The following is a 41,066-nucleotide window of genomic DNA, read 5'->3' as shown; positions in this document are numbered from 1 at the left end:
TCGGTGGGCTTCAGAGTCTTGGTTTCCCTCCACCCTGCCACCCAAGTTACGGGGCTCTGGCTCTTACCCCGGCGGGACTGCCTCCCGCTGAACACGTCAGCTTTCTCTGGACGCACGGTTGATGACCAGCTCGAACTTGGTCGGCCGCTCGACCGGCAGATCGCCGGGCTTGGCGCCTTTGAGAATCTTGTCCACGAAGTAGGCGGCGCGGCGATATAGCTCGAGAGTGTTGTGGTCGTAGCCGATCAGGCCGCCAGCTTCGACGAACTGCTTGCTTCCGGCCGAGGGGAGCCGCCTCCTCGCCGCGACATCCGCAATCCTCGCGCTGTTGGCAGTAAATACCGCTTCGTTGGTGATCACGACTGCGTCAACGCGCCTTTGGGCCATCGCCGTGAAGACGCCGTCGAACTCGTCCGGCTGGCGCTCCTCGAAGCGCGACAGACTCACCTTCATTGACTTCGCGACCCCTTCCATGTCATTGAGCTCCGACACGTACGTGGGATTGTCCGGATTCAAGAGGACGGCCACATGGGTCAGGCGCGGCATTGCCGCCTTGAGCAACTCGAGCCGTTTGCCATAGAGCTCCCGGCCAAAGAAGGTGGATCCGGTGACGGTCCCGCCCGGCCGTGCGAGACTGGCGACAGCGCCCACGGCAAGGGCGTCGCCGGAGGCTGCCATGACACAATGGGAATCGTCGTGGTCGCGCGCTTGGCCGCAAGGGTTCCTGGCGTCCCTGAGGTCACGAGGACGTCAACCTTGAGGCGAACCAGCTCGGCGGCAAGATCAGGGAGCCGGTCATAGTTCCCCTCGGCCCACCGGTACTCGATGACGATGTTCTTGCCTTCCACGTACCCGAAGTCACGGAGGCCCGCCCGCAGTGCCTCCAACCGGTTCGCGATACCGGACGCGGAGGTGGGGCCCAGGAACCCAATGCGAGGAGTCCTCACCGGCTGCTGCGCATCGGCAGCGAGCGGCGCCGCGATGAGCGCCAGGACAGCGAGGGCCACTACTATCTGCACGGCAGCCTTCGGCATGAGGATAGGCCACGGCGACCTTATCCGACAGTTGGAACAGCCGCAAGTCCGGGTCGTGGCGGAAGGGACCAGGCGCGCGGTGCGTGCCAGCCACGCTGCCGTCCCGTGCTAGGATACCGGTCGGTGAGCCGCGGACCCTGTGAGGTCGACATGAGGAGATCGCCATGAGCCTGTTCAAGGAGCTGAACCACGTGAGCATCACCGTCACCGACGTCGCCAAGGCGCGAGAGTTCTACACCGGCCTGCTCGGTCTCGAGGAGATCCCGCGGCCGGCCTTCGACTTCCCCGGCATCTGGTACAGCCTCGGCGGCGGCCTCTCGCTGCACATCATCCTGAACGACCAGCTCGTGCGCCCGGCGGTCGAGCGGGAGAAGATCCTGGCGCGTTACGCGCACTTCGCCCTGTGGACCGAGGACGCCGACAGGACCGCGCGTCAGATCTCGGACCTGGGGCTGCCCTGCCGCGACGTCGTCTCCGGGCCGACGGGCCTTCGCCAGGTCTTCGTCAAGGATCCGGACGGCAACATGGTGGAGTTCATCGGCCCGACGAAATCCGCCGCTCCCCGGCGCATGGAGTCCTAGCGGGCGCCCCGGTCACTACCCGTTTCCGCCTCGCACCCGACAATTTTGGGGGCCCGGGGCGCCCCATGCCTCGTAAGTACACGATTCTCTGACCCGCGCGAAGTGGCCCGACCTTTGCTCCGTGATGAAGCAGGACGCGCACTATGCCCACGATCGGAGCCCCTTCGCCCGCGCCGGACGCCCGCGCTCGCATCTTGCTCGTCGACGACGATCCCATGATCACCCAGCTCATCACCGACATGCTCAGTCTCGACGGGTATGAAGTCGAGACCGCGCCCAACGGCGTCGCGGCGCTGGCGAAGATCGAGGGCCGGCGCTACGACCTCATCCTGACCGACCTCCACATGCCCGAGCTGGACGGCGCCGGCCTCTACCGGGAGTTGGCGAAGCGTCAGACACATCCGCCGCAGAAGATCATCTTCCTCACGGGCACCGCGGGGACCTCAGAGGCGCATCGCCTCGTGCAAGAAACCGGTCTGCCGCTGCTGCGAAAGCCCTTCAATGTCGTCGAGCTGCTGGAGCTGGTTCGGAAAGTCCTGAGCGCCGCGTAGTAAGCACTTCTCCCGCCACAACGATCGATAGCGGCCAACGCAGGAGCCGTGTAGACTGAAGACAGTCTTCACACCCACCAAGTGGATTCAGCACGATCCTGGGCCTCGGTCTTCGCCGGGCTCTTCCTGTCGCTCCGCTCCGGGGCTCAATTCACCGCTTACACAGAGGAGAAGGCATGCGGTATCGCTTATTTATCAAGGGCGCGGCGCTCGCGCTGCTGGTGCTGGGAACGGTGGCCGACGCGTTCGCCGGCCCGGCGACCGACCAGCTCAAGCCCGAGATCGACCGGGTCATCGCCGCCATCGAGGATCCGGCGCTGCAGGCCGAATCCAGGACCGCGGATCGGCGCCAGGCCGTCCGGGCCATCACGGCCCGCATCTTCGACTGGACCGCGATGTCCAAGCGGGCCCTGGGAGCCCACTGGGAAGCGCGGACCGCGGACGAGCGCGCGGAGTTCATCCCTCTCTTCCGCGAGCTGCTGGAGCGCGCGCTGCTCGGGAAGATCGAGCAGTACGGCGCCGAGACCGTCGCCTACGTAGAGGAATCGCCGGACGGCGACGACACCATCGTGCGCACCCGGGTCACCCTCAAGCCCACTTGGGAAGTGGGCGTGGACTACCGGATGGCGTGGCAGGGCACCCGGTGGATGATCTCCGACGTGCTGGTCGAGCGCACCAGCCTCGTGCGGAACTTCCGCTCCCAGTTCGACTCCGTCATCAAAAGGTCGTCCTACGAAGAGCTCGTCAAGAAGGTCAGGGCCCGCCTGCCCTGATCGGAGCCCTACCCGAGGGACTTCAGGAACTCCGCGTTGGTCGCGGTGAGGCGGAGGCGCTCGAGCATGGCCTCCATGGCCTGCACCGGCTTGGTGCCGGAGAGCGCGCGACGGAGGAGATGGATCTTCTTCAGTTCGTCCTCGGTGAAGAGGAGCTCCTCGTGGCGGGTGCCGGAGCGGAGGATGTCGATGGCCGGGAAGATGCGGCGGTCGGCCAGCTCCCGGGTGAGATGGAGCTCCATGTTCCCGGTGCCCTTGAACTCCTCAAAGATGATGTCGTCCATCCGGGAGCCCGTCTCGACCAGGACCGTCCCCACGATCGTGAGCGACCCGCCCTCCTCGAGTTTGCGGGCGGCGCCGAAGAAGGCGCGCGGCATCTGGAAGGCGCGGCTGTCGATGCCGCCGGTCATGGTGCGCCCGCGCGAGCTCAGCTCGTTGTTGTACGCGCGCGTCATGCGCGTGAGGGAGTCGAAGAGGACGAGCACGTCCCGCTTCTCGAGCACCAGGCGCTTGGCCTTCTCGAGGACCTGCTCGGTCACCTCGATGTGGCGGCGGTAGGGGTTGTCGTTGCTCGAGGCGACGATCTCCGCCGCCTTGCCGATGGTCATCCGGAAATCCGTCACCTCCTCAGGGCGCTCGTCTACCAAGAGAATGATGACGATTACTTCGGGGTGGTTGGCGAGCACTGCCTTGGCGATGCCTTGCAGCAGCATGGTCTTCCCCGTCCGCGGCTGGGCGACGATGAGCCCGCGCTGGCCCCGGCCGATGGGCGCGACCAGGTCCATCGCGCGCATGGACAGTTCGGACGCCGTGGTCTCGAGCTTCAGCCGCTCGTAGGGCTGGACCGCGGTGAGACTCTCGAAGCCCGAGGTCGCGGCAGCCGGCGGCGGCATCCGTGATGGACCCGGCCCGCGCGACCCGCCGGGCTGGTGCCCTCCCGGCCGGTGGGAGTGGTGAGACCGTCTACTCAACTGTAACGCTCATATCTGAAGACCTCATGGCTGCATGGGTAGGCTGACGAGCCCGGCTCGCACACGGGCTGGAGTGCTCCCCGCAGCACTGCGCTCGGGGTAGCTAACAGTCTAACTCAAAACGCGGGTTTCCGAGTAATCGGTACTGGGCCAAGTTGCGAGCCAGACCAACTCAGCTCTCGCCTCGTGGCTACGCCCCCTCAGCTCGAACGGCCACGCCCGAGGGAGCCAGCTTTGCCTAGCGTACGTGGCAGTTCGAGCTGAGTGGCGCAGCCACGAGGCGAGGGCTGAGACAATTGTACGTTGAGCGTCGCTGGCGACCGAGAACGTGGAAGTTCGAGCTGAGCGGCCCGCCGCGAGGCGAGGGCTGAGTAAATCTGGCGAAGCAAATGGGCCCAGTACCCGCACGGAGCCGCGCCTACCCGGTCCGCGCCAGCAGCGCCAGGATCGCCTCCGCGACCGCCGCCGGCTGCTCGCGCGGCAGGAAGTGACCGCCGCCCGGCACGACCCGGCGCTCGGTGCCGGCCGGGAAGAGCGGCATGTGGCGCTCGGACTGCCGCGCCGGGTCTACCGTGTCCTCGGCCCCGTGCAGCACCGTGGTCGACACGGTGATCGGGGGCCGCTCCGCGAGGTGCCCCTCGAGAGCGTCGAAGCGCGCGTCGCCTCGCGCATGGCCGTGCCGGTGGCGGTAGGAGTGGATCACCACCTCGACGAAGTCGGGGCTGTCGAATGATTGCGCCGTGCGGTCGAAGGTGGCGTCGTCGAAGCGCCAGCTCGGCGACCATTCGTGCCACAGGAGCCGGCAGATCTCGCGCCGGTTCTGCTCGAGTCCCCGGCGGCCGCGCTCGGTGTTGAAGTACCACTGGTACCACTTGGCCCGCTCCTCGGCGGCGGGCGCGGGGCGCGACGGCGCCGTCGTGTTCTGCACGTTGTACCCGCCGATGGTTACCAGCGCGCGCACGCGGGCCGGCGCCACGATCGCGGCGATGCACGCCGCGCGACCGCCCCAGTCGTAGCCGGCCAGCGCGACGCGCGGCAGCGCGAGGGCGTCGATGAAGTCGAGCAGGTCCTGTCCGATCGCCGCCTGCTGGGCCATGCGCAGCGCCGTGGGGTCGAGGAAGCGGGTCGGTCCGTAGCCGCGCAGGTAGGGCACGAGCGCGCGGTGGCCGGCTGCGGCGAGCGCCGGAGCCACGCCGTCCCAGGCGCGCACATCGTCGGGAAACCCGTGCAGGAGGACGACGGGGAAACCTCGCGGATCGCCGTGCGCCTCGTAGGCGATCTCCAAGCCGGGTGTGAGGACCGTGAGCGTCACTACACCCGTTCCACGTCAGGCCGGCCGAACATCCCGTAGGGGCGCACGAACAGCATCGCGATGAGCACGAGATAGGAAGCGACGTTGCTGAAGCCCCCGCCCAGGAGCGGATCGACATACCCCGCCGCCAAGCTCTCCAGCACGCCGACGACGACGGCGCCGGCGAGGGTGCCGGGAATGCTGTCGAGCCCGCCGATGATGACGATCGGGAACACCTTGAGCCCGACGAGCGCCATGCCGAAGCCGCCGCCGGACACGACCGTCCACAGCGTGCCCGCGCAGACCGAGAGAACGCCCACCATGGCCCACGTCAGGGCGAAGTGACGGTTGAGATCGATGCCGACCGCCATGGCGGCCGGCTGGTCGTCCGCGATGGCTCGCAGCGCGACCCCGGTCCTGCTCCGGCTGAAGAACCAGCTCACGGCGGCGACGCAGACCAGAGCGACCCCCGCCCCGACGACCTTGCCGACCGCCACCGGCACGCCGTGCACGACCCGCGGCTCCTGGGGGATCGGAAGCGGGATCGCGGCGGGGATGTCCGCGAACACGAGGGCAGCCGCACCGCGCATCAAGGCGCCGAGCCCGAGCGTGACCATGATCAGGGAGATCAGCGGGCGACCGCCGAGCCGGCGCAGGATCAATCGGTTGAAGGCGAAGGCCAGCGCCACCATGCCGGCGCACGCGGAGCCGAGGGCTCCGGCCAGGCCGAGCCCCAGCGCGTGCAGCCCTGTGGCCACCAGCCGCGAGGCGACCATCGCCCACTCGCCCAGCGCGAAATTGATCATGCGGGACGCCTTGTACACGACCACGAAGGCGAGGGCGATCGGGGCGTAGACGACACCGGCCAGCACCCCATCCACGAACAGGGAAACGAAGAACAGCACGTTCGCTCCCCCGTCGGCGATCAGTCGCGAGGCCGTCCCGCCAGCGCCTTCGCGACCTCCGCCACCGAGGGCCTTGAGGGCGCGTCCTTGTAGCCGGCGAGAGATTCGTAGATCTCCGCGGCGGCCCGAAAGAAGCCGTCGGGAAGCCCGGCGTCATCGAACGTCGCCGCGATCTCCGCCATCTCACCCGTGAATCGCCATGCCTTCCGCGCGGTCTCGCCGGCGGCGCGCTCGGAGCGGGCTCCCAGCTCCGGCTGGCTCCGCGCCCACTCGTCCAACAGCGCTTGGTCGACGCCGGCCCGGATCGCCAGCGCCCGGATGCTCACGAGGAGCGCCGCCGTGCCCTTCGTGTACGCGGCATAGGCCATCTTGAGCGCGGAGGCCGCGCCGGGTCCGCCGTGCAGCGCGATGGCCTCGAGCGGCCCCTGCGCGAACAGGCGGGCGATCCGCCCGGCCTGCTCACCCGAGAGATACAGGCGCGTGGTACCGCGCGCCCGAGCGGGAGGATCGATGATGCCGCCGTCCACGAAGGTGGCGCCGCCGCGCTCGATGATCCGGCCGATGTCCCGCGCTGTCCCCGGGGAGACGGCGTTCCCGTCTACGTAGACGCCGGAGAAGCCCTGGGCCGCCACCACGCGCGCAAGATCGAGGGCCGAATGCGGCGGGCAGACCGAGAGAATCACGCCGCAGGCGGCGCAGAGCGACGCGAGCGTCTTAGCGTCATCGAGCCCGGCCGCGGCGGCGCGCTCCCGGGTCTGCGCGCTCCGCCCCTCGGAGGCCCACAGCACGCGGGAACCTCCGGCGCGCGCCGAGGCTCCTACCGTGACGCCCATCTCTCCCGGGTGCAGGACGCCGATCGTGTGGCTGGTCATCGGGCTCGCTCCTCCTGCCAGAGCAGGTCGCAGTACGCATGGAAACGCAGGATCTGGCCGCCGGGGTAGTAGTACGACAGCTGAGGTCCCGGCTGCCCGCAGATGGCGCACGACTCCAGATCGACCGTGCCGACGTGGACCTGCGCCGGCACGCCCCGCCCGCTCTCGCTCACGAGTGAGCTATCGGCCAAGGTCGGCGGGAGCGCGCCCGCCACCATCAACTCCCGGATCCTCTCGCGAATTTCGCGCTCGTTCATCTCGTTCCCGGCGTGAGTGGGCCGAAGCCCGGCGCGGTCCCCAGCGGCGCGGCCTCTCAGGTCCGGTACGAGGGATCAAGGCGATCGAGGCGCCGGAGCAAGCCCGGCCACACGAGGGCGCCCCTTCCCTGCCCCGGTCTCGCGCCCGCCATGACCTGCCCGTAGGCGCTCTCGATGATCTCCTTCGGCACCGGGATCAGCTCGCCACCGCCCGATTGCGCGCGCACCTGGATCGCGCAGGACGTCTCGAGGTAGTACATCGAGACGAACGCCTCGGCGGCCGTCTCGCCCACGGTCAGCAGCCCATGGTTTCTCAGGATGAGCGAGGTCTTGTCGCCGAGGTCCGCCACGAGGCGCGGCTTCTCGTCGTCACGCAGCGCCGGGCCCTCGAAGTCGTGGTAGCCCAGGCTCGCCAGCACCGAGATCGAGTGCTGCGAGATGGGGAGCAGTCCCGCCCGCTGCGTCGAGACGGCAACGCCGTTGAGCGTATGCGTGTGCAGGACGAACTTGGCATCGTGCCGGGCGGCGTGGATAGCGCTGTGGATGACGAAGCCCGCGGGGTTGACCGAAAACGGCGAGTCCTGGAGCTTCTGCCCCTGCTGATCGATTTTGACCAGGCTCGAGGCCGTCATCTCGTCGAAGAAGACGCCGTACGGATTGATCAGGAACTGGTCCTGCGTGGCCGGCACCCGGGCCGTGATGTGCGTGAACACCAGGTCCTCCCAGCCGTAGCGCGCCACGAGCCGGTAGCAGGCGGCGAGATCCACCCGCACCGCCCACTCTTCGGGCGAGACCTTGTCCCGCAGCGACGGGATGTCGAGAGCCGGATCGGCCATGGGAACCGCCTCCTGTCGATGGGTTCGGAGCACTCACACCTGGCGCAGCGCAGGGTACTGTAGCACAGGACTACCCGCGGCCGACGAAGGGCATCTTCGTCGCCATGACGGTCAGGAACTGAATGTTGGCATCCAGCGGGAGGCTGGCCATGTACACGACCGACCGCGCCACGTTCTGGACGTCCATCGTCGGCTCGACCTCGATGGACCCGTTGGCCTGCGCCACGCCCTTGCTCATTCTCGCCGTCATCTCCGTCGCGGCATTGCCGATGTCGATCTGGCCGCACGCGATGTCGTACTTTCGCCCGTCGAGCGAGGTCGACTTGGTCAGGCCCGTCATCGCGTGCTTCGTCGACGTATACGCGGCCGAGTTCGGCCGCGGGGCGTGCGCCGAGATGGAGCCGTTGTTGATGATGCGCCCGCCGCGGGGCTGCTGGCTCTTCATCATCTTGAAGGCCTCCTGCGTGCACAGAAAGGCGCCGGTCAGGTTGATATCGACCACCGCCTTCCATTGCTCGTACGGCAGGTCTTCGAGCGGCACGGGCGGCGCGCCGATGCCTGCGTTGTTGAACAGCAGATCGAGCCGGCCGAAGGCCTCCTTCGTCCTGGCGAACAGCGCTCGAACCGACGCGGGATCGCTGACGTCGGTCGGCACGACGAGCGCCCGCGAGCCGGTCGACTTCCCCTCCGCGGCCGTCGCCTCCAGCAGATCCTTGCGGCGTCCCGCCAAGGTGACGGCATAGCCTTCCTTGAGGAGCGCCAGCGCGGAGTGCTTGCCGATGCCGGTGCCGGCGCCCGTAACGATCGCGACCCTATTGGATGACGTCATCTCGAAGATATCCTCCTCATCGATCAGGAAGGGCTTCCGTCGTGCAGGAAGGGCTTCCGTCGTGCACAGCAGGCCGCGCGGCCGGCGCTAGACTTCGAGGAAGGCGCGGATGGCGCACGCGAAGGCCTCGGGCTGGTCGAGCGGCACCGGGTGACCGGCGCCCGGAATCTCCACGAGCCGGCCGTCCGGCAGGGCATCGAGCATCCGCTTGGCGACGTCGGCGGAGAGGACGTCGCTGTCGGCCCCGCGCACGAGCAGTGTCGGGGCGGTGATCCGGCGGAGCGGCTCCCAGAGGTCGAGCGTCTCCCGCCGGCCGCCCTGCCGCATCATGTCGCGGAGCGCCTTGTCGTACTTCCACTCGAGCCCGCCGTCGGGGTGAAGCCGCATCCCGTGGCGCACGCGCTCGCGCAGTCCCGCCTCGGGCGCGCGCGGGTTGGCCCGGCGCACGTACTCGATGGCCTCCTCTTCCGACCCGATCCGCTCCGGCGACGCCGCCATCATCTGCCGGATGCGCTCCATCCCCGGCAGGTGTATCTCGGGCCCGATGTCCACGATGCAGAGCCGCTCGATCCGCGCGGCGTGCCCGCCCGCGTACGCGATGCCGACCCGGCCGCCCATCGAGAGCCCCAGCAGCTCGAAGCGCTCGAGCCCGATCGCGTCCACCAACCCCGCGACGTCGCCAGCCATGGTCGCGACGCGGTAGTCGCCGTCCGGCGCGCGGTCACTGTCGCCGTGGCCGCGCTGGTCGAGGGCGATGACGCGCCGATTCGCGGAGAGCTCGCGCCCGAGCGCATCCCAGCTGCGGGCGTGGCTGGTCAGGCCGTGGAGGAGCACGAGCGGGGGCGCCGACTCCGGCCCCCACGTGACGTAGTGAAAGGTGAGACCGCCGACGGTCTTCGAGTGGTCCCGCGGGCCAGTCATAGGCTGCCCCACACCTCGCGCGCCAGCTCGACGCAGAGCGAGAGCTTCGCCCGCTCGTCCTCGACCGCCACGTCATTGCCCTCGACGGTCGAGGAGAAGCCGCACTGGGGACTGACGCAGAGCTGCTCGAGCGCGATGTACTTGGACGCCTCGTCGAGACGCCGCTTGAGGTCGTCCTTCTTCTCGAGGGCGCCCACCTTCGACGTCACGAGGCCCAGGACCACCCGCACGTGCTTGGGCACGTGGCGGAGCGGCGAGAAATCCCCCGAGCGCGCGTCGTCGAACTCGAGAAAGAACCCGTCGTAGGGCAGCTGGTTGAAGATGGTCTCGGCGATCCCGGCGTAGCCCCCCTGGGCGCGCCACGCGGAGCGGAAATTGCCCCGGCAAAGATGCGTGCAGACGGTCAGGTCCTTGGGCCGGTCGCGCAGCGTGGCCCGGATGAGCTCGACCGACAGCGCGAGCTGCGCGTCGGGGTCCTCGCCCTGCGCCCGTCCCCGCGCGCGCATCTCGTCGTCGCACAGGTAGGCGAGGCTGACGTCGTCGAGCTGCAGATAGCGGCAGCCGGCCGCGTAGAGGTCGGCGATCTCCGCGCGATAGGCGGCGGCCAGGTCCTCGACGAACACGTCGAGGTCAGGATAGACCGCCGGATCGATATTGGCGCGCCCGACCTGGGTGTAGAGCATGCAGGGCGACGGGATAGTCAGCTTGGGCGTGCGCGTGGTCGCCGACTTCAGGAACTTGAAGGCCTCGACGAAGATCGGCGTGGGCCGCGTCACCCGGCTGGCGATCCGGAGGTCGGGGCGCGTGAAGAAGCGGTCGCCCTCGCGCCCGTGGAACGTGACGGGCAGCAGCTCGCCTTCGCTGGAGAGACCGCTCAGCTGGAGCAGGAAGTCCATGTGCCAGGACTTCCGGCGCATCTCGCCGTCGGTGATCCCCTGGAGGCCGACGTCCTGCTGAAGCTTCACGCCGTCCCGGATCGCCGCGTCCTCGGCTTTGCTCAGCTCGGCCGCGCTCACCTTGCCCGACTCCCTCTCGAGGCGAAGCGCCTTGAGCGCGGGCGGACGCAGCAGGCTGCCGACGTGATCGGCACGGAACGGCGAACGCGAATCAGCCAAGGTGAGCCTCCAAATAGACGCGGATCAGACCCAGCAGGGCGTCGGTGTGAGGTGTCGGCACGCCGACCATGCCGCCGATCTCGGTCACGGCGGTCACGAGCGCGTCGATCTCGAGGGGTCTGCCCGCTAGGGCGTCCTGCAGCATGGACGTCTTGAAGGCGCCGAGCTTGCGCGTGACGGCGTTGCGGTCCTCGCCGCTCTGGCTGATCGGGCAGCCGAGCCGCTCGCCGATCGCCGCCGCCTCCGCCATGATGGAGACGCTGTAGTGGTTGAGCAGCGGGTCGTCCAGCATGCGATCGCACGTCGCCCCGGTCAGCGCCGAGAGAGGGTTCATCGTCATGTTCCACCACAGCTTGTACCAGATGTCGGCCTGGATGCGCGCGGAAACAGTCGCCTTGAACCCGGCCGATCGCAGGAGCGAAGCGAGCGCCGTGACCCGGGCCGAGAGCGGCGCGCCGCGCTCGCCCCCGGCGGGCTCCCCCCCGCCCAGCTCGCCAACAATCAGCTCGTTGCCGAACCCGTGGCGGACCCGGCCCGGCTCCACCACGGAGCAGGTCGCATGGACCACGCAGCCGCGGTCAGCACCATGGTCTCGCCGCCGAGCAAAGGCAGGATCTTCTCCGCGACCTGGGTCAGCGACGGCCCCCTTGACGGCGAGCACAACCAGGTCCTGCTCGCCGAGCCCGGCGGTGTCTTCAACGACGCGAACCGGCGCAGTCACGAGGGCTCCGGCCTGCTCCAGCCGGAACCCATGAGCCCGGAGCGCCGCCGCGGTGGCCCCCCGCGCGAGCGCGGCGACCTCGGAGCCGCTACGCGAGAGATGCGCGCCGAGGAAGGAGCCGATCGCCCCGGCGCCGACGATGCACACCCTCATGGCGCGCGCTGGCGCTACTTCGCGCCGATGGTGGCCCGGATGCTGCCCAGGTGTTCGTGCACGTGGTTGATCAGGATCCCCTCGATCGCCTGCGCGGCCGTCATGGCCGGCATGCCGGCGAGCACGCTCGCGCTGCGGTCGAGCTCGGCGTCGCTCAACCCGCGGACGAGGGCGCTGGTCTTCTCCCCGTTCGCCTTCAAGAGCGCGAGCGCGGCCGCCTTGGTGACGCCGGCCTGCTCCTTCGCGTGCTTGGCGTTGTTCGCGTGAATCATCTCCCACGTCAGGCCCGGCAAGGGCTGCGCCTTGGCCACCAGGTGGACGAGGCCGCCAACGTTCGCGTGCCCCTCGGCCAGGTGATGGGCCACGACTCCGACCGGCCACTTCTCCGCCGACGTCTCCTTCTTCCAGTCCGCATCACTCAGGCCCTCGACGACCTTGTTGAACTCGGCACACGATTCGTCGAACTTCTTGGCCAGCTGCTCGGCGCGCGCTCCCATGCTGCCTCCTCCGGTAAGGGGTGGTCGGTAAGGGGTGGTCGGAAAGCGGTGGGCGGCGGCTGCCCCAGCGGCCGTCGCATCTGCTCCAGAGCGCTCCATGATAAAGACAACCGGCTTGATCGGCAACCGATGCGGGGCGGAGCCGGCGAAGATCGCGCCGGCGAGCGGGGGCGCTTTCGGCGACGTCAGAGGGGCGAGCTTACGCGTGGAAGCCGGGCGCGAACGGAGACAGTGAAGCGAGCGAAGTCAGTCGCGGGCCTCGGCGATGAACCCCGCCTGCCCGCGCGCCGAGAGGTCCTGGAGCTTCGACACGGCCTCCGGGCGATTGGCGAATGGGCCCACGCGCACCCGCGCCCACACACCCACCCGGTTCCCGGCGGCGTTCGTGAGCCGGGTCTTCGAGATCGTCGCGCCGTCACGGCTGAATCGCTCCGCCAGGTGAGCCGCGGCATCTACCGATTGAAAGACGCCCAGCTGAATCCAGTAGGCGCCCGCCGCCCGGCCACCGCGCGCCGGCCCAGACCTCTCGCGGATTTCGGAGACCTGCGCCGCCACGGGGGCCCGAACTCGCTCCGAGGACGACACTTCGCTGGGGAGCGCCGTGAGATGGATTTCTTGGAAGGTCCTCGGCGACAGAGCCGTCCCAGCCGCCGGCGGCGTGGCTGCCGCATTCGCGCTCCATGGGCTCTGCGTCACCGGCGGAATCCTCGGGATCTGCGGGACCTGCGGTACTGGCGGCGCCGCCTGCGCGGCCGGAACAATTCCCGCGACCTGCGGTGCAGGCGCCGCGACCATGGCGGGCGCGTCAGACTGGCTGCCTCCCAGCCTCGCGAGGACCTCCGAATACGGGTAGGCGGCCAGGACCCGGGTGAACTGCGACCGGTAGTTCGCGATGAGGCTCACCCCATCGATGACCACGTCCTGCACCTTCCAGCGGTCGCCACGGCGAACGAACCAATAGTCGACGGGAAGCTCCAAACCGTTCCGAGTCAGCAGCGAGGTCGCGACGCCTGCCCACTCGTCGCCGATCGACTCGTCGACGTACTGGATCTTCACGCCGTCGGATACGCTGGCCTTCGCGCCGATCATCCCGATGAAGCCGCGCTCGAGGTAGGCGGCGAACAGCCGGACGAACTCGTCCTGCTCGTCCGGAGTTCTCGAAAGCCACGCGGAGCCGAGCGCGAGCGCGGAGGCCCCCCGGAGGTCGAAGATCTCATTGACCAGCTCGCGAACGGCTTGGCGGGGCTGCTCCAGATCGCCGAACGGATCCACGACCTTCAGGACCGCGTTGGCACCCTCGAAGAAGGCTTCCAGCACTGCGGTTGGCGACGTCGCGAGGGCGGGCTGGGCCACGGCCAGCCCAAGCCCCGCAACGAGAGCGAACACTCCGGATCGCCGGGCCCGCATACGCCGGAAGGGTAGTCTAGTTGCCAAACGTGTGCAGGACTTTTCTTGGCTCAGCCGCGCCGGAACTGCAAAGCAACGCCGTTCATGCAATACCGAAGGCCCGTCGGCTTGGGCCCATCGTCGAACACGTGGCCCAGATGCCCTCCGCAGCGGCGGCAGTGCACCTCCGTACGCACGGAAAAGAAGCTCCGGTCCGTGGAGTTCCGGGTCGCCCCCTCGATCGGGGTCCAAAAGCTGGGCCATCCTGTGCGGCTGTCGTACTTCGTGTCTGACGCAAAGAGGGGCAGATCACAGGCGGCGCAGACAAATGTGCCGCCACCGTATTCCTTGTCGAGCAGGCTCGTGCCGGCGCGCTCCGTCCCATGCTTGCGCAGGACATGGAACTGCTCGGGAGTCAGAATCTTTCGCCACTCGGCCTCGGTCTTGGTGATCTCGAACGCTTCGGTCGTCGACATGTCTGCCCCCTCCACGGAGCTTCACTTGAAGATCCTTTTGACGGCTCCCACGGCGTCGTCGATCGGGCCGGTCTTCGGGGCCGGCTGGACGAGCTTCAAGCGTACCTCCGCTGTCTGCCCGGCGACGATCTGCACCTGACGCGCATCGGCCACGAAGCGAGGGTGAATGACCCGAAGGCGGTAGGTGCCCTCCTTGAGCCTCCCGCGGGCCTGCCCCTCGGCCCCCGGCGTCAGCGTGGTCACCACCGCGTCCTTGAGAGTCAGGATCTCCACCGTCGCGTCCGTGACGGGCTTGCCCGTCCGAGCGTCCTGCAGAATAACCACGATCTCACCGATCACGGGCGATCCAGGCCTGGAAAAGTGGAGATACGTATAGAGCCCGACGCTGATGGAGATGAAGCCGGCAATGATCCCGACGATGGCATGGAAGCGCGACAGAGTCAGGTGCTCGCGGAGGGCCTGGACCAGCCGCCGGACCGCGCCGGCAGAAACCTCAGAATCAGTGGGCCCGCGCTCGCCGTCCATGACGCGGCTAGAGTAGCAGGACAGCGGGAGCGGGGGCAATCCGAGCCGCGCGGTCACAGACGCGCGTGCCCCTCCGCGCAGGCGTAGACCTCGACGGGCGTAGCGCGGCCGCGCAGCGCATGCGACGAAGTCCCCCGCGTACAAAGCGGGACGTGCGGCCGGATCTTGACTTATCATACCGGGATTGTGGGAGGGCAGACGCGTGGCTGACGACTGGCAACCCGAACTCGACGAGCTGCGACGCCGTGAGGCCTTTGCCGAGCGGCTCGGCGGCGCGGAGCGCGTCAAGCGGCAGCACGACGAGGGACGCTTGACCATCCGCGAGCGCATCGCGCGCCTGGTCGACCCGGACACCTTCCACGAGGTGGGCAAGATCGCGGGCACGGCGGCGTACGACGCGGACAATGAGCTCGAGAGCCTCACGCCGTCCAACTTCATCTTCGGCCGGGCGCGCGTGGACGGCCGGCCGGTCGTCGTCGGCGGGGACGATTTCACCGTGCGCGGCGGCTCGGCCGACGCGACCATCAAGGGCAAGCACCTCATGTGCGAGCGGATGGCGCAGGAGCTGCGGCTGCCACTCATCCGGTTCGTCGAAGGCTCCGGCGGCGGCGGCTCGGTCAAGACGATCGAGACCACGGGCCGCGCCAACGTCCCCGGCGTCGATGGCTGGGAGACCGTGGTGGACAACATGGCCATCGTCCCCCGCGTGGCGCTCGGTCTCGGCTCCGTGGCGGGGCTCGGCGCCGCGCACCTGGCCGCAGCGCACTATTCGCTGATGGTCAAGGGCACGTCCGCGCTCTTCGTCGCGGGCCCGCCCGTTGTCGAGCGGATCGGCCAGAAGCTGACCAAGATGGAGCTCGGCGGCTGGGAGATCCAGCTCAAGGCCGGCGCCGTCGACGACGCCGTCGACACGGAGGAGGAGGCCTTCGCGCGCGCGCGACGCTTCCTCTCCTACCTGCCGTCATCGATCGATGACGTGCCGCCCCGCGGGCCCCGCACGGACGACCCGAGCCGCCGTGAAGACTGGCTCTTCGGCGCGATCCCGCGCAACATCCGCAAGACGTACCGTATGCGCCCGATCGTCGAGGCCGTGGTGGACCGCGGCTCGTTCTTCGAGATCGCCCCGCTCTACGGCCGCGCGGTCATCACGGGGCTCGCCCGGCTGGACGGCTGGCCGGTCGCCGTCATGGCGAGCGACCCGACGCACTACGGCGGCGCCTGGACGGCCGACACCTGCCAGAAGGTCGAGCGCTTCGTGGACACGGCGCAGACCTTCCACCTGCCGGTGGTCTACCTCGTGGACTGCCCGGGCTTCCTCATCGGCCTCGAGGCCGAGCGCACGGGGACGATCAAGCAGGGCGTGCGCGCGATGTCGGCCATGTGGCAGACCTCCGTGCCCTGGTGCGCGGTGATCGTGCGGAACGCCTTCGGCGTCGCGGGGGCGGCGCATCGAAACGGCCGGCGCTACTGTACGCGCTACGCGTGGCCGTCCGGCCGCTGGGGCTCGCTGCCCCTCGAGGGAGGGATCGAGGCGGCCTACCGCGCCGACCTCGACGCTGCGCCCGACCGCGAGAAGAAAATGGCCGAGATCGCGGCGCGGCTCAACAAGCTCCGCTCGCCGTTCCGCTCGGCCGAGACGTTCTGGATCGAGGAGATCGTCGACCCCCGCGACACCCGACCGCTGCTCTGCGACTTCGCCGAGCTCGCGGCCCCGCTCCGCCGCCCCGGCCCTTCTTCGCACGGCATGCGCCCCTAGATCGCAGCGAGGACGTGTGGGGCAAGCTGCCCCATTGATGGGATCATTGGATGATCTCATCCGCGCGGAGCAGGACCGTCCTGGGAGGATTCTGCGCTCGCGGGTGCAGGACGTCGATCGCCCACGCTACATTCAACCGCTCCCCGAGCCAGCCGGGACACGCCGTCCGCGGATTGAGGCGCAGGCCTTGGGAGTCGTGACACGCGCGGAGAGCTTCGACGGGATCAGCGGGTACTGGAGTAGGCGGCGGCACCTCGGGCAGCGGGCGGCCGTCCGGCCGCAGGAACCGGAGCGCCCCGTCGGGCCCGCGCGCGACCTGGAAGCCCTCCTCGTGCACCGCTCGGTGATGCCGGCGGCAGAGGAGCGCGAGGTTCGACAGCGTCGTCGGCCCGCCGTGCGCCCAGTGGCGGAGATGATGCCCCTGGCCATTGCTCACGCCGCAGCCCGGGAAGCGGCAGCCACGGTCCCGATGGTGGAGCGCCCGCCGTAAGGCGGGGGGAATCGTCCGGGTCCGGGCCCCAATCTCGACCACGCGGCCCTCCTCGTCATGGCGCATCACCACCCGGCTGGCGTCGCAGGCCAGGCGCCGCGACGTTTCCGCGGAAACGCGCGCGCCCTCCTCGAGGACGGACTGGCCCGGCTGATCCGGCTCGGCCAGGGCCTGGGCGTCGATGTGGACCACCACCTGGTAGCGCTCGCCCGGGGCGCCCGGATCGAGCCCGTGGTGCAGGGCCGTCTCCGCGAGGAGGGCCAGCGCGTCGGCCTGACGCTGGGTCATCGTGGGCGTTTCCGCGGAAACGTTTCCGCCCCCAGCCTCTCCCTCCGGCACGCGGGCCCGCTGGTACAGGGCCTCCCGAGCGGCGGCCAGCGCCTGGATGAGGAGCGCCCCCACTTCAGGCTCGAGCCGCCCCCTGAGGACCACCATGCCGTCCTCGTCCTGGTGCACGTGGAGGGCTCGGCTCGCATGCCGCAGGGTGGTCTCCCGAGCCTCGGCCCGCCGGTCTACACACCGCCAGCCGCGGACGATCCGCTCGACGTGAGCGGCCGTGCCCGCGCGCGCCACCCCCAGGAGCCGCGCTTCCGTCTCGGGCGTGGCCACCCGGGTGAGGGCGCGGACCTTGGCGTACGACAGCTGCCCGCCGGCAAGGGCCTGGGCGAGGAGCGGCAGCGTCTCGAGGGAGCGCGCGACCCGGACCCGTTCACGGGCCGCGCCAAGGTCGAGCCCCACCCGCCAGGAGAGCCAGGCGGCACAGGAGCGGAAGCCCGTGTTCCAACCTCCGCGTGCGTCGAACTCCCGGATCAGGGCGAGCAGGCGCGCGGTGGCGGCGTCGAGGTGCGCGGAGAGTTCGGCGATCTCGTCGCCGAGCCGGTCGAGCGCCGCGACGCGATCCGGAGTGGGGAAGACAGTTGACTCGTGGCTCTGCATGGCGAGCCCTCCTGCGCTGACTCTACACCCCGGTTTCCGCGCCTCCGTGGAGCGCCCTGGACATGCGTTCTTGAGACGGGGAATTATTTTCCCATCGGCCCTGCGCGATTGTGCGCAGCGCAGCGAGTATGGGCCGCTGGCGCGGCACTTTCAGAGCGCTGCCGCCACGTGAGCAATCGGCCCCGCAGAAGCTGTCAAGCGGAAAAACGCGGAACCAGCACAACGGCCTTGGTGTATCCAGCTACGTACACAGGGCGATCCATCATTGAATCGCTTCGTCGGCGCGCAGGACTGGACGGTTACTAGAGGCGGCGGTTCACGAGGTCGCGCGCCGCGAGCAACAGCACTGCGGCGGCGATCCAGGCGAGCGCGCCGTCGAAGACGAAGGCCCCGGGCAGGCTCAGCGCGGCGAGACCACCGGTGGCCAGCGGGCTGAGCGCCGTGCCGAACTGGACACCGAGCGCGAGCCAGCCGAAGGCGGCGCCGCGGGTCTCGCTCGGAGCCAGGTGGCCGCCGAGCGAGTAGGCCAGCGTCACCGCGCCGCCCAGCGAGAAGCCGACTAGGCAGCGCAGGACGAGTAGGTGGATCCACGTGTCCGACCACGCCATGAGCGCGCACGGGACCCCGCCCGTCACGCAGCCGAGCAAGAGCAGCCGCGCGATCGGCCAGCGCTGAGCAAGCCGCCCGGCCACGCTGGCCGAGATCGTCCCGCACACGGCGGAAACCGAGATGATGACGCCCGAGATCGCGGCGATCTGCCCGACACCGGGCAGGTCGGCGACTTTCAGCGGAATCAGAAGGGCGAGCCCCCGGTCGATGAACTGGCAGATCAAGAGCAACGCCAGAACGAGCGGGAGATGCGGCAGGCGGAAGAGCTCTCGAAGGGAAAGGTGGGGCGGCCGCTGCCTTGCCTCCCCCGTCCCTCCGGGCCTCTCCTCCTTGAAGAGGACGATCAGCCCGACGAGCGCCAGGGCGCACAGGCCCGCCGTCACGAAGAAGGCGAAGCGGATCCCGAAGTGTGAGGCCACGTAGCCGCCGGCGACAGGTCCCACGGCCACGCTCAAGAGCTGGGCCGACTGGACCCTCCCGATCGCTACCGGCACCTTGTCGCGAGGACATGACACGCTCGCGACGGCCATCGCCATCACCGAGAAGCCCGCGAAGACGCCCTGGAGCAGTCGCGCGATGAACAGCTGGTAGACGGATGTCACGAGCCCCATGGCGGCGATGATGACGACGAAGCCCGCGAGCGACCGTATCAGCATGAGCTTGCGGCCGACGCGATCCGAGAGCCGGCCCCAGAGCGGGCCGAGCAGGGCCGACACGGCGGGCGTGACGGCCAGCAGCACGCCCGACCAGACGGCGATCTGCGCCGGGTCGGTGACGCCCAGCTCGTGGACGTAGAGCGGCAGGAACGGGGAGAAGAACTGGAACCCGAGAAAGGCCGTGAAGACAACGAGCGCCAGCGCCCACACGTTGCGCTGCCAGCTCTCGGGCTCGGAGCGTGGCATCGGCTAGTTGGTTGTCACGCGCTTGGCGTTTCTCAATCGAGCCGAGCTATCGCCGCCAGATCGGTGACCACGAAGCCGCCATCTCCTGGCGGCACGCACTGGCCAACTCGAGCACCCCTACTTGGAGCGAGCTGGACGACTCCTTTGCGCGAAGCTTTGCCCCGAAGGCAACCATGGCGTGAGTCACCTTTTGGTTCGCAACCAGCCCCATGACGCCCCAGTAGAGCTGCCAGAACTGCAGAGTCTTGGCCTCAGCGGCAGCGGCGCCGGCGTCTGCCGTCGCGATGAAGGCAGCGGTCACGACGGCCTCCTCGCACAATTTCAGTTTTCTCTCGAGGTAGGGCTTGGCGGCCTCGACTGAGTGGTTCACCACGAACTGAGCGCCCGCCAACAGCAGTCCGCCCAACGCCGCGACGGAGCCAACAACCTTGAGTCCGTATTCGAGCTTCTCGCCAAACATGGGCACTCTCCTTAAGACGACAGAGAAGAAGTTCGAGGCACGTCAGAGGGGGCGACAGGGCGCCGCCCCCTCGTTGAATCTGAATGGCAGGCTCGACGGGATTTGAACCCGCGACCTCTGGATTGACAGTTCGCACCGCCGATCGCGGCCGGTGCCCGCCTTCTCAACGAGTTGCTCCCTCGCCGGCGCCTGGACTGTGTAGCGGCAAGTGACGGCCAGTTGCGCCTTGTCACGCGGGGTGGGTGACAATCCCGGTGACAGGGGCAATCTGCACTGGCCGATGTCCCTGCCGGCCCAGCCCTCCGGCGGATCCAGTTCTGATGGCGTGCCGGCGCCGCGGGGGCGTGCCTGGGCGCTGATGGGAGGCGACTTCAGCTCGCGCCGCGCACGCGGAATCCCTCGCGCTCCGCGGCCGCAGCCTGGGGCTGGTCGAAGGTGACGAACTCCAGCGCGGCGGGATCGTCGCCGGCAACGACGAGGGCCGCGCCGATCTGCAGCGCGTCGGCAGCCCTGATCGCATGGGTGTCCACCACGCGCTCCGCGTGCCGCCGAACGACCTCCACCGCGGTCACCTCGGACCAGCGCGGCCAGGCCGCCAGGATCTCCCGCTTGGCCCCCAGGAGCCGCCGCGCGGCGGCTGGCTCCTCGCGCCGGCGGCGCGCCAGCGCTGACAGCAGCTCGACGCGGGTCAGGGTCCAGACCACGACGGCGGGATCGGCACGGAGCAGACGCTCCGCCAGCGCGGTGCCGCGCTCGGCCACGACCAGCGGGATGAGGGCGGAGGTGTCCCAGAACCTCACCACCCCGCCCCGCGCTCGGCCAGCAGGTCCTTGAGCACGCTGCCCCGCAGGCGGGGAGGCTTGCGCTTCCCGAGCCACTCGGGGAGGCCCCCAGACCCGCGCCGGATCAGGCCCCGCCGCTCGAGCCGCGCCAGCCGCCCGTCGTGGCCGCGGGAACCCCCTGTCGGCCGCGCGAGGGGAACGATCTGGGCGATGGGCTGATTCCGGTCCAGGACCAGCACGGACTCTCCGCTCCGGACGTGATCGAGGTAGCGGGACAGGTGGTTCTTGAGCTCGGCGATCTTGGCCTTCTTCATATGGCCATGTTAGCCATGTTGGGAGGGACGGTCAAGGGTCACGGCAAGGACCCCACCGCGGCTTCCTCCTGGTTCGCGGCCTCCGGCCTCCCCCCGAGGCGGTAGGCCGCCGCCTCGGAGTGAGGCCTCCCTTGACGCCGCCGCCGTCCCGGCCCAGTATCGCGTCCGGGCACCTGCACCCGTCAACGGGCCATCGCGGAGAGCAAACCGCGGTCTGCCGGAGAGAGGAACATGGATGAGACGACTGCGCTCGTGACCCTCGCGACCTCCCCTGCCGAGTCCGAGGCGTATCAGATGCTGCTCGCGCGGGCGCATCGGAAGACGGGAGCCATTCCCCCGGAGCTGGTCGTCCGGCACGTCCTGGCCGTCACGGCGGGAGCGGACTGGCCCGTGCGGCGCGAAGCGCTCGAGGCGCTGCTCCGCCGGTTCGCCTTCGGACAGGCCGACAGGCTGCAGATCGTTACCCGGCCGGGCGGCGGGGGACCCCTTGGCCTCTACGCGACGCGACGGCAGGGCTCGCCCGCGCGCCCCTACCGCACCCTGCTCCGGTGCGTGGAGCCCATCGAGGGCAGCTGCAGCTGCCCCGACTTCCTCCGCAGCTCGCTCGGCCTGTGCAAGCACCTCCTCGCCGTGCTGGAGGACATCGCCTCGAAGCCGCGCGCCGTCGAGCGGGCCCGGCGCGCGGCCGCTCCTGATGCAGGGCCGCTGCGCTGGGATCCGATTCGCCCCCTCACAGGCGGGGGCGACTGGCTGGCGCGGATCCGCTGGATGGACGGGCTCCCCGCGCCCCGTCTCCGGCGATGGCTGCGCCCGGCCACGGAGGGTGGCTTCACGACCGAGATCCCCGAGGCGCCGGCGCGGCGGCTCGAGCTCGTGGACAACCTCCTCGGCGTGCTCGGGAACGATCAGGGCGAGCCCGCGCTCCACGCCTTGCTCCTGGAGGATCGACGGCGCACCGCGCGTGCCGTCCAGGGCGGCCGGGATCTGCACCGCTTCACGCAGGCGATCCGCTCTCTCAAGCAGCCACTCTACCCCTACCAGCGCGAGGCCGTGGAGCGGTTCCTCTCGAACGGGCGGCTCCTGCTCGCCGACGACATGGGCCTCGGCAAGACCGCGCAGGCGATCGCCGCCTGCCACGCCCTGTGGCGCACCGGCCGCGTCCGCCGGGGGTTGGTGGTCGTCCCGGCCGCGCTCAAGCCCCAGTGGCTGCGCGAGTGGCAGCTCTTCACCGACGCGCCCGCAGCCGTGGTCGACGGCAACCCCGCCCAGCGCCGGGCGGCGTTCGAGGCGTGCCGCCGCGGGTTCCTCGTCTCGAACTACGAGCAGCTCGTCCGCGATCTGGATCTCGTCCGCGCCTGGGGACCGGATCTCGTCGTCCTCGACGAGGCGCAGCGGATCAAGAACTGGGCCACCAAGACCGCGCTGACGGTGAAGCAGCTCGATCCGCCCTATCGCCTCGTGCTCACCGGGACGCCGATGGAGAACCGGCTCGACGAGCTCGCGTCCATCGTGGAGTGGGTGGACGATCTCGCGCTGGAGCCGAAATGGCGGCTGGTCCCCTGGCACACGACGCCGGTGGACGGCAGGACCGAGATCGGCGGCGCGCGGCACCTCGACACCCTGCGCCTCCGGCTGGCCGGCTGCATGATCCGTCGCGTCCGCCGCGAGGTGCTTCCCCAGCTCCCGGCGCGCACGGACACGCGGATCCCCCTGGAGATGACGGCCGAGCAGGTCGAGGAGCACGACGCCCTCAACCAGCCGATCGCCCAGATCCTGGCGCGGGGGAAGCGCCGGCCGCTCACCCAGGCGGAGTTCCTCAGGCTCATGTCGCTGCTCACCACCCAGCGCATCATCGCGAACGGTCTGGCACAGCTGCGCTTCGAGGAAATCTGGCCTGACCTCTCGCGGCTGCCGCGGCCCACGGAGGCCACGCTCAAGGGGCTGGCGAGCCCGAAGCTCCTCGAGCTGCGGGAGCTGATCGGGCAGATCGTCCTCGACCAGGAACGCAAGGTGGTCGTGTTCAGCCAGTGGCGCCGCATGCTCCGCCTGGCGGACTGGGCCACCCGCGACGTCCTTGCCCGGGGCCAGGTCCGGGCGGCGTTCTTCACCGGCGGCGAGGGCCAGAAGCGCCGGACCCAGAACATTGTTGAGTTCCACGATGATCCCGCCTGCCGCGTCCTCTTCGCCACCGATGCGGGCGGCGTGGGCCTCAACCTGCAGCGCGCCGCGAGCGTCTGCATCAACATCGAGCTGCCGTGGAACCCGGCCGTGCTCGAGCAGCGGATCGGGCGGATCTACCGTCTGGGGCAGCGCCGACCCATCGACGTCTACCACCTGATCAGCGAGCCGGGCATCGAGTCACGGATCGCCGACCTCGTGGGCACCAAGCAGGCCCTGTTCGCGGGGCTCTTCGATGGGACCACCGACGAGGTGACCTTCGAGCGCTCGGGCAGCTTCCTCGCCCGGATCGAGCGGCTGGTCGGCCCCGCCCTCGCGCTTCCGGGGCGAGAGGGTGCGACCACCGAGTCGGACGCACTCGCGTCGGACGACGCCGCCGCCGAGCGCGAGATCGATGCCCTCGTGACGGCGGGGGACGAGTCCGGCGACGCGCCAGCCCCGGCCGTGTCCGGTCCGGGGCCGCTGCCCTCGGCGGCCGAGGTGCAGCGGCTCTTCGCTGGGCTCACGGTACAGCGGGCGGCACACGGCGGTCTCGTGATCGAGGCGCCCCCCGAGACCGCCTCGACGCTCGCCGCCCTCTTCTCCGGAATAGCCCAGCTCCTCCAGGCCGCGGCACCGGCCGCGGCCGCACCGCCCGCCCCCAACCCGCGCGTCGCCACCCCGCCGCAAGCCCCCATGTGACAGCAGGCGCTTGAGCACGCCGGCTGCCGCCATGCTCGACGCCCAAAGGTGTCCGATTCCATTCGGCGGGATCTGGCGTGGGCCGCGAGTGCGCTCCACAAGGCGATCGGTAGCGTGGGGTCCGCGGGAAGGAGGCTCGACCGGCGCCCATGGATCGCGACAGGGGCCTCGGCGCATACAAGATCGTGCTCTATCCTGAGCGCTCAATGACAGCAAAGAAGGCATTTCGGTGACAATCAGAAATGACCGCCACCGAAATGGTTGATTTTATGGCGGGCTCGACGGGATTTGAACCCGCGACCTCTGGATTGACAGTCCAGTGTGCTAACCAGGCTGCACCACGAGCCCACAGTGGGAGACAGATTTATACCATGCGTGCCGCACCGTGTCTAGGTTCGGCCGTCTGCGGCGCCCCACACCTGCGTGAGATTGCGCAGGCTCTCCGTCGCGATCCGCTCAGGCCCCGGCGTGAAGTCGAAGGCCTCGACCGCAGCGCGCGGAAGCCCTCGACGACGGGCAGGTTCTCGTACAGCTCGTTGCAGCAGGCGAACCCGCGGATGCCCGGGCCCATCACGATCGAAGCTTTCGCCTGCTCTTGGCGAAGCGCACGGCGAGCTGCGGCAGGACCGCGAGCATCCCGAGCGCGGTCAGCGCGACGAGCACCCGCACGAGCGTCTGCGAGATCGCCCCCTCGCCCGCGATCGCCTCGCCCCCCGCCCAGCCCGCGTAGACGTACACGGCGGCGGCCGGCGCCATGAAGACGAACGAGGCCAGCACGTACGGCACGAGCCTTATACGCGTGAGGCCGAGGGCGTAGTTGAGCAGGTTGAAGGGGATGACGGGCACGAGGCGCACGAAGGCGACGAACTCCCAGCCGCCCTTGTCCACGCCCTCCTTGAGCTTCTTGAGGGGCCCCGAGAGCTTCTCCTCCGTCCAGTCCCGCCCGACGGTGCGCGCGGCGAGGAAGGCGACGGTGGCGCCGGCCGTGGCGCCGACGAGGGAATAGACCGTGCCCCAGACGGGCCCGAAGAGGACGCCGGCCGCCAGGTCGAGGGGCAGGCCCGGCACGAGGAAGGCGGGGCCGACCGTGTAGGCGAGCATGAAGACCAGCGGCCCCCAGGGGCCCAAGCTCGCCACGAAGACCTGGATCTGGGGCACCGTGAGGTAGCGGCGCCAGATGACGGCGCAGGCGATGCCGGCCAGGAGCACAGCCAGCAGGACGAGCCGCCTCACCGTGACGCCGCGCGCTCGTGGCATGGAGCCGCCATTGTCGGGCCACGGCGGTGAGGAACGCAACCGCTGCCGCCACGCCGCTTGACAGCGTCGGCGCTTACCCCTAGAGTCGCCTCACCCATGAAGCGGATCGGCGTGGTGACGATATGCGCGCTGCTGGCCGCCTGGCTCGGCGCCGACCCGGCCCTGGCCCAGCCGCGGGCGGGCGGCGTGCTCCGGGTGGCGCTCCGGGCGGAGGTCTCGACCTTCGACCCGCACAAGGGCGCCTCCGGCACCGACCACATGTACCTCTACCCGGTCTTCGACACCCTCGTCCGCTTCGACGACAAGCTCCAGCCGCGCCCGGGGCTCGCCGAGTCCTGGGAAACGCCCGATCCGAAGACGCTCATCCTGCGCCTCAGGAAGAACGTCAAGTTCCATGACGGCACGCCCTTCAACGCGGAAGCCGTCCGGTTCAACCTGCTGCGGGCCCAGGACAAGACGGTGTCGAGCATGGTCTCGGAGCTCATCAACATCGAGGCCGTCGAGGTCGTGGACGCGTTCACCGTCAGGCTGCGCCTCAAGCGCCCAGACGCCTCGCTGGTCCTGGCCTTCACCGACAGGGCCGGCATGATGGTCTCGCCCACCGCCGTGCAGAAGCTGGGTGACCAGTTCGGGCGCACGCCGGTGGGCGCGGGAGAGTACCGGCTGACCAAGTGGACGCCGGGAGATTCCGTGCGGCTCGATCGGTTCCAGGAGTACTGGGAGCCTGGGCGGCCCTACCTGGACGGCATCCTGATACGCATCATGCCCGATGGCGACACACGGGTGAACGCGCTCCGGAGCGGCCAGGTGGACTTCATCATGGAGATCCCGACCCAGGATTTCGCGTCGCTCAAGGGCGAGAAGGGCATCAAGACCTACGAGGGGCCGTCGCTCGCCTACTGGCGCATCTACCTCAATATGTCCAAGCCCCCGCTCGACAAGAAGGCGGCGCGCGAGGCGATCAACCTCGCGATCGATCGGGCCGCGCTGGTCCGCACGGTGATGTTCGGGCTGACCGACGTCGCGGTGACTCCGTTCCCGTCCGTCTACTGGGCGTCGAACCCCGCGCTCAAGCCGTGGCCGCACGACCCGGCGCGCGCGAAAGCCAAGCTCATCGAGGCGGGGCTGCCCAATGGCTTCACCTTCGACATGGTGGTCGAGCCCGCGCCCGAGCACGTGCGTCGCGCGGAAGCGATCCAGGCGCAGCTGGCCGCGGTCGGCATCAAGGTGGACCTGAAGCCGATGGAGCTCGCCAAGGGCGTGCAGGGCTATTTCCGCGGCCAGGAGTTCATGGCGGCCAACTACCGGTGGACGGGCCGTCCCGACCCCGACCAGTCCGTCCGCGGCATGTTCCACAGCACGGGCTTTTACAATCCCGGCAAGTACCAGGTCGCGCGCCTCGAGGAGCTGATGGACCAGGCCAAGAGCGTGTACAAGCTCGAGGAGCGCCGCGCGCTCTACCAGAAGATCGACGAGATCATTCAGCAGGAGGCGGTGGACGTGCCGCTCTATGTAGCCCCGGTGCTCGAAGGCATGGCGACCAACGTGGAGGGTTATCAGCCGAACCTCCTCGGCAAGCCCGCCTTCCGGGGGGTCTGGCTCCGCCCGAGCCGCTAGCGTGGGCGCTTTCCTCCGGCGGCGGCTCCTCGCCGTCATCCCGCTGGTGCTGCTGGTCACCTCTCTCGTCTTCTCGCTCGTCCTGCTGCTGCCGGGTGACCCCGCCGTCGCGCTGGTCGGCCTCGAGAACGTCACCGAGGAGAAGCTCGCCGCTATCCGCGAGCGGATGGGCCTCAACCGGCCGCTGTACGTCCAGTACGGCCTCTGGCTCGCGCGCGCCGCGCGCGGCGACCTCGGCACCTCGCTCCGCACGGGCCAGCCCGTCATCGAGGCGCTGCGCGACCGCCTGCCGGTCACGCTCGGGCTCGCGGTCGCGGCCACGGCCTTCGGGCTCCTCCTGGGCTTCCCTCTTGCCGTCGTCGCGGCCTCGAAGCGCGGCGGGTTCATGGGCAGCTGCGCGAGCGGCATCGCCGCCTTCGGCGTGGCGGTGCCGAATTTCTGGCTGGGCTCCATGCTGGTGCTGGCGCTCGCGCTCCACCTGCGCTGGCTGCCGGCGACGGGCTACGCGAGCCCGCTGGAGGCGCCGTGGGACGGGCTCCGCCACGCGATCCTGCCCACGCTCACCCTCGGCGCCTCCGCCGTCGCCGAGATTACGCGCCAGCTACGCTCGGCGCTCCAGGACACGCTCAACACGGACTACGTGCGCACGGCGCGCGCCAAGGGGCTCGCCGAGCGCGGGGTGATCTGGAAGCACGCGCTCAGAAATGCCCTCATCCCGATGATCACGGTCTCGGGGCTGACCATCTCGCGCCTGGTCGGCGCCACGGTGGTCGTCGAGTCCATCTTCGCCCTGCCGGGGCTCGGGCGCCTGAATCTCGAAGCCGTGCTCACCCGCGACTTCCCCATGCTCCAGGGCGCCGTGCTCGTCATGGTGCTGATCGTCATCGCGGTCAACCTCGTCTCCGACGTCGTCTATGGCTGGGTCGATCCCCGCATCCGCCTTTCCTGAGGCGCGCAGGGCGGCGCGGCGCTTCGGGCGAAGCCGCACAGCTTCAGCGGGCGCGTGCTTCCTCGTGGCGCTGCTGGGCGGGGCTGCGCTGGCGCCGATCGTCGCCCCGTGGGATCCGCTCAAGCAGAACCTCTCGGACGCGCTGGCCGCGCCCTCTGAGCATCACCTGCTCGGCACCGACGACCTCGGACGCGACGTGCTGTCGCGCCTGCTCCACGGCGCGCGGCTGTCGCTCTCGGCCGCCTGCCTGGCCGTGGCCATCGCGGCGCTCTCCGGCATCCCGGTCGGCCTCGCGGCGGGCTACTCGGGCGGCCGGCTCGACGATTTTCTGATGCGCCTCGTGGACGCGGTCCAAGCCTTCCCCGCCCTCGTGCTCGCCATGGCCATCGCCGCGGCGCTCGGTCCCGGGCTCGGCAACGTCATGGTCGCCGTCGGCGTCGTCTACATGCCGCGCTTCGCGCGGCTCGTGCGTGGCCAGACGCTCGCGCTCCGCGAGGAGCTCTTCGTCGAGGGGGCGCGCGCCGCCGGCGCCACGCACGGCCGCATCCTCCTCCGCCACATCCTGCCCAACGTGTCGGCGCCCATCATCGTTCAGGTCTCGGTGTCCATCGCTTTCGCCCTCCTGGCCGAGACGAGCTTGAGCTTCCTCGGCATCGGCATCAAGCCGCCCACGCCCTCCTGGGGCGCGGACGTCGGGCGCGGCTACCGATTCATGCGGCTCGCGCCCTGGCTCGTCTTCATGCCGGGGCTCGCCATCCTGCTGACAGCGCTCGCCTTCAACTTCGTGGGCGACGGCCTGCGCGACGCCCTCGACCCCAAGCACGCACGGACAGAGGCCTCCACGTGAGTTGGGACGAACGGATGAAGGACTTCGAGGCGCGCCGCGCTCGGGCCCGCGCGATGGGCGGGCCCGAGCGCCTGGCCAAGCGCCGCGCCGAGGGAAGACTCAACGCCCGCGAGCGCATCGAGCGGCTGGTGGACGCGGGCTCCTTCATGGAGCTCGGTACCTTCAACGTCTCCGACATGCCGGGCGACGAGGAGAAAACGCCGGCCGACTCCAAGGTCGCGGGGCTCGCGAAGATCGACGGCCGCCCCGTCGCCGTCTCCTCCAACGACTTCACCGTGATGGCCGCCACGTCGAGCCGCGTCGCCTCGCAGAAGGAGGCGGAGCTCAAGGCGCTGGCGACGAAGCGCGGCGTGCCCATCGTCTACCTCGCCGAGGCCGGCGGCGCGCGCATGCCGGACATCATGGGCTCGGCCGGCATCGCCTCCTTCGGCAACTCGACCTACTACGGCACGCGGCGCCGGCAGGTGCCCATGGTGACGGCCGTGCTCGGCCAGTCCTACGGCCTGCCGACGTGGAACGCCTGCCTGTCGGACATCGTCGTGATGTGGACGGGCGCCTCGATGGCCGTCTCCGGCCCGCGCGTGCTCGAGCTGGCGACGGGCGAGCGGGTCTCCGCCGAGGATCTCGGCGGCGTCAAGGTCCACGCCGAGGAGACGGGCTTCGCCGACCTCGTCGGCGAGACGGATGAGGAGTGCCTGGCGCTGGTCCAACGGGCGCTCTCCTACCTGCCCACTCCCGCGGGGCAGGCGCCGCCCCCCGCGGCCGTGCCCACGGGCTCGGGATCGGAGATGGAGACCATCGCCGACCTCGTGCCCGAGTCGCGCTCGCGAGCCTACGACATGCGCCGGGTCATCGAGCGCCTGGCCGATGTTGGCTTCGTCTTCGAGCTCAAGCCCCGCTTCGGCCGCGCGATCCTCACCTGCCTCACGCGCATCGGCGGCCGGGTGGTGGGCGTCGTCGCCAACCAGCCCATGTACAAGGCCGGCGCCTGCGACGCCGACGGCTGCGACAAGGTCATCTCGTTCCTCTGCCTCTGCGACTCCTTCAACATCCCGCTGCTCTTCCTGCACGACATCCCGGGGTTCTTCATCGGCCGCGAGGCCGAGCGCCGGGGCGTGCCGGGCAAGATCATCAACTGGATGGAGGCGCTGGGGCAGGTCAGCGTGCCGCGCATCTCGATCATCGTGCGCAAGACCTACGGGCAGGCCTACTTCAACATGGGCGGCGGCGACTACTCGGATCTGCTGCTGGCCTGGCCGACGGCGGACATGTCCTTCATGGACCCGGACACGGGCGTCAACGTGGTCCACGGCGCGGCGCTCGGCGCCCTCGACCCGTCGGAGCGGGCGGCGCGCCGGAAGGAGCTGCTCGAGCAGTGGGAGTGGGACACGCTGCCCTACGGCGCGGCGGCCCGGCACCTCGTCCACGAGGTCATCGCGCCGGCGCAGACCCGCGACGTGATCATCCAGTTCCTCGACACGTGGGAGAGCCGCGGCACCATCGGCCAGCACCACCTCGCCAACTGGCCGACGAAGTTCTAGCAGGCTGGCAGGCGGCTGAAAAAGGCCCATCTGCTTCGTTGGCGCCCTCGACCGCACGCTCAACGTAGAGAGACTACGCCTCGCGTGCGGCCGTCGGGCGCCGCCTCGCATCTGGACCTTTTTGAGCCGCCTGCTAGCGGGTGAAGGTGGCTTCGACGCGGCGCGAGGCGCTCACCGCGCCGGGACGAGCACGATGTCGAAGCGCGTGCTGAGGGTGCCGGGCTCCGCGCCGTCGGCGGGGTAGAGCGTCACCGAGAGCGCGTCGCGGACCCGCTGGCCTCCGAAGTAGGCGGGATTCTCGCGTCCCGGCTCGCCCACCACGTACATCTGGGTCACGAGGGCACGGAAGCGCGGGTGCGTCACCTGGACGTGGATGTGAGGAGGACGGGACTCGTAGGGCACCGGGCGGATCGTCCGAAACTTGTACGCGCCCGCGGCATCGGTGCGGGTCTGCCCGTAGCCCTGGAAGTTCGGGTCCCGCTGCCCCGGGGCGCCATCCTTGGGGGGCAGGTAGCGGCCATAGACGTCGCTCTGCCAGATCTCGATCCGCGCGTCGGCGACGGGGGCGCCGCTCGTGTCGGTCACGCGCCCCGTCAGGTGAAGCACGGTGCCCTGCGCCCGGTCGGCCCGGCCCTTGATCACGAGCAGGTCCGCGTCGCGGTCCTCGGGCAGCACGCTCGGATAGAAGGGCCCGAGTGTCTGCTCCGGAGTCGGCGCGAGCGACGCCCCCCATGCGGCTCCCGCGACCACGATGGCTCCCGCCAGCGCGATCATGCCTCGCATGGAATCAGCTCCGCCCGGCGAGCACGCGCTCGACGCGCTCGAGCTGCTCCCGCGTGCCGAGCGCCAGCAGCCGGTCGCCGGCGGCCAGCGTCATGTCGCCCGGCGGGTTCACCACGGGGTTGCCGTCGCGCATGATGGCCAGCACCGTCGCCCCCGTGGCCTGTCGGACGGCAAGCATTTCGAGCGTGCGGCCCGCCGCCGGACTCTCGGCGCCCACGGCCAGTGCCTCGATGTTGAGCGCCTCGTTGCCCCGGCGCAGGGCCGTCTCGAAGAAGTCCACGACCGTGGGGCTCAGGATCAGGTGCGCGAGACGGTGACCGCCGATGGCGTACGGGCTGATCGCCCGGTCTGCGCCGGCGCGCGTGAGCTTGGACACGCTCGACTCGTCCACTGCGCGCGAGACGATGTAGAGCTTCGGGTTGAGCACCCGCGCCGAGAGCACGATGTACATGTTCGTGGCGTCGTTGGCCGTGGTGGCGATGAGCCCGCGCGCGCGCCGGACGCCGGCCCGCTCGAGCACCGCGTCGTCGGTGGCGTCGCCCTGCTGGCACAGCCAGCCGTGTTCCTCGGCCTGGTGGACGGTCGCATCGGCGGGGTCGACCACGAGGAACGGCATGCGCGCCTCGTGGAGTTCCTGCGCGGCCTGCCGTCCCACGCGGCCGAGGCCGGCCAGGATGATGTGTCCGCTCAGCGCCTCGATGTGCTTCTCCATCTTGCGTCTCCCCGTGGGATCGGCCAGCCGCACCGCGACGAGGTACTCCATCACCACGCCGAAGGTGTAGAAGAGGCTGCCGACCCCGACGATCGCGATGAACATCGTAAAGATGCGGGCGGCCGAGTCGAGCGGCTTGACCTCGCCGTACCCGACCGTGGTGATGGTCGTCACCGTCATGAAGAGCGCGTCGAGCCACGTGCCGCCCAGGTCGCGCCAGAGCCAGAAGTATCCGAGCGTCCCCCCGACCACCACGGCCGCCACGAGCGAAAGCGGCAGGATGAGGCGCGCGCGGAGCCTCGGGATGTCTGCGACGGGAAACGCCTGGCTGCCGTCCGCCACGGCCCTACCCTACTCCACGACCCCGCGCAGCGACAGCTCTTGGGCGCGGTGGCACGAGACGGCATGCCCAGGCGCGATCTCCGTAAGCGCCGGGGTCTCCACGCGGCACTGCTCCACCGCGTACGAGCAGCGCGGGTGGAAGTGACAGCCGGCCGGCGGGTTGGACGGATCCGCGACTTCGCCTTCGAGGAGGATACGGCGGGCCCGGAGGCGCGGATCCGGCTTCGGCACCGCGGCGAGCAGCGCCTCGGTGTACGGATGCTTGGGCGCGGCGAAGAGAGCCTCCGTCGGTGCTAGTTCAACGATCCGCCCCACGTACATGACGGCGACGCGGTCGCTGACGAGCCTGACCACGGAGAGGTCGTGGGCCACGAAGAGGTACGTCAGCCCGAGCTTCGCCTGGAGGTCCTGGAGCAGGTTCAGGATCTGCGCCTGCACCGACACGTCGAGCGCCGAGACGGGCTCGTCGGCGACGACGAGGCTCGGGTTGACGGCGAGTGCGCGCGCGATGCCGACCCGCTGGCGCTGGCCGCCGCTGAAGGCGTGCGGGTAGCGGCGCATGTACTCGGGCCGCAGGCCCACCAGCCGCAGCAGCTCGACCACGCGGTCCACCCGCTCCTGCTTGGTGCCGATGCCGTTGGCCACGAGCGGCTCGGCCACGATGTCGAGAAGCGTCCGCCGCGGGTTGAGCGAGGAGAACGGATCCTGGAAGATCATCTGCATCTGCCGGCGAAGCGGGCGGAGGTCACGGCGCCCGAGCGCCGCGACGTCGAGCACGTGGCCGCCCTCGGCGCGGAAGAGGATCTGCCCCCCGGTCGGCGACAGCGCCCGCAGGATGCAGCGCGACGTCGTGGTCTTGCCGCAGCCGCTCTCGCCGACCAGCGCCAGCGTCTCGCCGCGGTCCACGTGGAAGGAGACGTCGTCCACCGCGCGCACCTGCCCCACCACCCGGCGCAGGATGCCCTTCCGGATCGGGAAGTGCTTTCGGAGGTTCTTGACGTCGAGGAGGCGCTCGCTCATCGCGCTCCCTCACCGTAGAGCAGGCAGGCCGCCTCCTGCGCCGTTCCAACGGGACGGGTGGCCGGCTCCTCCTTGTCGCAGCGGCCCGGCATGACGTCCGGGCAGCGCGGATGGAAGGCGCAGCCGGATGGGCGATTGTACGGATGCGGGATCGAGCCTTCGATGACGGGCAACCGCGACCGCACGCGCGCGTTGATGCTCGGCATGGAGCGGAGCAGCGCCCGCGTGTACGGATGCTTCGGGTTGTGGAAGATCGCGTCCACGGGCCCCTGCTCCACGACGCGGCCGAGGTACATGACCGCGACCTCGTCGCACATCTCCGCGATCACGCCCAGGTTGTGGGTGATGAGAATGATCGCCATCCCCTCGCGCTCCTGGAGCGCCATGAGGAGGTCGAGGATCTGGGCCTGCGTGGTGACGTCAAGCGCGGTGGTCGGCTCATCGGCGATCAGGATGCGCGGATGGCAGGACAGCGCGAGCGCGATCATGGCCCGCTGCCTGAGACCCCCCGAGAGCTCGAAGGCGTACTGGTCCACGCGCCGCTCGGGGCTGGACACGCCGACCCGGCGGAGCATGTCCACCGCGCGCTCGCGCGCCTCGCGCTTGCCGACGTCCTGGTGGAGCCGGATGGTCTCGACGATCTGGCTGCCGACGGTGTGGACGGGGCTGAACGAGGTCATGGGCTCCTGGAAGATCAGGGCGATCTCCTCGCCCCGGATCCGCCGGATGTCACGCCCGTCGGGATCGAGCCGGCTTAGGTCAATGCCGGCCTCGTCGCCCTCGCGGCGCAGGAGAATGGAGCCGTTGACGATGCGCCCGGGCCGCTCGACGATTCTCAGGATGGACCGCGCCGTCACGCTCTTGCCGCAGCCGCTCTCGCCGACGATGCCGAGCGTCTTTCGCGGGTAGACGTCGAAGGCCGCGCCGTCCACGGCCTTGACGGTGCCCTCTTCCGGAAAGAAGTACGTGCGCAGGTCGCGCACCTCCAGGATCGGCCGAGCGGCAGAGGGCACTACTGGCCGTAGGGGTCGGCGGCGTCGCGGAGGCCGTCGCCCATGAAGTTGAGCGCCAGGATGACGATGATGACCGGCACGGAGGCCGTCAGCAGCCACGGCGAGATGGCGAGCGCCTGGATGCTCTGAGCCTGCTGGAGCAGCACCCCCCAGCTGATGGCAGGCGGCCGGAGGCCCAGTCCCAGGAAGGAGAGCGACGTCTCGCTGATGATCATGGCGGGAATCGCCAGCGTCGTCGCTGCGATGATGTGGGAGAGAAAAGACGGGATCAGGTGGCTGACGATGATGCGCGCGCGCGAGCAGCCCGCCAGCTCGGCGGCCATCACGAAGTCCTCCTCGCGGAGCGAGAGGAAGCGCCCCCGCACCACCCGCGCCAGCTCGGTCCAACCCACGAGCGAGATGATGACCGTGATGGCGAAGTAGACCTGCATCACCGTCCAGTCATTCGGCAGCGCCGACGCCAGGCCCATCCAGAGCGGGATGGTCGGGATGGAGCGGAGGATCTCGATCACGCGCTGGATCACCGTGTCCACGACACCGCCCCAGAGCCCCGAGATGCCGCCCAGCACCACGCCGAGCACGAGGCTCATGGCGACGCCCAGGAGACCGATGCTGAGGGAGGTGCGCGTACCGTACATGAGCCGCGACCAGAGATCGCGCCCCTGCTCGTCGGTGCCGAGGACAAAGAGCGCGTCCTCGGCCCGCGCCCCCTCGAGGCCGATCAGGTGCCGGTCGGTCGGCAAGAGGCCGAGGAAGCGGTACTCGAAGGCGCGGGCGAAGAAGCGGACCGGGATCTTCTTGTCCGGGTCGGGAGTATAGACGCGCTTGAAGGTCATCGGGTCACGCTTGCCCGTGAGTCCATAGACGAACGGCGCGAAGCGGCCGTCCTGGAAGAGATGGATGCGCTGGGGCGGGAGCAGCGAGCGCTGCGCCTCCGACGCGCCGGGGTCGGCGTACGCGAGGAAGTCGGCGAAGACCACCGAAGAGTAAAACAGCAAGACGACGACCGTGCCCACCATGGCGAGGCGGTGGCGGCGGAAGCGCCACCACATGAGCTGCCATTGGGTCGCGACGGAGATCCGCTCCTCGTCCCGCTCGGCTATTTCCTGCCCTCCAGCCGAATCCTCGGGTCGATCCACATCAGGAGGATGTCCGACAGCAAGGTGCCGATGACCGTGAGGACTCCGAGCAGCAGCACGATGGTGCCGGCCAGGAACATGTCCTGCGCGATCAGCGCGCGGAGCAGGAGCGGCCCGACAGTCGGGAGGGACAGCACGAGCGAGACGATGATGCTGCCCGAAACGACATAGGGCAGGAGATACCCGATGGTGCTCGCGAAGGGGTTGAGCGCGACGCGCACCGGGTACTTGAGGATGAGTCGCCACTCGCCCAAACCCCGCGCGCGGGCCGTCACCACATAGGGCCGGCGGAGCTCGTCGAGGAGGTTCGCGCGCATGATACGGATCAGCTGGGCCGTCCCCGCCAGGCCCAGGATGGCGGCGGGCAGCGGCAGGTGCTTGATGAGGTCCCATGCCTTGGCCCAACTCCATGGCGCCTGCGCCATCTCGTCTGAGAAGAGGCCACCGATATTCATGTTGAAGAGCGTGAAGCCGAGATACATCAGGACGAGCGCCAGCATGAAGGACGGCACGGCCAGGCCGATGAAGCCGATAAAAGTGGCGACGTAGTCACCCACCGAGTACTGGCGCACCGCCGAGTAGATGCCGATGGGCAGCGCCAAGAGCCAGGTCAGGAGGATGGCCGCGCCGGAGACGGCCATGGTCAGCCACAGCCGGTCGCCGATGACCTCGGAGACCGGCCGGTGCCACTCGAGCGCCATGCCGAAGTTGCCCTGCATCACCATCCCCATCCAGCGCATGTACTGGACCCAGATGGGCTTGTCGAGGCCGTACTGCTGGCGGAGGGCCTCCGCCTCCTGCTGGGAGACGAAGCTGCCCGAGGCCGTCATCTGGGCGATGTAGGAGCTGATGTAGTCGCCCGGAGGCAGCTGGATGACGACGAACGACAGCACGGAGACGGCCCAGACTGTCAGCACGGCCAGGCCGAGCCGCCTCAGCAGGTACGCGAGCATGAGGGCCTCTCCGCGTCAGGCCTTGTAGAAGAACGTCGTCGGGTGCGACGAGCAGGGCGTCCGCGCGTGCTGGGCATTGGTCTGCCGCGACGGGATATTGCCCAGCTTGTTGCTTACGATGCGCACGCCCATGGTCGCCGGCGACAGCCCCACGGTGCCGATCGAGTACTGCTCGTCGACCAGGATCTTCCAGATGTCTTGGGCGATCTTGTACCGCTCCTGCGTCTTCTTGCCATTGGCCGAGCGGTAGAGCTCGAGCGCCGAGATCATCCGCGGGTCCTTGGGGCCCTTGCCTTGCGCGCCGTTCGAGGCAAACCAGCGGGCGATGGGTGTGCCGAGCAGGGCTTGGATCGGGTCGAGCGGAAGGGCGTGGCGCGGGAAGAGGAAGAGCACTTCCGAGCCGTCATTGGCCCAGAGCGCGATCTGGTGCTCATTGCTGGCGGCGCGGGTGAAGAAGAGGCTGCGCTCCATTTCCTTGACGTCGGCCTGGATCCCGATCTTCTTCCACTGCTCCTTGATCATCTCGGCGATCTGCGTATGCGGCACGAAGGCGCCGGCCGAGGTCTGGAGCTCGAGGCGCAGGCGGCCCTTGCCGTCGGTGCGCAGCCGGTAGCCCTCGCCGTCCTTCTTGCTGAGCCCGATCTTGTCGAGAAGCGCGTTCGCCTGCTTGACGTCGAGCGTGGACCACTTCTTGCGCCAGTCGGGCCCCGGGCTGTACGGCAGGCTTTCGGCGGGCGCCACCGAGCCCGGCGTGCCCACGCCGACCCAGAAGGTCTCGTTGAGCTGGTCCCGATCGATGCCCATCGAGAGCGCGCGCCGGAAGTCGGAGGTGTGGAGCCACTTGGCGATCTCGGGATCCGCTTCGTACGCCTGGTTGGTCTGGAGCGTCGCGTCCGAGCCGTTGAGGGCCGGATCGAGACGGACGTCGTAGCCGCCCTTGGCGCGGTTCTCGAGGAACACCGGCAGCTTGTTCAGCGCCGTATGCCGCTCCTGCAGATCGTACTGGCCCGCGATGGCGCGGAGGTTGAGGACCTCGAGGTTCTCGGCCAGCGTCATGCTGATGCGGTCGATGTACGGCAGCTGATTGCCCGCCGTATCGACGCCCATATAATAGGGGTTGCGCTCGAGCACCCACGTCGGCGTATTGATGGGGCTGACCGTCTTCCACGGCGTCAGCACGGGCAGCTCGGGGTTGAGCCCCCAGTCCCAGCGGTTCTTGATATAGCTGACCCAGCCGTCGAAGCCGGCGGCCTTGGCCTTCTTCTCGACCTCCTCCTTCGAGGAGAATTTCGGCAGGTACTGCTTGATGTAGTGCGCGGGCATATAGGCGCCCATGCTGCGCCCGCCCTGGGCCTGGGTCGCCTGTCCGCCGCCGATGGCGGTGCTGCCGGCCAGGATGTCCACGAAGAGGAAGTTCGGGTCCTGGAACTCGAAGACCACCGTGGCGTCGTCCACCTTGCGGATGGCGCCCGACTTGCCATTGGCCATGAAGTCGGGGTGCCGGGTGGGCACGAGATCCTTGTTGAGGTAGACCTCCTCGTACCAGAACACGAAGTCATTGGCCGTGAACGGCGCACCGTCGGACCACTTCATGCCCTTGCGCAATGAGATCGTCACGCTTTTGCCGTCGTCGCTCTGCTTCCATTCCTTGGCGACACAGGGCATCACCTTGGTGCCCGTGTAATCCCAAAAGAGGATCTTGTCGGTGGAGACGATGCGGTTGCCGTTCTCGCTGTCGCCCGGGCCGGTGAAGCCGCGCCGCCAGGTGCCGCCGTAGCGGCCGATCGACTGCAGCGGCTTGACCACCATGGGCTCGTCGGGCACGCGCTTCTCGACGGGGGGCAGCTTCCCCGCCTTGACCATGTCGGCCAGCATCGGCGCCTCGGCGAACTTCTTGGGCCACTTGGCGGCGTCGAGGACGAGCTCGGGCCCCTCGAGCTTGCCGATGAGCTGGGATCCGATCTTGGCCTCGGGCGCCTTGGCGCCCTGCGCGTTCGCCGTCACCGCGGGGAGCGCGCCCGCCAGGGCCGCTCCGCCCGCCACTACAGCCGCGTCGCGGAGAAATTCACGTCGGGTCGGCTTCGTTGCCATGGCGCCTGCCTCCTTGCGCTGCGCTGATGAGAATGTGGATTGGGACTGCTCGAGCCGGGCGTGACTCTACGGGATTTTCGCCGGGTTGACAAGCCGCGGCTCGCGAGGCGGCCGCTACTTGGGCAACGCCGCCAGGGCCTGGGCGACGTCGCGGCTGAGGGCCGCCAGCACCCGGCTCATCGCCGACACCGTCGCGCTGAATGTTAAGCATGAGGTCCACGCGCCTAAAGCGCGCTCGGCCGACGGCGGAGGTCGGCAGGCGGTCCTGCATGCGCCAGGAGCCGGAGAGGCGGAGGACGATGCCATCCGGGGCGGGGTCGAGACTCCACTGCCAAGGAGTGACCGCAGTTCCCCCTGTATTCGTCCCGACCATGAGGGGGGTAGGCTAACATAGCGTCCTGAGGGCGTCGAGCGCCGGGGTTGAGGTATGCTGACGAGCGCCATGGGACGGACGTCGGCGGAGGTCGTAATCTGCGGCGCGGGGATCGCCGGCGTCGCCGCCGCCTATCACCTGGCGGTGCGGCGCGGAGTGCGCGGCGTAGTCCTCGTCGACGAGCGGCCGCCGCTCACGCTGACGAGCGACAAATCCACCGAGTGCTACAGGAACTGGTGGCCCGGGCCCGGCGACGACCAGGTCGCCCTCATGAACCGGAGCATCGACCTCCTCGAGGAGCTGGCCCGCGAGAGCGGCAACGTCTTCCGGCTCAACCGCCGCGGCTATCTCTTCGCCACCGCCGAGGCCGGGCGCGTTGCGCAGTTCGAGCGAGCGGCTTCGGTTGCCGCCGTCCTGGGCGCGGGCCCCCTGCGCCTGCACGCGACGGCGGCGAGCGATTACCGGCCGGCGGCGGCCGAAGGGTTCGACTCGACGCTCACCGGCACGGACGTCATCACGGAGCCGTCGCTCATCAGGCGCTACTATCCATGGCTCGCCCCCGACACGGTGGCGCTGCTCCATGCCCGCCGCTGCGGGTGGTTCAGCGGTCAGCAGTTGGGCATGTGCCTGCTCGAGCGCGCGCGCGAGCACGGAGTCCGGCTCGTCGAGGGGCGCGTGGAGCGGATAGACACCGCGGGAGGCCGGGTGCGCGGCGTCGAGGTGCGAGGAGCGGGGGGCATGCAGACCATCGGGACGTCGCGCGCCGTCCTGGCCGCCGGGCCGTTGTTAAAGGATGCGGGGCGGATGCTCGGCGTCGACTTGCCGATCTTCTGCGAGCTCCACGCGAAGATCGCCTTCAACGACACGCTGGGGGCCATGCCCCGCGGCGCGCCGATGACACTCTGGGCCGATCCGATGAAGATCAACTGGTCTCCGCAGGAGCGCGCCGAGCTGGCCGCCTCCGCCAAGCACCGGCGCCTGGTCGAGGAGCTGCCGCCGGGCGCGCACGGCCGTCCGGACGGCGCGGGCGAGAGCACCTCCGTCCTCGGCATCTGGACGTACGACGTCGAGCCGGTGGAGCCGGCCTTTCCGCCGGCCTTCGATCCCGCGTACCAGGAGGTGGTCCTGCGCGGACTCCAGCGGATGATCCCCGCGATGGCGCCGTACCTGGATCGCATGCCGCGCTGCTTCGTGGACGGCGGCTACTATACCAAGACGCGGGAGAACCGCTTCCTCGCGGGTCCCCTGCCCGTCGAGGGCGCATACGTCATCGGCGCGCTCTCGGGCTACGGCATGATGGCGTCCAACGGCGCGGCCGACCTCCTCGCCGATTACATCGCCGAGCGCCCCCTGCCCCGCTACGCTCCGGCCTTCCGCCTCGACCGCTACGACGACCCCGCGTTCGCGAAGCTCCTCGAGAACTGGGGCGACTCCGGCCAGCTCTGAGCGAAGTCAGTCGACGCGCCTCCGCTGCGAAGAAGTTACACACTGAACGCGTAGGACTTATCCTCCCGATCCCCACTGCAGTCGTTCCCCTGTCCCCGCTCCCACGGAAGTCCGCGTGGATCCGGCACGGAGGCGCCTCCGGCACGTTTCCTGCTCTAACTAGGCAGCAGGAGTGTCCGGGTCTGTCGGACCTCAGGACGGAGGTGGAGCGATGCCCGACTCGATCGGAGATCTGATCGCGCTGCTCCTGGGAGTGGCGGTGCTGTGGTTCATGGTGGGGGTCTTCTCTCATGACGTGCGGCCCGGGGACCACCGGAGGTCCCCGCGCAGAGTCAAGGGAGGATCCTGACCATGACCGACGGAAAGCGGAACGTGCGGTGGAAGCTTATGCCCGTCGGCATGGCTTTCGCGATCGGGAGCGCCCTCGAGACCGGCCTCGTCGTGGCCCAATGGACTGCAAAGAACAGCGACAGGAAGGTCGTCGAGGTGTGCCAGGGCTGGGCGGCCGGCCCGCAGACGGCGCCGGCAACGTGCTCGGCTCGGCCGTCTGCCCTTCCTTAGCCGTCTCGCCCGCGGGAACAAGCTTGTAAGACTTCACGCCCGGGCCGGCGGCGCCCACCCCTCGGTCAGCCTGGGGAGGGATGCGACGCCGCCGATCGCCGCATCCTTGATCACCTCGGTGGTCTTGTCGCCCACGGAGTTGCGAGCCTGGAGGTTGCACGCTTCGGTGTCGGCCTGAGTCGGCCCGGCCGCCGCGACCTGCCGCGCCGCGCCGCGCGGAGCGGTGGGCTGGGCGGCAGACTGGGAGGTGGACTGGGCCGTGGGCTCGACGCGGTCACTCTTCCAGCTGGCAACCACGAGCCCGGTGACGAGCGCCGTCGCGATGACTAGCGACATTCCGATCGTCGTCATCTTCCAAGGGTTCCACTCTGACATGGCTGTCCTCCTATTTGTCGCTCTTCGACAGCAGCGGTTCGTTGCCGAGCATGCGCTGCGTCTGCACGATGATCTCCCCGGCCGTCGCCCGGTCCCGGAAGAACCGGTCTTCACCGGAATCTGTAGCGGGCCCTGTATTCACGCGCTCTGACAGAGGCGACGCGAGGCGGTGGCCTTCTGGACCTTGAGGAGGAGGTACTCGTGGTCCCGGTAGCCCCGGCCCCGGCGCAGCATCGCACGGATGT

Annotated in this window: 39 protein-coding genes, 1 tRNA gene and 1 pseudogene; 11 read left to right on the top strand and 30 right to left on the bottom strand. The window is 69.4% G+C overall.

The window, feature by feature from the left end; translation table 11 throughout:
- Nucleotides 1-96: 96 nt before the first annotated feature.
- Nucleotides 97-678 (bottom strand): ABC transporter substrate-binding protein, encoded by a 582-nt coding sequence (locus Q7W02_07895; protein MDO8476107.1) that lies wholly within the window; start codon nt 676-678, stop codon nt 97-99.
- Between the two features lie 520 nt (nt 679-1,198).
- On the opposite strand from Q7W02_07895, the gene Q7W02_07890 reads away from it, so the two are divergent.
- From Q7W02_07890 to Q7W02_07880, 3 genes are all read left to right on the top strand, one after another.
- The gene (locus Q7W02_07890) at nt 1,199-1,615 is read left to right on the top strand and encodes a VOC family protein (GenBank protein ID MDO8476106.1); all 417 of its coding nucleotides are present in this window, start codon (nt 1,199-1,201) and stop codon (nt 1,613-1,615) included.
- A 143-nt stretch (nt 1,616-1,758) separates the two neighbouring features.
- On the top strand, nt 1,759-2,166 hold the full coding sequence (locus Q7W02_07885) for a response regulator (protein MDO8476105.1): 408 nt from the start codon (nt 1,759-1,761) through the stop codon (nt 2,164-2,166).
- A 176-nt stretch (nt 2,167-2,342) separates the two neighbouring features.
- Nucleotides 2,343-2,939 carry an ABC transporter substrate-binding protein gene (locus Q7W02_07880; protein ID MDO8476104.1) on the top strand — a complete coding sequence of 199 codons (597 nt, stop codon included), beginning with the start codon at nt 2,343-2,345 and terminating at the stop codon, nt 2,937-2,939.
- Nucleotides 2,940-2,947: 8 nt separating this feature from the next.
- Here Q7W02_07880 and rho read toward each other — a convergent pair whose 3' ends face one another.
- The 14 genes and pseudogenes from rho to Q7W02_07810 all read right to left on the bottom strand — a co-directional run bounded on the left by rho (nt 2,948) and on the right by Q7W02_07810 (nt 14,751).
- Nucleotides 2,948-3,832 carry a transcription termination factor Rho gene (gene rho / locus Q7W02_07875; GenBank protein ID MDO8476103.1) on the bottom strand — a complete coding sequence of 295 codons (885 nt, stop codon included), beginning with the start codon at nt 3,830-3,832 and terminating at the stop codon, nt 2,948-2,950.
- 496 nt (nt 3,833-4,328) lie between these two features.
- Nucleotides 4,329-5,222: an alpha/beta hydrolase gene (locus tag Q7W02_07870; protein MDO8476102.1), complete on the bottom strand. Its 894-nt coding sequence runs from the start codon at nt 5,220-5,222 to the stop codon at nt 4,329-4,331.
- Nucleotides 5,222-6,106, bottom strand: a complete 885-nt coding sequence (locus tag Q7W02_07865) for a branched-chain amino acid ABC transporter permease (protein MDO8476101.1) — start codon at nt 6,104-6,106, stop codon at nt 5,222-5,224. The genes Q7W02_07870 and Q7W02_07865 overlap by 1 nt, the downstream gene beginning before the upstream one ends.
- 20 nt (nt 6,107-6,126) lie before the next feature.
- Nucleotides 6,127-6,978: a DUF1932 domain-containing protein gene (locus Q7W02_07860; protein MDO8476100.1), complete on the bottom strand. Its 852-nt coding sequence runs from the start codon at nt 6,976-6,978 to the stop codon at nt 6,127-6,129.
- Nucleotides 6,975-7,235 (bottom strand): hypothetical protein, encoded by a 261-nt coding sequence (locus Q7W02_07855; protein MDO8476099.1) that lies wholly within the window; start codon nt 7,233-7,235, stop codon nt 6,975-6,977. Before Q7W02_07855 ends, Q7W02_07860 begins: the two co-directional genes overlap by 4 nt.
- A gap of 56 nt (nt 7,236-7,291) precedes the next feature.
- The gene (locus Q7W02_07850; GenBank protein ID MDO8476098.1) at nt 7,292-8,071 is read right to left on the bottom strand and encodes a class II aldolase/adducin family protein; all 780 of its coding nucleotides are present in this window, start codon (nt 8,069-8,071) and stop codon (nt 7,292-7,294) included.
- A gap of 70 nt (nt 8,072-8,141) precedes the next feature.
- Nucleotides 8,142-8,900 (bottom strand): SDR family oxidoreductase, encoded by a 759-nt coding sequence (locus tag Q7W02_07845; GenBank protein ID MDO8476097.1) that lies wholly within the window; start codon nt 8,898-8,900, stop codon nt 8,142-8,144.
- Nucleotides 8,901-8,987: 87 nt separating this feature from the next.
- Entirely contained in the window at nt 8,988-9,821 is an 834-nt protein-coding gene (locus tag Q7W02_07840; GenBank protein MDO8476096.1) for an alpha/beta fold hydrolase, read from the bottom strand.
- A complete protein-coding gene (locus tag Q7W02_07835; protein ID MDO8476095.1) occupies nt 9,818-10,936 on the bottom strand; it encodes a 5-methyltetrahydropteroyltriglutamate--homocysteine S-methyltransferase in 1,119 nt (372 codons plus the stop codon). The genes Q7W02_07840 and Q7W02_07835 overlap by 4 nt, the downstream gene beginning before the upstream one ends.
- A pseudogene (locus tag Q7W02_07830) lies at nt 10,929-11,810 on the bottom strand (2-dehydropantoate 2-reductase). The gene Q7W02_07835 and the pseudogene Q7W02_07830 overlap by 8 nt, the downstream one beginning before the upstream one ends.
- Nucleotides 11,811-11,824: 14 nt before the next feature.
- Nucleotides 11,825-12,307, bottom strand: a complete 483-nt coding sequence (locus Q7W02_07825) for a DinB family protein (protein ID MDO8476094.1) — start codon at nt 12,305-12,307, stop codon at nt 11,825-11,827.
- Nucleotides 12,308-12,553: 246 nt separating this feature from the next.
- Nucleotides 12,554-13,693 (bottom strand): ABC transporter substrate-binding protein, encoded by a 1,140-nt coding sequence (locus Q7W02_07820; GenBank protein MDO8476093.1) that lies wholly within the window; start codon nt 13,691-13,693, stop codon nt 12,554-12,556.
- 71 nt (nt 13,694-13,764) lie between these two features.
- Complete coding sequence (gene msrB / locus Q7W02_07815; GenBank protein ID MDO8476092.1) at nt 13,765-14,169, bottom strand: peptide-methionine (R)-S-oxide reductase MsrB; 405 nt, start codon at nt 14,167-14,169, stop codon at nt 13,765-13,767.
- Nucleotides 14,170-14,190: 21 nt separating this feature from the next.
- Nucleotides 14,191-14,751: a carboxypeptidase-like regulatory domain-containing protein gene (locus Q7W02_07810; GenBank protein ID MDO8476091.1), complete on the bottom strand. Its 561-nt coding sequence runs from the start codon at nt 14,749-14,751 to the stop codon at nt 14,191-14,193.
- Nucleotides 14,752-14,896: 145 nt separating this feature from the next.
- Between Q7W02_07810 and Q7W02_07805 the strand changes: the two genes are divergently transcribed.
- The gene (locus Q7W02_07805; protein MDO8476090.1) at nt 14,897-16,450 is read left to right on the top strand and encodes a carboxyl transferase domain-containing protein; all 1,554 of its coding nucleotides are present in this window, start codon (nt 14,897-14,899) and stop codon (nt 16,448-16,450) included.
- A gap of 43 nt (nt 16,451-16,493) precedes the next feature.
- Here Q7W02_07805 and Q7W02_07800 read toward each other — a convergent pair whose 3' ends face one another.
- The 5 genes from Q7W02_07800 to Q7W02_07780 form a co-directional block, all read right to left on the bottom strand.
- Entirely contained in the window at nt 16,494-17,876 is a 1,383-nt protein-coding gene (locus Q7W02_07800; GenBank protein ID MDO8476089.1) for a DUF222 domain-containing protein, read from the bottom strand.
- Between the two features lie 302 nt (nt 17,877-18,178).
- Entirely contained in the window at nt 18,179-19,387 is a 1,209-nt protein-coding gene (locus tag Q7W02_07795; protein MDO8476088.1) for an MFS transporter, read from the bottom strand.
- 46 nt (nt 19,388-19,433) lie between these two features.
- On the bottom strand, nt 19,434-19,847 hold the full coding sequence (locus tag Q7W02_07790; GenBank protein ID MDO8476087.1) for a hypothetical protein: 414 nt from the start codon (nt 19,845-19,847) through the stop codon (nt 19,434-19,436).
- Between the two features lie 371 nt (nt 19,848-20,218).
- The gene (locus Q7W02_07785; GenBank protein ID MDO8476086.1) at nt 20,219-20,647 is read right to left on the bottom strand and encodes a type II toxin-antitoxin system VapC family toxin; all 429 of its coding nucleotides are present in this window, start codon (nt 20,645-20,647) and stop codon (nt 20,219-20,221) included.
- Nucleotides 20,644-20,943 (bottom strand): type II toxin-antitoxin system prevent-host-death family antitoxin, encoded by a 300-nt coding sequence (locus tag Q7W02_07780; GenBank protein MDO8476085.1) that lies wholly within the window; start codon nt 20,941-20,943, stop codon nt 20,644-20,646. Before Q7W02_07780 ends, Q7W02_07785 begins: the two co-directional genes overlap by 4 nt.
- 231 nt (nt 20,944-21,174) lie before the next feature.
- Between Q7W02_07780 and Q7W02_07775 the strand changes: the two genes are divergently transcribed.
- Nucleotides 21,175-23,802 (top strand): DEAD/DEAH box helicase, encoded by a 2,628-nt coding sequence (locus Q7W02_07775; protein MDO8476084.1) that lies wholly within the window; start codon nt 21,175-21,177, stop codon nt 23,800-23,802.
- Nucleotides 23,803-24,072: 270 nt separating this feature from the next.
- Here the strand turns inward: Q7W02_07775 and Q7W02_07770 are convergent.
- Nucleotides 24,073-24,150: transfer RNA gene (locus tag Q7W02_07770), tRNA-Asp, on the bottom strand.
- Nucleotides 24,151-24,372: 222 nt separating this feature from the next.
- Nucleotides 24,373-25,059 (bottom strand): TVP38/TMEM64 family protein, encoded by a 687-nt coding sequence (locus Q7W02_07765; protein ID MDO8476083.1) that lies wholly within the window; start codon nt 25,057-25,059, stop codon nt 24,373-24,375.
- Between the two features lie 96 nt (nt 25,060-25,155).
- On the opposite strand from Q7W02_07765, the gene Q7W02_07760 reads away from it, so the two are divergent.
- Genes Q7W02_07760 through Q7W02_07745 form a run of 4 tightly spaced genes read left to right on the top strand, consistent with a single transcriptional unit; the run spans nt 25,156 to nt 30,013 of the window.
- Nucleotides 25,156-26,676 (top strand): ABC transporter substrate-binding protein, encoded by a 1,521-nt coding sequence (locus Q7W02_07760; GenBank protein ID MDO8476082.1) that lies wholly within the window; start codon nt 25,156-25,158, stop codon nt 26,674-26,676.
- 1 nt (nt 26,677) lies between these two features.
- A complete protein-coding gene (locus Q7W02_07755; GenBank protein ID MDO8476081.1) occupies nt 26,678-27,625 on the top strand; it encodes an ABC transporter permease in 948 nt (315 codons plus the stop codon).
- Complete coding sequence (locus Q7W02_07750) at nt 27,591-28,472, top strand: ABC transporter permease (protein ID MDO8476080.1); 882 nt, start codon at nt 27,591-27,593, stop codon at nt 28,470-28,472. Before Q7W02_07755 ends, Q7W02_07750 begins: the two co-directional genes overlap by 35 nt.
- A complete protein-coding gene (locus Q7W02_07745) occupies nt 28,469-30,013 on the top strand; it encodes a carboxyl transferase domain-containing protein (GenBank protein MDO8476079.1) in 1,545 nt (514 codons plus the stop codon). Before Q7W02_07750 ends, Q7W02_07745 begins: the two co-directional genes overlap by 4 nt.
- A 171-nt stretch (nt 30,014-30,184) precedes the next feature.
- On the opposite strand, the gene Q7W02_07740 is transcribed toward Q7W02_07745, so the two are convergent.
- Genes Q7W02_07740 through Q7W02_07710 form a run of 7 tightly spaced genes read right to left on the bottom strand, consistent with a single transcriptional unit; the run spans nt 30,185 to nt 38,066 of the window.
- Nucleotides 30,185-30,796, bottom strand: a complete 612-nt coding sequence (locus tag Q7W02_07740) for an intradiol ring-cleavage dioxygenase (GenBank protein MDO8476078.1) — start codon at nt 30,794-30,796, stop codon at nt 30,185-30,187.
- A 4-nt stretch (nt 30,797-30,800) separates the two neighbouring features.
- Nucleotides 30,801-31,850, bottom strand: coding sequence for a potassium channel protein (locus tag Q7W02_07735; protein MDO8476077.1), 1,050 nt, complete (start codon nt 31,848-31,850; stop codon nt 30,801-30,803).
- A 9-nt stretch (nt 31,851-31,859) separates the two neighbouring features.
- Nucleotides 31,860-32,870 carry an ATP-binding cassette domain-containing protein gene (locus tag Q7W02_07730; GenBank protein MDO8476076.1) on the bottom strand — a complete coding sequence of 337 codons (1,011 nt, stop codon included), beginning with the start codon at nt 32,868-32,870 and terminating at the stop codon, nt 31,860-31,862.
- Entirely contained in the window at nt 32,867-33,883 is a 1,017-nt protein-coding gene (locus tag Q7W02_07725; protein ID MDO8476075.1) for an ABC transporter ATP-binding protein, read from the bottom strand. Before Q7W02_07725 ends, Q7W02_07730 begins: the two co-directional genes overlap by 4 nt.
- Nucleotides 33,883-35,022, bottom strand: a complete 1,140-nt coding sequence (locus tag Q7W02_07720) for an ABC transporter permease (GenBank protein ID MDO8476074.1) — start codon at nt 35,020-35,022, stop codon at nt 33,883-33,885. Before Q7W02_07720 ends, Q7W02_07725 begins: the two co-directional genes overlap by 1 nt.
- A complete protein-coding gene (locus Q7W02_07715) occupies nt 34,983-35,975 on the bottom strand; it encodes an ABC transporter permease (GenBank protein MDO8476073.1) in 993 nt (330 codons plus the stop codon). Before Q7W02_07715 ends, Q7W02_07720 begins: the two co-directional genes overlap by 40 nt.
- A 15-nt stretch (nt 35,976-35,990) precedes the next feature.
- Nucleotides 35,991-38,066 (bottom strand): ABC transporter substrate-binding protein, encoded by a 2,076-nt coding sequence (locus Q7W02_07710; protein MDO8476072.1) that lies wholly within the window; start codon nt 38,064-38,066, stop codon nt 35,991-35,993.
- Between the two features lie 442 nt (nt 38,067-38,508).
- Here Q7W02_07710 and Q7W02_07705 point away from each other — a divergent pair, with 442 nt between their 5' ends.
- Together Q7W02_07705 and Q7W02_07700 are read left to right on the top strand one after the other, a co-directional pair.
- On the top strand, nt 38,509-39,885 hold the full coding sequence (locus Q7W02_07705) for an FAD-binding oxidoreductase (protein MDO8476071.1): 1,377 nt from the start codon (nt 38,509-38,511) through the stop codon (nt 39,883-39,885).
- 351 nt (nt 39,886-40,236) lie between these two features.
- Nucleotides 40,237-40,446 carry a hypothetical protein gene (locus Q7W02_07700; GenBank protein MDO8476070.1) on the top strand — a complete coding sequence of 70 codons (210 nt, stop codon included), beginning with the start codon at nt 40,237-40,239 and terminating at the stop codon, nt 40,444-40,446.
- A 33-nt stretch (nt 40,447-40,479) separates the two neighbouring features.
- Here the strand turns inward: Q7W02_07700 and Q7W02_07695 are convergent, their stop codons facing one another.
- Entirely contained in the window at nt 40,480-40,821 is a 342-nt protein-coding gene (locus Q7W02_07695; protein ID MDO8476069.1) for a hypothetical protein, read from the bottom strand.
- Between the last annotated feature and the right edge of the window lie 245 nt (nt 40,822-41,066).

This window comes from Candidatus Rokuibacteriota bacterium (assembly GCA_030647435.1).
GTDB lineage: Bacteria > Methylomirabilota > Methylomirabilia > Rokubacteriales > CSP1-6 > AR37.
Note: the sequence above shows the minus strand (reverse complement) of the source record. Positions and strands in the feature narration are given on the sequence as shown.

Excerpts from the sequence above, each read along its gene's own strand:
- Q7W02_07895 (MDO8476107.1), bottom strand. The coding sequence starts at position 678 with ATGGCAGCCTCCGGCGACGCCCTTGCCGTGGGCGCTGTCGCCAGTCTC.
- Q7W02_07890 (MDO8476106.1), top strand. The coding sequence starts at position 1,199 with ATGAGCCTGTTCAAGGAGCTGAACCACGTGAGCATCACCGTCACCGAC.
- Q7W02_07885 (MDO8476105.1), top strand. The coding sequence starts at position 1,759 with ATGCCCACGATCGGAGCCCCTTCGCCCGCGCCGGACGCCCGCGCTCGC.
- Q7W02_07880 (MDO8476104.1), top strand. The coding sequence starts at position 2,343 with ATGCGGTATCGCTTATTTATCAAGGGCGCGGCGCTCGCGCTGCTGGTG.
- rho (MDO8476103.1), bottom strand. The coding sequence starts at position 3,832 with ATGCCGCCGCCGGCTGCCGCGACCTCGGGCTTCGAGAGTCTCACCGCG.
- Q7W02_07860 (MDO8476100.1), bottom strand. The coding sequence starts at position 6,978 with ATGACCAGCCACACGATCGGCGTCCTGCACCCGGGAGAGATGGGCGTC.
- Q7W02_07855 (MDO8476099.1), bottom strand. The coding sequence starts at position 7,235 with ATGAACGAGCGCGAAATTCGCGAGAGGATCCGGGAGTTGATGGTGGCG.
- Q7W02_07850 (MDO8476098.1), bottom strand. The coding sequence starts at position 8,071 with ATGGCCGATCCGGCTCTCGACATCCCGTCGCTGCGGGACAAGGTCTCG.
- Q7W02_07845 (MDO8476097.1), bottom strand. The coding sequence starts at position 8,900 with ATGACGTCATCCAATAGGGTCGCGATCGTTACGGGCGCCGGCACCGGC.
- Q7W02_07840 (MDO8476096.1), bottom strand. The coding sequence starts at position 9,821 with ATGACTGGCCCGCGGGACCACTCGAAGACCGTCGGCGGTCTCACCTTT.
- Q7W02_07825 (MDO8476094.1), bottom strand. The coding sequence starts at position 12,307 with ATGGGAGCGCGCGCCGAGCAGCTGGCCAAGAAGTTCGACGAATCGTGT.
- msrB (MDO8476092.1), bottom strand. The coding sequence starts at position 14,169 with ATGTCGACGACCGAAGCGTTCGAGATCACCAAGACCGAGGCCGAGTGG.
- Q7W02_07800 (MDO8476089.1), bottom strand. The coding sequence starts at position 17,876 with ATGCAGAGCCACGAGTCAACTGTCTTCCCCACTCCGGATCGCGTCGCG.
- Q7W02_07795 (MDO8476088.1), bottom strand. The coding sequence starts at position 19,387 with ATGCCACGCTCCGAGCCCGAGAGCTGGCAGCGCAACGTGTGGGCGCTG.
- Q7W02_07790 (MDO8476087.1), bottom strand. The coding sequence starts at position 19,847 with ATGTTTGGCGAGAAGCTCGAATACGGACTCAAGGTTGTTGGCTCCGTC.
- Q7W02_07780 (MDO8476085.1), bottom strand. The coding sequence starts at position 20,943 with ATGAAGAAGGCCAAGATCGCCGAGCTCAAGAACCACCTGTCCCGCTAC.
- Q7W02_07775 (MDO8476084.1), top strand. The coding sequence starts at position 21,175 with ATGGATGAGACGACTGCGCTCGTGACCCTCGCGACCTCCCCTGCCGAG.
- Q7W02_07765 (MDO8476083.1), bottom strand. The coding sequence starts at position 25,059 with ATGCCACGAGCGCGCGGCGTCACGGTGAGGCGGCTCGTCCTGCTGGCT.
- Q7W02_07760 (MDO8476082.1), top strand. The coding sequence starts at position 25,156 with ATGAAGCGGATCGGCGTGGTGACGATATGCGCGCTGCTGGCCGCCTGG.
- Q7W02_07750 (MDO8476080.1), top strand. The coding sequence starts at position 27,591 with ATGGCTGGGTCGATCCCCGCATCCGCCTTTCCTGAGGCGCGCAGGGCG.
- Q7W02_07740 (MDO8476078.1), bottom strand. The coding sequence starts at position 30,796 with ATGCGAGGCATGATCGCGCTGGCGGGAGCCATCGTGGTCGCGGGAGCC.
- Q7W02_07730 (MDO8476076.1), bottom strand. The coding sequence starts at position 32,870 with ATGAGCGAGCGCCTCCTCGACGTCAAGAACCTCCGAAAGCACTTCCCG.
- Q7W02_07715 (MDO8476073.1), bottom strand. The coding sequence starts at position 35,975 with ATGCTCGCGTACCTGCTGAGGCGGCTCGGCCTGGCCGTGCTGACAGTC.
- Q7W02_07710 (MDO8476072.1), bottom strand. The coding sequence starts at position 38,066 with ATGGCAACGAAGCCGACCCGACGTGAATTTCTCCGCGACGCGGCTGTA.
- Q7W02_07705 (MDO8476071.1), top strand. The coding sequence starts at position 38,509 with ATGGGACGGACGTCGGCGGAGGTCGTAATCTGCGGCGCGGGGATCGCC.
- Q7W02_07700 (MDO8476070.1), top strand. The coding sequence starts at position 40,237 with ATGACCGACGGAAAGCGGAACGTGCGGTGGAAGCTTATGCCCGTCGGC.
- Q7W02_07695 (MDO8476069.1), bottom strand. The coding sequence starts at position 40,821 with ATGTCAGAGTGGAACCCTTGGAAGATGACGACGATCGGAATGTCGCTA.